Here is a 57671-nt window from a genome sequence, read left to right on the forward strand (position 1 = left end):
TGCTAATCTTCGTCGTTTTACTCCTTGACTAGCAAACTTACCGCCTCAACATGGTACGTCCCTGGGAACATATCTACAGGTTGCACTGAACCTAGTTTATAACCTAGACCTCTCATAATTTCCATATCTCTAGCTAATGTAGCTGGATTACAACTAACATAAACTATCTTTTCTATTCCCATTGAAGCTAAATCACGTAGGAAACTTTCCTCACATCCTTTACGTGGTGGATCAACGATAACTGCATCTAATTTCACATTTTGTGAGATTAATTTTTTAATTACATCTTCACTCTTACCTAGTAAAAACTCTACATTAGTTATATTATTATTTTTCGCATTTTCACGAGCATCTAAAACAGCTGCTTCTACTATTTCAATACCATACACTTTCTTAACTTTCTTCGCTGCGAATAGACTGATTGTTCCAATACCACAGTAAGCATCGATTATCGTATCAGTTTCTTTTAATTCTGCAAGTTCCAACGCTTTACTATATAATACTTCTGTTTGAACTGGATTTACTTGATAAAATGAACGAAGTGAAATCTTAAATTCTATTCCGTCTAATGTGTCGGTTATATAATCCTTACCAAAAAGATTTTCAGTTTTATCACCAAAGATTACATTTGTCTTCTTATCGTTAATATTTAGCATAATGCTAACAATTCTATCATCTAATTTAGATATTTTTTCAACGAATTCATCTAGTTTATTAAACTTCTCCTTCGCTACAATACCTACCATGATTTCACTTTTCAGGGTATTTGTTCTGAACATAATATGTCTAATAGCACCTGAGTGATTGTTTTCATCATAAACAGATAAGTTAAGCTCTGAGATTAGACTACGTAATTTGTTCATTAATACATTGTGTTCATCATATTGAATAAAACATTTCTCTATATTAACAACATCATGGCTTCGTGGTTTATAATACCCCATCTTAACTTCGCCATTAACTTTTTGTACTGGAATCACAGACTTATTACGGTAATGATATCCGTCTTCCATTCCTAGCGTATCTAATACTTCGATATAATCTTTTCCAAGAGCTTTATCCATAACATTTTGAACTTTTTTCTTCTTAAACTTTAATTGCTCTTCGTAGTTCATATGAACTAAATTCGCCCCTGAAGTTTTTGGAATACCGTCAACTCTATTTTTTGAACTTTCAATAATATTAAGAACCTTTCCGTAACCAAGATTTTTCTTTAATTTAATTATCTTAAACTCGATTACTTCACCTTCTATAACATCTTCAATAAAAATTGGAAAATTATCAATTTTAACTACACCAAGACCGTCGTGGGTATAATCTATAACTTTCCCTTCGAATATATCATTTTTTTGCATAATTCACCTTTCTAAAATAAAAAGGAGAATAGCTATAGGAAACTGACTTCCCTACTCTGTTCTCCTACATTTAATATTTATTAAACTATCTTTACATGCTTAAACCAATTACTTTAATTGAATTAACAAATTCAAGATCTTTAATTCGTTTATTTAATTTTTCAATATTTATATCACCTGAACTTAGCTCTAAAGAAATAATTATCGTAGCTTTTGCATTTATCGGTACTGTTTGGTGAATAGTAAGTACACTGCACTTAGCTTCATTAACAACCGATAAAATTTTACCTAATATTCCTGGAATATCATCAACATCGATAGATAATGATAGAATTGATTGTCTTTTCACATCTTGAATCGGAAATATTGTATCTTTATATTTATAAAATGCACTTCTACTTAAATCAAACCTTTTAGAAGCTTCTAAAATTGATAATTTAGAATCTTCTTCTAAAGCTTTTTTCATCGCTAATGTCTTCTTTACAGCTTCTGGCAATACATCTTCTCTAATTATATAATAAACTTTTTCTTTATCCACAGTGGTTATCTCCTACTCTACGAATTCAAACTCACCTTTAAGAATTTTAACCGTATCACCGTTTTTACATCCTCTATCACGTAAAGCATCATCTACGCCCATAGAACGCATTTGTTGAGCAAAACGTCTAACAGAAGCATCACGGTTGAAATCAGTCATTAAGAATGCACGTTCGATACCAGGTCCACTTACTACATAAGCTCCTGTATCATCACGAGTAATCTTGAATGTTTCATCCTTAGGTTTATGTTTATAAAGAACTCTATTTTCCATACTTTCTTCTTCAGTATCAAGTTCATATAACATATTTGGATCTGTATTATCTAGTATATCACTTATTTTATAAAGTAAGTTATCGACATTACTACGTGTGAATGCAGAAATTTCAACGATATCTACTTCTTCACCATCGTTTTCTAAGTGTTTTTTAAACTCCTTAAGATTGTCACTAGCTACTGGAATATCCATCTTATTAGCTACTACTACTTGAGGTCTTTCTAAAAGTCTCATATTGTACTCTGCTAGCTCTTGATTAATAATTTTATAATCTTCATATGGATCACGACCATCAGTTGCTGACATATCTACTACGTGTACAATAACTTTTGTTCTTTCAATGTGACGTAAGAACTGGTGTCCAAGACCTACACCTTGGCTAGCCCCTTCGATTAATCCTGGAAGGTCAGCCATAACAAAACTTCTGTGGTCTTTTGTTTCTACTACTCCAAGATTTGGCGCTAATGTTGTAAAGTGATAATCAGCAATTTTTGGTTTTGCTTTTGATGTTATTGATAATAATGTTGATTTACCAACAGATGGGAATCCAACAAGACCTACATCAGCCATAAGTTTTAATTCTAATGTAAGATTTCTTTCTTCTCCTGGTTCACCATTTTCAGCGATTTCTGGTGCTGGGTTTGAAGGTGTTGCGAAACGACAGTTCCCACGTCCTCCACGTCCTCCACGAGCTACTACTACTTCTTGCTCATGTTCTACTAAATCTGCTAATACTTCTCCAGTATCAGTATCACGAATTACTGTTCCTGGTGGTACTTTTAAGTATAAATCTTTAGATTTTCTACCATGCATACCTTTACTCATTCCATTCTCACCATTAGGTGCAACGAATTTCTTCTGATAACGGTAATCCATGAAAGTTCTTAATCCTTCATCAACTATAAATACTACATTAGCTCCACGTCCACCGTCTCCTCCGGCTGGTCCACCTTTTGGAACATACTTCTCTCTTCTAAATGCTACTAATCCATTCCCACCATCACCTGATCGGACGAATATTTTTACCTCATCTAAAAACATAAAATTCTCCTATAAAATTCTCTTTATTTTCTTAAACTTCAACTTTTAAACTATATAAAATTCAACTCGATAAAAGTTCATATACCATGAACTATTATAACATAATTTTTCCTACGATAATAATATTTAGCGAGATTTTAAACAAAAAAATATACGGCTGCATACACAGCCGTACTTTACTCCACAGGCAGGACTCGAACCTGCGACCCTCTGATTAACAGTCAGATGCTACTACCAACTGAGCTACTGTGGAAAAATCTCTAAATAAAAAAATGGAGCGGGTGATGAGAATCGAACTCACAACATCAGTTTGGAAGACTGAGGTTTTACCACTAAACTACACCCGCATGAATACTTATTATTAACTTATGTATTAATTATATAATAGATATTGTTGTTTGTCAACAACTTTTTTAATTTTTTTTTTATTTTTTTTGAAATTTGTAATTTTGTTAACTTTACTAAAGAATTCTTTTGAAAATCAAGAATATCTGTAGAAAAATTAACATTATTTTCATTGGATAATAATAGTATAATAGTTTTCCTATAAAAAGTAAAGGACTTTTTTTTCCATAATTATTTTCTACTTTCGATTTTTCTTATACTTAGGGAATGAGATTTCATATTCTTTGCACAGATAAATTCACCAATTTCATGATTTTGTGAAAAAAGAAAGTCAAAAGAAAGTCAAAAGGCAAAACAAAAAGCCTTAAACGTTGATACTTTAAGGCTTTCATAACTTCATTATTTAGTTTCTCTGTGTAAAGTCACTTTTTTTAATCTTGGACAGTATTTTTTAAGTTCAATACGGTCTGGATTATTTCTTTTGTTCTTTTTAGTAATGTAGTTTCTGTCACCACATTCTGTACAAGCTAATGTTACATTTACGCGCATTAATATAACCTCCTATAAAATTTAATCTTAACAACTTTTTCATACAACAAAATATATTATAACATTACTTTATAAATATTTCTAGTATAAAATACAAAATTTTTAAATTTTTTTTGAAGAAAAATATTTTTAACGTAAAAGTTTTCTACAGATTATTCACCAAATACTTTATAATAATCTTGTTTGAATTTTTCAATACCGATATCAGTTAAAGGATGTTTAACCATTTGTTTAATTACATTATATGGAACAGTAGCAATATCACATCCTAGTTTAGCACATTCTGTAACATGAATTGAATTTCTAACACTTGCTGCAATAATCTGTGTATCAATATCATTATTCGCAAAAATTTCTACTATTTCTTCAATTAATAATAGTCCATTGTGAGCAATATCGTCTAATCTACCTAAAAATGGAGATACATATGTTGCTCCTGCTCTTGCAGCTAGTAAAGCTTGCGTTGGGCTAAAGATTAACGTAACATTAGTTTTAATCCCCTCTTTTTTCAGTACATTTACTGCTTTAAGACCATCTTCTGTCATAGGAATCTTAACCACCATATTAGGATGAATTTTAGCAATTTCTCTAGCTTCTTCTACCATATCTTTCCAATCAGTAGTTGTTGCTTTTACTTCTCCACTAATTGGTCCATCTACGATAGATGCAATCTCTTTAATTACTTCTTTGAAGTCGCGTCCTTCTTTAGCGATTAAAGATGGATTAGTAGTAACTCCACAAACTACCCCTAATTCATTAGCATTTTTAATGTCTTCTACATTGGCTGTATCAATAAAAAATTTCATTATTATTGTTCCCCTCTCATTTAATATTAAGTTAATAATAACACATTTGCAAAACGGTTACAATATTTATGAATTCTGTGCTTATATTTGATTATTGTTTTTTAACAAAATATATGATAGAATAACACTATAATTAGGAGGCAGATTGATGAAAAAATTTTTAGAAAAAGTACCATATTTAATTTTTTCTTTCTTTTTATTTATAATACTCCCTCTGTGTTCTTACTTTATATCGAATAAATCAGGTATGATAATACTGCTTTTAATTATCCTATATCCTGTTATAAGTTTTCTAATATCGTTTCTATATGCATATAATAAAGAAGACTTCAGCTATATTTTCTCATTTATTATAGGAATTTTTTACATTATATCTTGTTTAATTATTTTAAACTTCGATATTCTTATATATGGTTTAGGATATATATTCTTCAGCCTTTGTGGGCAAGGAACTGGATTTTTAATTGGAAAGCTTCATAGAAATAAAAAAAGAGCTAAACAGAGTTAGTTAAATTCAATAAAAAAAGGAGAAGTGTTTTACACAGAGTAATCCCTTTTCCTTTTTTATTATTTTATTTAAATATATATTCTATATTTCATATCCTAAAAGCATTCCGCCTTCTTCTCCATAGAAACTACAAATTCCAGAAGTAGGTACAGCTATAAAGTCTACATCAGAAAATTTTTCTTTTAATTTTTCTTCTATTTTTTTACATATATTTTCGTTATTTCTATGAGTAATTACAGCTCTTCCACCTTTATACCCAGCTTTAATCATCTCATCAACTACTGTTGAAATAGCTTTTTTTTCTCCACGAACTTTATGTAGTAAGTGTAGAGTCCCTTCATTACTCGCTTCTCCTACCATGCGCATATGTAACAAACCTACAACGGCTGCTGCCAATTTTGATAAACGTCCATTTTTCACTAAATTATCTACTTTCTCTAGAGAAAAAATAAGTTTTGTATTTTTTTGATACTCATTCATTTTTGAGACTACTTCATCGAAAGATAATCCTTCTTTAATTAGTTCATTTATCTTAAGAAGAAATAAGTCATTTTGCCCTCCTGCTGAAAGAGTATTTACAATATGAATATTGACATTCTCATTTTCTTCTTTTAACATTTTTTCGCCAATTACTGCACTATTATAACTTCCTGACATCCCACCAGTTAAAGTTAAAACTATTACATTTTCTGCACCTCTATATGCTGATAGATATGCCTCTGGACTTGGGCAAGCTGATCTTGCTGCTTCTAAACTAGCATACATCTCTCTCATCATTTCATCAATATCTAGATCTAAAGTATCTACATATACCTTATCCTCTATCTGCAATGAAAATGGCACTCTCTCATAAGTAACATTCTCAGCTTTATTAGGAATTTCTCTAAAATCGCATGCAGTATCAACTACAATCTTCCACTCCATCATTTACCTCCAAGTATATTTATTTTAATTTTTCTACTAAATCATGTGTTTTTTTATATAATCTTACAGTGTCACAAGCTGCAACTATTACATCAGCTAACCCGTCTCTCTTTTCTCCATTCATACACATAACAAAGTTATCATACATTTCTTCAGAACTACCGTCTGAAGTTAGGCTATTTATTGTCTTACTAATTTCTTGAATTGAAAATACATTTTTTAAGCATGTGATAACTATTAATCTTGCTAATTGTTTTCGATTATATTTTTTCTTAATCGGTTTATCCAGATGACCATTTTTAACATAATTATTTATCATTGCGGATGTTAAACCTTTGTCATTATCGACAATCGAGGAGCTATCTAATTGATTTACGTATAATAACACTTGATCTAAATACAAGTCTAGATTTGGCAATTCAGACCATTTTGGATATACTTTATTCAAATTTTTACCTCCTTTTTATCTAGTTTTGATAATCACATTATATAGTTTTTCAAAATTTTAGTCAAGTGATTATACAAGTGAAAATAAAAAAGATTTTGTAGTATTTACATTTACTACAAAATCTTTTTATTATTTAGCTAATTTAATTTTTTTGCTAATTCCTCTTCTCATGTATAGATAATAGAATAATACACCTAAGGCATAAACAGCTAGTCCAATTATCCATCCTATCCATAAACCTTCTATACCAATCCCTTGCTTAAATACAAAATAGTATGCTGTAGGGATTCCTACCAAATAATACCCGATAAACATTACAACACATATTGGTACTACTTTTTTATATCCGCGTAGTACTCCTGCTAATGCTGATGCGAATGAATCACAAATAGCAAAACCAATTGCAAATAATAATAACTCTGCTGTTAATGTGATTACTCCACTATCATTAGTATATAGATATGGAATTTTCGTATCAAATAACAAGACGATTAATCCTGCTATACTCGAAAATATCATCCCCATTATTACCGTTAGTTTTGTATACTCTGTTACCTGTTTATAATCTTTAGCTCCTACATGGAATGCTATTATAATTGTTGCAGTGTTTGCAACACTGACTGGTAAAGTATATAAAAATCCAGAGAAATTTAACGCAGCCTGATGAGAAGCAATGATTGTCGTATCAAAACGTGAAACCATTAAAGATAACGTTGAAAAGACAACCGTCTCAAGTGCTGTAGCTAGAGCTATAGGAATACCTAGTTTAAAGATTTCTCCCCACTTTTCGAATTTTACTTTTTCTTTTTCAAATATTTTATACTTATTAATTTTAGGATTTGTTAATACTATAAATAACGCTATAAAAAATAGTACTGTATACGTCACTGAAACAGCTACTGCATTTCCTGCACCACCAAGCTCAGGCATACCAAATTTTCCAAAAATGAAACTATAGGCAAAGAATACATTTACTGGTACAGATACTATCATCATTATCATCGATAATCTCGTTAATCCTAAACTATCTATAAATGAACGTAAAACTACATATAAGAAGATAGATAGTACTCCAAAACTTTCATAAAACAAATAGTTCTTAGTTATTTCCGCAATATTACTATCCATACCTAATTGATCTACTATTGGTGTTGCTAAAGTATTTAGTCCAATAATTAAGACAACACTGATAATAACAGCTATGTACAGAAATTGTCTAACAACTGTAGGAATCTCTTCTTCTTTATTTTTTCCGATTAATTGCGACACAATCGGAACCAACGCTAACACAATTGCATTTAGTGTATACATAATTGGATTCCAAATGTTAACACCCATACTTACACCTGCTAAATCTGTAGGACTATAATGTCCCGCCATAAACGTTCCAATCATACCAGATGAATATGAAATTACTTGATAAACTAAAACTGGCAATAGCAATTTAATAAAAATACTTGCACGTTCAGAAAAGTTTTTCCCTTGATACATAACCCCTCCTATGATTTACATAATTTTATTTTTTCAAAACACAAAAAAAATCCAAAAGCGAATTTACTTTTAGATATCATCGATTTATACTATATGCAACCGAGACTTGAATAGATTAAAAAACCGTTAGTCTAATCGACAACTCAACCTCGACAAAAACTCACACCCACAATAGACTTACTTAATGCTGCTTCCTTCCGGACCTGACATGGTTCATAAGTATTGCGTCGTAAGGTGCCTTAGTCTCAACATTACGTGTTAAACTCGACATTCCCTATTCTACCCGCATCTCGGTATTCGGTCTTGCTAAAGCGGATTGCAAGTACAGGGCACCGCTAACTCCCCACCTAGCATTCCTTAATTATATCAAATTTGAAAATAAAAAGCAAGGAATTAATAAAATTAAAAACAATGTTAATTTCTGTAGTTAATTCCCAAAGTAAGGGATTGACTTAAAAATTCTAATTTTAAAAAAAATTTATAGACACCGTGATTTGTTGATATCTAAATTCGCTTTATAGGAGCTTTTAGATATCTAATAAATTTTATGAAACGGTCTCAACAAAATCAATTTCACCGGAAATCATGATTTTTGAATCATTCTCTTAACCTAAAACTATTTTTTTAACTTATCTAATTCATTTGGTTCTAGGATACATTCATTTTCATTAATAACTAAACAAGGAATACCAATTTTCATATTACCTCTTATTCCTTCGAACTGTGAATATATATCTCTAACATATAGAAATTCTTTAAAATTTCTTAATGAAGTCATTACCTCTACTTCTTTATATTTAATCCCTAATTCTGATAATTTTTCTTTAAATGGTGCTGTGTCCGGACAGCTTTCTGCAAAATATAAAATATATTCCATTATATACTCGACTCCTTTGTAAACTCACTACCACTATTATATCACTTTTATCGTTTTCTTTGTATCTTTACCCTCTGAATTGACGATGAAAACACAGACGCTAATAATATTCCCATTGCTATCGCCCCTGCTTGAAGAATAGTCTCAATCCCAACTTGAGAAGCTACTCCATAATTCTTCGTTACAATATTTTGCATAGTATTATACATACCATAACCTGGAACTAGAGGTACCATCCCTGTATAAATAAATATAGTTGCTGGCAATTTTAATATTCTAGATGCGTTAGTAGAAAGAACACCTACACAAACTGCTCCAAGAAAACTACTTACTACAACATCTGCTAATAGCAAATTAGTCACTACGTGAACTAACCAACCGATGGCACCAATTAACCCACAAGTAAATATGGATTTCTTAGGTGCATTAAAGAAAATACCAAAAGATGCACTAACCACAAAGCCAGCTATAAATTGTATAAAAATATTATTCTCCATAGTTTCTCCTTACACCAATTTTAATCCCATAACAACACCAAGCGCAATAGCTGTAGATACAAAGATTGCTGCTTGTATTCCTATCATTCCAGACAGATAGTCCCCAGCCATAAAATCACGAACAGCATTTGTGACCTGAACTCCAGGAACAAGAGGCATCAAACTCATAATAATAATACTAAATGGATTATGTATTAAGAAAATCTTATTTAATAACATTACTAATACTGTTGCAATAAATGCTCCCAAGAAATTACTTACAAATAATGTCAGTTTATATTTTGAAGTAAGAGTAATAAACGCAGCCTGTATAGCCATTATTAAAAATGCAATCAAACTATCCTTAAAGGTCCCTCCAAACATTATCGCAAAAAATGGAGCTGATAAAGTTAGAGCAACTATAACCGAAGTAGTAGAATATCTTTTTTTCGCCTTTACCTCTTTCATTTTTTTAAATGCATAATCTAGCGTACAACCTCCCATTACCATTTTTCTAGATATATCATTTAGAAGTGCAATCTTCTCTAAATCACGATCTCCCAAAACAACCCTTCTCATCGTCGTATAAGTATTGTCATTATATGTAAAAGATACAATAACAAAATTATAAGTAACTAAAATATTCGCCGCTTTAATATTATCAAATGACTTATAGATTCTATTAACTGTATCTTCAACCCTATATACTTCTGCTCCATATGACAACATACTTTTAGCGATTTTCACGCTAAAGTTCAATAACTTTTTAGCTTCTCTTTCATCCTGTAAAGATTGTAACATCCCTTCCCCTCCTTCTAAATCAAAATATTAAGAAATAATTTCTAATATTTTTTTATATTTATTTTTAAATTCAGCTACTTTATTTTCTTGAATTTCACTTGCTTTTTCTAATTGATTTAAAATATATTCAATTTTTGAAAGTTCTTGTTTTTGTTTTTTTACAAATAATTCATTTTTCTCTATTAATAAATACTTACCAAAATTAATTTCATCTTCTGTTAATTCCATAACACCTGGTTTTGCAACGATAATCTCATAAATATGACCATCTTCTTCAATAATGTTTTCTGCTGTTATCTCATACCCTAATTCTTGTAGTTTTTCTCTAACAAAATTTTCTCCGACATTTGGCTGAAGTATTAAATTTGGTTTATTCGCTAATTTTTCTTTACCTTTTTCTAAAATATCTGCGATTAACTTTCCACCCATACCACAAATTGTTATTACTTCAATATTATCACTTACTTCAATTGCATCTAAACCTGCAGCCTTACGACAATCGATAGTTCCAACTAAGCCTTCTTCTCTTACATTTTTTATCGAAACTTTATGTGGTCCTTCAACAATTTCTCCTGCTACAGCATAATCAATTTTATTATTCTTAGCTAAATAAATTGGCAAATAGGCATGATCACTTCCAATATCAGCTAATCTTCTATTTTCTACATATTCAGCTACTAATTGTAATCTCTTGTTTATTGCTAACATTCTATCTCCTTTATTAATCTAAAAAATCTTTACTAAAACTTGTCGTTATAATCGACTTATCTTTTTTATCAAAATTTTCAAAATCGGTTATTATTGTATCACCGAACTCTGCTTTTAATTTCTTAGAAAGTTTTCTAAGTCTCTCTTCTTCTTTATAATCTTTTTTATCAAAAATATCAAGCTGAATTTTTAATTCTTTTGCTTTTTTAATATCATTTAACGATACACCTAGTAATCTTACTCCTTGTGTGAAATCATAATGTTCAACCAACAACTCCCATGCATAATTAAAAATATCATTCGCGTTAGAAATATATTCAGGTATCTTCTTAGATCTAGTAATTGTCTTAAAATCACTAAATCTCACCATTATCGAAACATTGTTTCCTACATAATTGCGAGATTTAACCCTAGAACTAACCTTCTCACTTAATTTTTTAATTTCTTTCAAAATATCATCTTCATCTATTAAATCGTTAATAAATGTTTTGGAATTACCTATAGACTTTCTATCAACTGTATATTTTAATTCCGCGTTACCTTCTCCATTAGCCTTATTTTTTAATCTCAGACCTTGAACACCTAGAAGACTATGTAGAATAACCTCATTCGCACTAGCAACATCACCAATTGTATTTATACCAATTTTTTTCAATTTTTTTGTAGAAGCCTTCCCGCAACCATGCATCTCTCCTATATCCAGATTCCATAGTATATCTTTATAGTTTTTCTTATTAATAATTGAAAAACCAAGAGGCTTTTTCAAATTTGATCCCATTTTAGCAAAAAACTTGTTAAAAGAAACGCCTACTGATGACGGCATTCCGAGTTGCTTATAGATTCTACGTTGAATTGTAGCTATCACCTTTATTGGTTCAGAAAAATCACTTAAATCTATATATGCTTCATCAACAGAAACTATCTCAATCTTGTCTGTATATTCACGAACTAGATCAAAAATCAACTTAGACTCTTGTTGATACTTAGCCATATCCGGACGAAGTATTTTTATATTAGGACATATTTTCCTTGCATCTCCAACCCGCATAGTGGTTTTAATTCCTAACTCTCTCGCCTCATAATTAGAGGTTACTATTATACCATGTCTAGTTTTCACTTCTCCTGCAATTGCTAAAGGTTTTCCTTTTAACTCAGGATTATACTTTTCTTCTACACTTGCATAAAAGCAATTCATGTCGATATGAGCAATAACTTTTGACATTTTTTCACCTCATTTACATAGACTAAAAACGGGAACAATAAGGAGCAATTCAAAACGGGAGTGACTCAAAATCGCGATTTCGAAGAAATCGATTTTGTCGAGTCACCCCCGCACAGTTTATTAGATATCTAAAAAACTTTTATAAAGCGAATTTAGATTTCAATAAACCACTGCGTCTATGAGTTATCATATACACTTTGTTAAAATTCAGGACTTTTGAGTCAGCCCCTCTTTGTTGTTCCCTATTCCGATTTCCCGTTATATTTCATTACTAAACTAATGAAAAGTTAATTATTATTATTGGTTTTCTCTTAGTATTATCATATAGTAAACTTGAAAGCATACTTCTAATCTCAGCTTTTACAGCTGCACATTCTCTAATACTCTTAATTGGATTATTTTCTAAGTACTCAATCACTTTTTCTTCTGCTTCCTTGATTAACTCCATACTCTTCTTAACATAGACAAACCCTTTAGTTTGAATAACCGGTCTTCCTACTAGAGTTTTCTCTTTTTTACTAATAGCATATGAAGCGACGAAGATTCCATCATTTGATAATAGTTTTCTATCTTTTAATACGCTATCTTCTACATCTCCGATTCCTCGACCATCAACAAGAATATTCCCCACAGAAACATTGTTTAATAATGTTTTAGATTTGTTTCCGCTTAATTCTAAAGTCGTACCTTTAGCTAAAATATGAATATTTTCTGCTGCAACTCCAGTTTCAGCTGCGATTTCTGCATGTTTACGTAGATTTCTAAATTCTCCTTGAACAGGGATGAAGTGTTTTGGCATAAGCATATTTAACATCATTTTCAGCTCTTCTTTAGTTGCATGGCTAGCAGCGTGAAGACGCTTAGAAGCTGTCACAACATTTGCTCCAAGTTTAACTAATAGGTTTAAAGTTTGGAATAACATAACTTCCATATTTGGTGAAGGCGTAGCTGCGATCATGATTGTATCACCAGATTCAATTTGAATTCCATCAATTTTTTTCTCAGCAATATTCTTCATAGCCTCTATTGGTTCCCCTTGGTCACCTGAAGAAAGGATACATACTTCATTTTGTGGATAGTCTTTTAATTCTTCAACTTTAATTAAGTTACTATCTTCAATTTGTAAATAATTCATATTTCTTGCAGTATTGATAGATGCTTCAATAGCTTGACCTAGAAGTAAAATCTTTCTATTTTGCGCTAATGCTGCTCTTACAATATGAGAAATTGTTAGGAAGTTAGATGCATAACACGTTACAATAATACGTTTATTGGCTTGGTAAAATGCATTATCAATTTGCTCAGCAGCTTCATTCTCAGGAACATTATATCCCTTTACATTAGCATTACTTGAATCACTTAATAAAGCTAGAACACCTTTTTGACCTAATGTACTAATCTTCACGATATCAGATTTATATTCTTTACTTACTGATTGATCAAATTTAAACTCACCAGTATAAACAATATTTCCTTGACTAGTTTCTATACAAATACCTAAAGAATCTGGCATTGAATATGTAGTTTTGAAAAATGTTATACTTGCATTATTAAAGTCATACTTATTATTATCTTTTACATAATAAAACTTAATTCTTCTTTTAATACCTAATTGTTTAAGATGATTTTTTAATAAATCTATTGTTAATTTAGAACCATAAACTGGACATTTTAATTTATCGATAATATATGGTACAGCTCCCATAGAACTTACGTGACCATTCGATAAGAAAATCCCTTTAATTTTTTGTTTATTACGTACTAAATAACTTATATCTGGTATAACTGCATCGATACCAATCATCTCTGTTTCTGGGAACATTAATCCTGCATCAAGAACATAAATCTCATCCCCAATCTCCACCATATACATATTTTTAGCTACTTCTTCTACTCCTCCTAATGGAGTTATGCTAATTTTAGGCAATTTCTTAGATTTATTTTTCTGAGATTTAACTTTATTCGTGATTTTCTTAACTACTTGCTTAGTATTGTTGTTGTTTTGCTCTTTTGCAGCTAGTATATTATTGCTTGTACGATTATTAATATTATTTTTCTTATTGTTGTTATTTTTCTGTAAATTTTTCGAAATACTTATTCCACTATTGTTACTCATGTTTTCCTCCTTGTATCATTGATTTTATAGGTTCAAAGTCTCTTCTGTGAATTGGTGTTATTCCATATTCTTTTAAACCTTCTAAATGTTTTTTTGTACCATATCCCGCATTATTCTCAAAATCATAATGTGGATATTTCTTCGCATATTCTTTCATTAAATTATCACGATAAACTTTTGCAATTACAGAAGCAGCTGCAATGGATACACTCTTCTCATCACCTTTAACCATACTAAAGTTAGGAATCGGATAATTTTCAAATGGCATAGCATCTATAAGTAAGAAATCCGGCTTAACTTTCAATTTCTCTATTGCTCTTTGCATTGCTATACGAGCCGCATTATAAATATTATATTTTTCAATCTCAATGTTATCCACTTCACAAATGGCATACGCAACAGCCTCTTTTTTTATCTGTTCATATAATTCTTCACGTTTTTTCTCTGATAATTTTTTTGAGTCATTTAATCCTTCGAAATAGCTATCTTGTTTTAAAATTACCGCTGCAGCAACTACTGGTCCAGCAAGCGGGCCTCTTCCTACTTCATCTATTCCACAAATATACTTACATCCATTATTATAACATTTATTTTCGTAAAATGATTTTTTTTCATACTCTTTTTTATAAAAAAGTTTTTTTTCTTGCTTTTTAGCATAACTTATAAGTAATTTCTGAACTCCGCTTCTCTCATCTTTTTTTAATTCATCTAATATTTCTTCGGAAATATTTTCTTGATTTAAGAGTTCTTTTACCTCACTAATTTTCATTTTGTTCCTCATTTTCTAATAAATCACTATAATTATCTAATGTAATAAGCCCAAATCTTTGTGTTCTAAAATCTTGAATTAACAACTTAATTGTCGAATCGTAATCATAGTCTCCGCCGATTTTTTTAAATCTCTTTTCAGCTACTTTTTCCATAATAAACACATTTTCATCTTCACTTGTAACATTTATTTTATAAAGATTATTTAAATTCTCTAAATAATTATGTTTTAACAATTCTATTAAATATAAACTTACATCATCAAGTGGTGTAATATCATCCTTTATAGAACCAATCAAACTTAATTTTTTACCAATTTCTTGATTATCAAACTTAGGCATAAGTATCCCTGGTGTATCTAATAATTCTATGTCTTTATTTAATTTCAACCATTGTTGTTTCTTAGTAACACCTGGTTTATTAGCTGTATTAGCGACATTTTTCTTAATAAGTTTATTAATAAATGTTGACTTCCCAACATTTGGCACACCTATTACCATCGACCTAATTGCTCTTGGTTTAATTCCTTTAGCTACTTGACGTGCAATTTTTTCTGCAAGTTCTTCTTTCGCCTTATCTATTACTTTATTCAAATTATTACTATTTTTTGCATCAGTATAAACTACTGTATATCCTTTATTTTCAAAATAACTTTTCCACTTTGCTGTCTCAGCTCTATCACATAGATCAATTTTATTAAATATAATTATTTTCTTCTTATCTTTAACAACTTCATCTAGGTACATATTATGTGAAGAAAGTGGGCAACGTGCATCTACTAATTCGAAAACTATATCTACCAGTTTTAGCTTTTCTTTTACTTCTCTTGTCGCCTTGGCCATATGACCTGGAAACCATTGAATAACCATAAATTTAACTCCTTATCTTTTTATTTTATAAATTTCTTGATTTAAACAGTCTTTATTATTTTACCACATTTTCAAGTTTTTTTAACCTATTTTGGTGTCAATTATTCGTAAAACATTAATATTTTATAATTTCCAGACATAATAATTTATAAAATCGTCCATTATTTGTTTATGATCATGTTTTTTTATTTATAAACAAAAAAGGGAGTGACTCAAAAATCGTGATTTCGGAGAAATCGATTTTTTAGAGTCACCCCCGCACAGTTTATTAGATATCTAAAAAGCTTTTATAAAGCGAATTTAGATGTCAATAAACCACTGCGTCTATGAATTATCATATACACTTTGTTAAAATTTAGGACTTTTGGGTCAGCCCCTTCTTCATATTTATCTTTTATCAACTTTCTTAACTATTGTATCACCAAGAATTTGCACAGCGAATACGATAATTAAGATTAATACTGTTGAAACAAATGTTAAAGTGCTATTATTACGTTGGAATCCGTCTAAGTATGCTAAGTTACCTAATCCTCCAGCTCCGATAACACCCGCCATAGCTGTTGATCCAACTAAGGCAATTGCTGTAACAGTTAATCCTGAAATTATCGCTGGTAAACTCTCTGGGATTAAAACTTTTAAGATAATAGTCGAATTTTTAGCTCCCATTGCACGAGCTGCTTCAATTACACCTTTATCTACTTCACGTAATCCAATTTCTACTAAACGAGCGTAGAATGGTGCTGCTGAAATAATAAGTGCTGGAATTGCTGCTTGAACACCAATAATTGTACCAATTAAAAACTTAGTAAACGGAATTAATAATACAATTAAGATAATAAATGGAATCGCACGGAAAATATTAACTATTGCAGTAACAACAGCGTAAAATCCACGTCCAAACGCACTCTCACTATTAGATGTTAAGTATAATAATAATCCTAAAAACAAACCAATTAAAAACACTGCAATAAGTGACTCAAAAGTCATAATAAGTGTTTCTATTGTTTTATCTTGTACTTTATCCCAATTAACTCTTGAAAAATCAAACATTATAACACCTCCGTTAAAATACCTAGTTCATTTAATCTAGATATTGCTTTATCTGTATTTTCTTTAGTTCCAATTAACTGAACAAATAGTGTACCAATGTTAGCATCTGCAGTTTTATCGATATGTCCATTAATTATTGTAAAGTCAAAATCTATTTCTCGTACTAAAGTGCTAAGAATCGGTTTTTTCGATGTATTATTATCAAATGTAAATTTAATAATAACTCCTTCTGTGAATATTTTTTTCCACTCCTCAATATTCTCTCTCTCTTCAAACTCTGAAGCAAATGAAGTTTGAGCTAAGAATTTCTTAGTAACTTCTTGAGTTGGATGATAGAATACTTCTGAAACTAATCCATCTTCTGCAATTGTTCCACCATCTATAACAGCAACTTTTGTACAAATCGTCTTAATAACATTCATTTCATGAGTGATAAGAACAACTGTGATATTAGTTTTTCTGTGAATTTCTTTAATTAAATTTAAAACTTCTGCAGTTGTCTCTGGATCAAGAGCACTCGTAGCCTCATCACAAAGTAAGATTGAAGGGTTACCAGCTAATGCACGAGCAATACCTACCCTTTGTTTTTGACCACCAGAAAGTTGAGATGGATAAGCATTTAATCTGTCTTCTAAACCTACTAATTTAGCTAATTCTTCTACTCTTTCTTTTATTTCAGTTTTAGATTTCCCTAAAATTTCTAATGGGAATGCAATATTTTCTGCAACAGTTCTACTCCATAATAGGTTAAAATGTTGGAAAATCATCCCTATTCTTTGTCGTTTTAAACGACGTTGTTCTTCAGTTATTTTGTTGAAGTCATCACCATCGATAATAACCTCACCATCTGTCGCTACTTCAAGTCCGTTTAACAGCCTTACTAACGTACTTTTACCAGCTCCAGAATAACCGATTATTCCATAAATGTCACCTTTTTCAACCTTTAAATTAATATCTTTTAGAGCATGAACTTTATTATTATATATCTTATTAACTTTTTTTAATTCAATCATGTCTATCTCCTTTCTCTTTTTAAAAATAAAAAAACACCCTTACTCTGAATTTCAGAATAAGGGCGTTATACGCGGTACCACCTTACATTTTACTTATTACAACTACTAACATAGTCTATCCTATAACGTGGATCACCGAACAAAGTTTACAATTTATGTTTACCTTATTAACCACTCGAACCATCTTCATAAACTTCCTAATATACCTTCTCAGCCACGGTACTCTCTTTAAATATTCCGCCTATTACTTATACGAGTATTGGTTTTTATTAATTTCTAATAAGTATATCACTATAGCGTTAGACTTGTCAAGGAAAATTATTAACAATATTTTAGAAAAAATTCTGAAAATATAATATTAATTTTCTATTTTGATATTATTTTCTCTAAGATATTCTGCCACTACTCGAGCCATATCATCTAATAAATCATCTAATTCTTCCCAGTTTTTCACCGTCGCTCCGCTCGCTAAAGGATGACCCCCACCTGCATATTTTTCCGCAAGAGTATTGATTACAGGGCCTTTAGAACGTATACGCACACGAACCTTGTTACCTTCATCAATAGCAAAACACCATGCATATAAATCTTTTAGACTTCTAAGTAAGTTGACACCTGTTGAAACTTCACCAGGATCCACTCCATATTTATCCATATCTTCTTTAGTAATTTTAAGATATGCAACACCATCTTGATAGACATCATAGTTTTCAAAAATAAACGCTCTAAAACGCATAATGTTTTCACTAATAATCTCCATCTTGTCTAACAGTTTACTCATATTAAAATCATATTTAATTAATTCTGAAGCAACTCTTAGTGTGTCGTTAGAAGTATTCGGGAATAAAAATCTTCCCGTATCTCCTACTATACCTAGGTATAATAATTTAGCAGCTTCATCATTTAATTTAATATCATATTTCCCATTTAAATACTCATAAAAATTATATATTAATTCGCTACAAGACGAAACATCTGTATTTACTAAATTAATTCCTCCATAATTATCTAAAGGTGGGTGATGATCTATTTTTATAAGAAAGTTGTTTTTAGTAAATAGTTTTCCATCTATTCTAGGGAAGTTTGCTGTATCAGTTACTATAACAAGGGCATCTTTATAGTCTTCTTCTGTTACTTCTGAATTTTTAAATAAAAAATCTAAGGATGGTGAGTCTTTACCTACTGTTATTACTGTTTTTTCCGGGAAATTTTCTGTGATAAGTTGATACATAGCGCCTTGAGAACCGTAAGCATCTGGATCTGGTCTTTCATGTCTATGAATTATAATTTTATCATTTTCTTTTATTTTTTGAAAAATTTCCTCATATAAATTTTCGTATATATCCATTTAACTTCTTCTTTCTCTAATTTCTCTGGAATACTTGACATGTTACCATAGCTTTTGCCACTAATTCCGTCTTATCATAAACTTCTACATCAAATTTAGCAGTTTTTCGACCAATATCCAAGATATTTACTTTTGTAGTTATTGTTCTATCCAAAGGAACTGATTTTAAGAAATAAAGAGATACATTTTGCATTAGAACCTCACTTCTATTGTAGTTATAACTTGTAATATGAATAGATTCATCAATAATACTCAATAGTGCCGAACTAGAAAAAGTACCAAATTGATCTAACATTTGAGGTATAACTTTAACCTGCAGTCCATCTGCTCTAGGTACTATTCCTTTACGCATAATTTCATCAAATGTGTCATTATTATTTCCATCTTGGAATCTATTATTAGTTAATAATGAATTTATAACAATTTTTCTTGTTACTATTCCTAATAATGTATTTTTAGAATCAATTACAGGCATAAGCTCATAACCTTCTGATAGCATAGTATTCGCTACAGAAGATATTGGAGTATCTAAAGTAGTAGTCGCAACTTTTCTTTCCATGACTTCTTTAATTAACGCATCTTTATCTTGTAAAAATACATCACATGCTGCAATTATACCAACTAATTTTCCATATTCATTAACAACAGGATATCTAGTGTGTCCTACTTCCAATTGAAGGTCATACCAATCTTTTACCGTATTATTTAAATTAATAGTATATAATTTTTCAGTTTTTATATAAATACTTTCAACAGTAATTATATCTCTTTTAATTATTTGGTCGTTTGTTACCCTATTTATTAAATGAGTAACCGAGAAAGTGTCATGTGGTGTAATAATTAAAGGTAAGTTCTTACTATCCGCCAATGCTCTAATTGAATCATTTGGAACATAACCACCCGTTACTAAGATCGCACATCCTTTTTCCAATGACATTTCTATGATTTTTGGACGATTTCCTATTATTAATAATGTACCTTTTCTAATATGTTGCCCAACTTGTTCAGAATCCATAGCTCCAATCGCAAAATCTTGAACTATCTCGTGAACTCCTCCACGTCCTGCAATCAGCTGCCCACTAACTATATTTACAATCTCAGAATATGATAATTTTTCCACATTATCTCGTTCTTTCTTCTGAATTCTCACCGTACCTACACGTTCAATAGAAGAAACAAAACCACGATTTTCCGATTCTTTTATAGCTCGATAGGCTGTCCCTTCGCTAACTTTTAGTTCTTTAGCCACTTGACGAACTGATATTTTACTTCCAATTGGTAGACTTTTAATATATTCTAATATTTTTTGATGTTTTGATTTCATGATTTTTCCTCCTTACATTTTTATTATAATACAAACACTATATTTGTAACACATCCTTTTCATATGTAATTATATACTTTTTAGAAAACTATTTCAAGATAAAAAAACATGAAAGATAAGTTATTTAAACCATCTTTCATGCTTCCTTCAGTGTTATTTATGTATTTTCTCGACGTCGTATAAAATTAAAATTTTTTCGATATTCGACTAGTACAGTTGAATTTCGTTATTTTTACTATAACAATAATCTCTAAATTTAACTATAATATTTTACGATTTTCTACCTGCAGGCATTTTTTTAGCATAACCCATTTTATTTTCTTGTTTTACTCTAGCAATTACTAATGTATCATCAGGGGCATTTTCTGTAACAGTAGTTCCAGCTGCAACTACCGCTCCGTCTCCAATTTCTAAAGGAGCTATTAAATTAGAATTACACCCTATAAATGCATCACTTCCAATTTTCGTTTTGTATTTATTTTTACCATCATAGTTAACTGTTATTGTCCCACATCCGATATTTGTATTATTTCCTATCTCTGCATCTCCAAGATAACTTAAGTGTGCTGTCTTAGAACCATCTCCATAGGTTGTATTTTTTAATTCTACAAAATTTCCAACTCTAACATGTTCACCTAACTCACAGTTATTTCTAATATGTGCATATGGACCTACGCTAGTAAAATCTCCTATTTTTGAATCACTAATAGTTGAAGACAATACTTTAACACCGTTTCCTATTTTCGCATTTTCTAAATATGAGTTTGGTTTAATTTGACAATCTTCACCAATTACCGTGTTAGATTTAATTGTAACATTTGGATAAATTGTTGTATCACGTCCAATAACTGCATTCGGCGCAATGTACGTATTCTCAGGATCTACCAATGTAACTCCTGCAAGCATATGTTTAGTGTTAATTCTATTTCTCATAACATTTTCTGCATAAGCTAGCGCTACTCTGTCATTCACCCCAAAAGTTTCATCAAAATCTTCGCATAAATATGTCTCGATTATTTCTTTTTGTTCACGAATCAATCCAAGTACATCCGGTAAATAATACTCACCTTGTTTGTTGTCATTTTTAACTTTTTCTAGCATTTCAAATAAAAGTTTATTATCAAAACAGTAGATTCCAGAGTTAATTTCTTTGATTTTTTTCTCCTGTTCTGTTGCATCTTTTTCTTCAACAATTTTCACTAATTTTCCGTTGACATCGCGAATTATACGACCATATGCGAATGGATCGTCGGCAATCGCTGTTAGTACCGTTGCTTTAGCATTTGTATTTTCATGATGATCTAACATACTGTTGATAGTTTCAGGACGAATTAACGGTGTATCTCCATACATTACTATAGTCGTACCTTCTTTATCTTTAAGCTCGTCTTTGGCAACTTTAACAGCATGAGCTGTTCCTAGCTGTTCTTCTTGTAGAACAAACTTAGTTCTATCTCCTAAGACCTCTTTAACTCTTTCTGCTCCATGACCAACTACAGTGATTACTTCTTGCATTTCTAAATCATTAAGGCTATCTAATACTAGTTCAACCATCGTTCTATCGCAAACCTTGTGCAATACTTTATATAATTTCGACTGCATTCTAGTTCCTTTTCCAGCCGCTAATATTACTGCATATCTATTATTACTCATTCTCAATATCCTCTTTTTCTACTTGACGTAATTTTTCTAAAACATTCCCTAGTTTAACTTCAAATGTTCCATTAAATTCATCGATATTTTCAATTTTAGATAAATATAAATAATCATCTTCATGTTCTCTTGGTGAATCAAAACATTGTGTGATTATAACTTTCCCAATAACATCAACATTAAACTCACTCATTAGACTTTCCATACCTGTCAGAACTCCTCCTCCACGCATGAAATCATCCACTAATAGTACTTTTGATCCTGTATTTAAACTTCGTTTAGAAAGAATCATCGTTTCTATTTTCTTAGTCGAACCTGAAACATAATTTATAGCAACAGTAGTTCCTTCAGTTACCTTATTATCTCTTCTAATTATTATTACTGGTTTATTCAGTATTGAAGCTATAGCGTAAGCAACAGGAATACCTTTTGTAGCAACCGTAACTACGGCATCTATCTCTTTATTTTTATAAACTGTAGCAACCACGCGTCCTATCTTATTCATCAAACTAGGATCCCCTATTATATCAGACATAAAGATATATCCACCCGCTAATAGGCGATTTCCGCCATTTATTTTAGTCATAAAGTCATTAAGAATAACTTTAGCATCTTCTTCCACTAAAGTAGGTATAAAGATTACACCACCACTTACTCCCGCTAGCGTTTTAACCTCTCCAATATTTTCTTCTTTAAAACCATTTTTTATTATGTGTATATCTTCACTTATAGAAGACTTAGCTTGATTGAATTTTGAAACGAAATACGTCAACGGAATTAATTTATTAGGATTATTTAATAAATACTCCGTCATTACAACTATTCTTTCACTTCTCTTTAACTTCATTTTATACTCCTTACATGCATATAGCTTTCTCTTCACTATATACACTCAACATATTTTATTCGTATATTATATGTATATAATACCACTATTGTTCGGAATAGTAAAGATAAACTAGCAATTTTTAAGTTTATTTTAGCTACAACAGTAATTTATCGCATCATACATAAAAAGAAGAAATAGCGTTTCACCGCCATTTCTTCAAATTTCTCTTATTTTTCTTTCCAAACTTCTAAAGTTCGTATTTGATTTTCTTCTACTTTTCTAACCACAAATGTTAGTTTGTCTATAGAATAAACTGCCCCTACTTTTGCTTCGTATTTTTCTAAATACACATATGCACCAATCGTATCTACTTCTTCGTGAGGTAGTTGTACATGAAATAATGCATTCACATCTTGAATTGGCACCCATCCATCTATAAGATAATGTCCATTTTTTAATTTTTTAACTAGACTCTGTTCATCTTCATCAAATTCATCTCGAATTTCTCCAGTAATCTCTTCAACTATATCCTCAAGCGTAACTACACCACTAGTTCCTCCATATTCATCTGTTATAACTATCATATGTTCTCTATTTTGCTTAATAGTTGCTAAAACTTGAGAAATGGGTGTATGTTCGAAGATTTTTATAGCTGGTGTAATATATTCTTCTAAATCTTTAGTTGTTTCTATAGGTTTATCCGTAAATAATAATTTCTTAACATTCAAAATTCCTAGAATTTTATCTTTATCTCCATCTTCAATTACTGGATATCTTGTGTATTCTTCTTGTTTTAATTGCCTCATGATAATTCCTAAAGAATCGCTCATATCTATGGCTTCCACCTCTGTCCTAGGCGTCATAATTTCTTTTGCGATTTTATTATCGAACTCAAACACTCTTTCTACATAACGATATTCAACATCATTAATTTGTCCATGAGCTCGAGAAGATTTCATAATCGTTCTTAATTCTTGTTCACTATGAATATCATCATGTTCTGATGCAGGTTCGTAACCAAACATTCTCGCTATAACATTCGCTAATGAGTTAAGTGTCCATACTAACGGTCTCATAATTTTATCGAACATGTACATGGGCCATGCTACACGCAAGCACGTTTTTTCAGCAGATTGAATCGCTATAGTCTTAGGAACTAATTCTCCTAAAACAACATGTAAAAGTGTCATAAACCCAAATGCTACTATCAACGAAATAGTATGTGTTATAGTTTCATTTAATTTTAATAATTCAAATATCGGATTAAATAAAGAATGGAATGTTGATTCCCCAATCCATCCTAATCCAAGAGAAACAATTGTTATACCTAGTTGTGTTGCTGATAAGTAATGATCCAACTGTTCTACCATTGTAGCTAATAGTTTTGCTGTTTTATTTCCTGATTCTACTAATTCATTTACCCTTGTTGGTCTTAGCTTAACAAGTGCAAATTCAAACATTACAAATATTGCCGAAGCAATAAGTAATAATACAATTATTAATATTTTAATTAAGATACTGAGATCCATATGGTTTCAATTTAACCTCTTTCCTTATTTTTTAGTCAATAATAAATAATTTTACTACATATAAACTTTTTTTTCAATTATTATAGCATCCTTCGATTTTCAGATTAGAAAAACTAATAAATATTACAATTCAAAATATTGGAATTTTTCCAATACGAATGATACTATATAAAATGAATGAAAACGTTAAATCGAGGTACACCATGGAAAATTTTCAAAAATTTTGGACAGAAAAACTTAAATTAGTTGAAACTATTCAGCCCCAATATACTCTAAAGAAAACTCCATTTTCTAAATTTGAGAATATAGAATTTTATAATCTATCCTTCTTTAGCTATGATAATTCTAATATTTATGCAAAATACATAAAAAATATGCAGTATAGAAAATTATATCCAAATAAAGATATACCCGTACTTTTTTATTTTCATGGATATCCTGCATCTAGTAGAAACTGGCTTGAAAAATCATCATTCGCTTCATTAGGATATGATGTCGTTGCTATAGATTTTAGAAATCAAGGTGGTAAAAGTAAAGATTCAGGCAGTTCTGCACCCTCAGTTTTTGGACATCTTACAGTAGGTCTAGACGAAAATATAGAAAATATGATATTTTATAAAAACATTCTGGATACACTCATTCTTTCTAAAATAGTGTCATCCTTTGAAGACATTGATGAAAAAAAGCTTGTTAGTTTTGGAGCATCTCAAGGCGGAGCATATTCTATAATATTTTCAGCATTAAATAAAAATGTAACGAAATGTATAAGTCTATATCCCTTCCTAGCAAATTTCAAAAATATCTATGAAAAAGACAATAGAAAAAATGCTTATGGTGAATTAACACTCCACGGACGTTGGTTTAATACAACCGGAGAAAATACTGAAAAATTCTTGAATAACCTTTTCTTTCTTGACACCATAAATTTCGCAAAAAATTTAAAATGTTCTGTTTTATTCGGTATCACTAACCTTGACGAAGATTGTCCAAAAGAAACTCAAGAAAAAATATATAATGAAATTAATAGTAACAAAAAATCTTGCATCTACAAAAAGTATTACCACGAAAATATTCCGAACTTTAATGATGAAATAGTTAACTTTTTATTAGAAGTTGAATAGGAGGCCAATATGAATTTAGAAAAAAATAGAAAACTAGTATATAAAGAAAATATAATTGATATTCCTCATCCATTCGTTCAATATAAGAAAATAATTTTCCAGGGAACAGATAATTCGCAAATAGAAGTAGATTTAACTATACCTAAATCAACCATCAAAGGTGTTATCGTCGACTTCCCTGAGTTCAAAGTTAAAAATAAAGACTTCCTAAGTTTAACAAAATATAGTATGTTAGACTATGCTTTAACCTCACTACATATTCGAGGGCAAGCTGGTAATAGCGAGAATAAGACACCTTGTTCTCATTTCCCATTTTTGGATAGTTCTTCATCCACACCATATTTTAATCTGGTTTATCAAGACGCACTAGATACTATAAGTATTATTGAAAAACTCTTTCCAAATAAAGAAATTCTAGTAACTGGACTAGGGCAAGGTGCTGCTATTAGTATAGTTTGTGCTAGTTATTACGATTCTATTAAAGAACTATTCATCTCAGACTGTTCACTTTATGATATTAAAAACACATATATCAAAAATAGAAAATATCCTTTTTTTAAAAACATCTATAAGTTTGAAAATGATTTTTCTGACAAAATAGATTATCTATATAACACACTAAGTTTAATAGATATACTAAATTTCAGTAATTCTATAACTCAAAAAATACATTATGGACTTTCATACCTAGATCCTAAAACTCCAATTGAAACTCAACTCAAACTTTTAGATACTCTACAAAATGTAGAAGTCCAACATTATTTATTTTTAGACTATAAAAAAATATTTCAACATCAATTTGATGATTATATACTTGAAGTTCTTTCAAATAAATAGCAAAGGTGAATCGGGAGTGACTCAAAAATCGTGATTTCATAGAAATCGATTTTGTCGAGTCACCCCCGCAAAGTTTATTAGATATCTAAAAAGCTTTTATGAAGCGAATTTAGATATCAATAAACCACTGCGTCTATGAGTTTTCATATGAACCTTATTAAATTTTAAGACCTTTTTGTCATCCACTTCACCTTTTAAATTATAATTAGCTTAATTTACCTTTTAACTTCATATTTTTAACAATTTTTTCTATAGAGTTTACATAAGCTGCTTTTCTCATAGGAATAGCAAATCTTTCTTTCACTTCCCAAATATCATTGAATGCTTTCGTCATAACTCTCGCTTGTTTTTCTACAACTTCTTCTTCTGTCCAGTAGTAACCTTGTAAGTTTTGTACCCATTCAAAGTAAGATACAGTAACACCACCACTGTTCGCAAGAATATCAGGAATTACTACCACGCCTTTTTCACGTAATACTTTATCTCCAGCTAAAGTTGCTGGTCCATTAGCCCCTTCAGAAACAACAGCAGCTTTTATTAAACCAGCCTCTTTTTCATCGATGGCATTCTCTAATGCGCAAGGACACACTACATCCACATCTAAAGCCCAAAATTCATCTAAAGTTAAACGTTTTGTATTTGGTAATGTATGGAATCTAACTCTCTTATCTTTACATTCTTGCAGCTCTGCATACGATAATCCTTCTTCACGATAAACAGCATATTGAATACCATCATCATCACGCTCAGTTACAGCAACTACAGTAGCACCAAATTTCACAGCTGTATCTACTGTATAACTACCTACATTACCGAAACCTTGAACAGCAAATTTTGCACCTTCTGTAGATTTACCTAATTTCTCTAGCGCTAATTTTGCAGCAAGTGCAACTCCATATCCAGTCGCTTGTGTTCTACCAAGTGAACCACCTAATTCTAATGGTTTACCAGTTAACGTTCCAATACCTTGTTCCCCTGTAAGAACATTATATTCATCAATCATCCAAGACATGATTTGTCCATTAGTATTAACGTCTGGTGCAGGAACATCTTGTTTTTCACCTAAATATTTATACAATCCGCGAATATATCCACGAGATAATCTTTCTAATTCACCTTTTGATAAATCTTTTGGATCTACGATAATACCACCTTTACCACCACCATATGGTAGGTTAGCAACTGCACATTTAAATGTCATCCAAATCGATAGTGCTTTAACTTCATCAGCTGTTACAAGTGGATGAAATCTTAATCCACCTTTTGTAGGACCGATTGCATCATTATGCTGAGAACGGAATCCTTTGAAGTATTTCACCTCACCATTATCCATTCTAACAGGTATAGAAATCTCAATAAATCTTTGTGGATCTTTTAAAGATTCATACACTTCTTCTTTATAACCTAAAACTTCACAAGCACCTTTAATTTGCTCTCTTGCGTTAACTAATGGATTGTTATTCATAATCACATCTCCTTAAAATGTTATTTTACATTTGACATGTAATATTTTTTATTAATTATATCAAATACAATATATTTTTGTAAACGTTTTTGTTTTTGCTTCATATTTTGTTTATTTCTTAATATATTGACTCCCGAAAACAAAATCTTTATAGAAAAAGTTAGTATATCAACATATGTACATGTTGAATACTAACTTTTATCAAAAACTATAATATTTATCTACTTAGCATCATACCATGACGCTCCACTACTAGCCTCCGCTTTCAGTTGAACATCTAAATTAGCCGCTTCTTCCATAATTTTAATCATTTCTTTTGTAAACTCTTCTTCTATATCTTTATTTACATCAAATATTAATTCATCATGTACTTGTAATAATAATTTTGCATCTACATTTGTTTTTTCTAAATATTCAAATACATTAATCATAGCTATTTTTATAATATCCGCAGCAGTTCCTTGAATTGGTGAATTCATCGCAATACGCGCATTTAGATTAGCTACAATTTTATTCTTCGCATTAATATCCGGTAATGCTCTTCTTCTATTGAATAAAGTTTCTACATAACCGTGTTCCTTTGCAAAATCTACGATATCAGTCATATACTTATCAACACCTTTGAATGTTTCTAAATATTTGTCAATAAATTCTTTCGCACGTTTTCTAGTAATTCCAAGGTTGTTAGATAGACCAAAATCAGAAATTCCATAAACAATACCGAAGTTGACAGCTTTAGCTTCTCGACGCATTGAAGAAGTCACCTCATCAAGACTAACTCCGTTAACATCACTAGCTGTTTTAGTATGAATATCTACATCGTGTTTAAACGCATCTATCATTCCTGCGTCCTGTGCGATATGAGCTAATACTCGAAGCTCTATTTGAGAATAGTCAATAGATAAGATTACTCTATCATCAGAAGCTGGAACGAATGCTTTTCTGATTTTTTTCCCTTCTTCAATTCTCGTTGGAATATTTTGAAGATTTGGATTTACTGACGATAAACGTCCTGTTTGGGCTAATGTTTGCTCATAACGTGTATGAATTTTTCCTTCACGAGTAATATCTTTTACTAACCCTTTTGCATAAGTTGAATTTAATTTTGTGATAGTTCTATACTCCATAATTAATGGGATGATTTCATGACTATGTTGTAGTTGTTCTAGTACCTCTACAGCTGTAGAATAACCAGTTTTTGTTTTCTTAATCGGTGGCAGTCCTAGATCCTCAAATAATACTACTCCTAGCTGCTTAGGTGAAGCTATATTGAATTCAGAACCAGCTAAAGTATATATGCTAGCTTCTAAAGTTTTAATTCTTTCATCAAATTCTGCACTCATTTCTTCAAGAGCTTTTTTACTAACATGTATTCCTTCAAATTCCATATTAGCCAGTACTTTAGCCACTTTAATCTCTATATCTTTATACAAGTCCGTCATATTCTCTTCAGCAAGTTTTTCTTCCATCAATGGTTTCATAAGTGAAATACTCTCTGCAATTTCAGCTATATACGGATTAATGACTTCTTGAGCCGGTAAAGTGCGTTTTGCCCCCTTACCATATATTTCTTCGTCACTACTTATTATTTTCCCAAGGTAGTTAAAGACGATTTTATCAATTTCAGTTTTTGCATTAACATCTATTAAATAAGACACTATCTTAACATCAAAAACCTCACCATTAATATCTACGCCGTTTCTCTTCGCTATAAATAAAATCTTTTTAAAATCATAAACAGTTTTAGAAATTTCACTTTGAAGATAATCTACTACAAACTCATTAGTGAAAAATTGTTCTTCACTAAAAATATAAGCAGTTCCTTCTTTATAGACTACTATTCCAACTACATCTGAATTATGGTAGTCTTCTGTGTAACACTCAACATGTAAAGTACTGTTGGTAAAATCTATTTTCGTATTTTTATCTGCTAAAACAATACTAATTTCCTTTTTAGGAGCAACTGTCTTTTCAGCAGTTTCACCCACCTCTTCAGTAGAAGTTTCTTGAGATAATTTTTTTAAAAATGAAACAAACTCAAGTTTTTCAAACAACTCTCTTTTTAATTCTATATTCTCACTGTAAGTTAAATCTTCTAACTTATTATCAACTGGAACTTCAGTATAAATAGTAGCTAACTTCTTACTTAACAGAGCATCTTCTCGCCCTTCAATTAGACGCTCTTTTAGTTTTTTACCACTAATATTATCAATATTTTCTAGTACATTTTCCACTGTTTTATATTCTGTTAGTAATTTTATGGCAGTCTTTTCACCAACTCCAGCAATTCCTGGGATATTATCGCTCTTGTCCCCCATAAGACCTTTCATATCAACGATTTGTTCTGGAGTTAATCCATATTTTTCAGCAATAAACTCAGGTGTATAATAATCTATATCTGTAACACCACGCTTAGTGTAGTAAATTGTTATATTTTCACTAGCTAGTTGAGTTAAATCTTTATCTCCAGTCACTATTATTACTTCTAGACCTTCTTTTTCGGCAATTTTTGCATAACTTCCAATGATATCATCCGCTTCATAGTCAAAATGTTCTTCATACTTTATTCCATATGAATCAAGAAGTTCTCTAACATACCCAAATTGCTCTACTAACTCACTAGGAGTTTTATCCCTAGTACCTTTGTATGCTTCATAACTTTGGTGTCTAAACGTTTGTTTTCCTTTATCAAAGGCAACTAACGCATACTTTGGATTAGTATCTGCCAATATTTTTTCTAGCATCAATGTAAAACCATATACACTATTTGTATAAAGTCCTTTTTTATTTTTTAAAGCTGGCATAGCGTAAAAAGCACGATAACTCAAACTATTACCATCTATTAATATTATCTTATCCATTTTCTTCTCCTAATAATTCTTAGAAAAACTGTAAATGGGAGCAACTCAAAAATCTTATTTTTACAAAGCGATTTTTTCTAGTCACTCCCGTACAATTTATTTAATATTAAAGCTCAACCGTAAAGCTAATCGATATTCCATTAAAACTTTACATCTACATATTTTAAATTGATGAATTTATAATCTTTTGTTTAATCCATCGTTAGCAAATAATCACTAAATATTATTTTACAATAATTTGTAAATAATTTCTATTTTTCTCTTCCAAGAATGGTGTTCAATTTCTTCTAGTAACTTAACAGGAATCTCACGTTGCTCTCTTGTTCTTTCTATCATAAGTTCTAAAGCACCTACTATTCTATTTACAAATGCTGGTTTTTCTTCTTCAACAGCCTTATCAGTGTCATAAATAGTTGGCATTGCTATATATTCTATTATCTCAGAATTATTTATTTTGTCTCCAAGAAATTCTATAAGCCCTTCTATCTCAGTAGCAACTACTCTTAATCCACTTCCTAAAGCTTCAATCGCTATAAGACCTAACCCCTCAAAATAAGATGGTAGTATAAAAATATCTTTATGCCTCATTATTTCCCCTAAATGCGCTTGATCTACGGCATTATAAATTTTTATTTTCTTAGAATCACCAACTAAAGCTTCGACCCTAGGTCTATCCTCTTCTTTCAAGTTCCCTATTAATTCTAATTCTACATTATTGTCTTTTTTCTCTAATAATCTAAAGGCCTTTATCAACTCATAAAAACCTTTCGATTCATCAAATTTCCCTGCATATAAAATTTTTACATTATCCTGTTTTTCATATTTTTCAACAGGATAAAAAATCTTTTCATTATATCCAGCACCAATATTTACAATCTTATCCTCAGGGTAGCTATAGATATTAGAAATACCTTCTATTACACCACTGCTTAACGCTAATATCTTATCTAATTTACCAAGATTTTTAACATACTTATCTTTCATCGCTGGGTTCTTTTCAGCTTGTCTTATATCCGTATTATGACAAACTCCAATTACTTTTTCACCTTCAAATACATCACAAACTATAGAACTTAAAATCCATAAGTGATGTGTGATTACAACATCTGGCTTAAATTCTTTTTTAGCTTTTTCTAATTTTTTACGAAATGCTTCTTGCCAAGTTTCCAACATCTCAGCTGTCATATTTTTGTACAGAGTATTTTCATAAGGCATAATATCACTCATACCTACGATAGGAAAACTAATATCCTTGCCTTGAAACTCAACTTCAAATTTCTCATCTAAAAAATTAAAATCATATTCCGGCGTTGTTGCATAAACCGCAGCTTGCTCAACATCAAACTTCTTTAATCCCTCAATTACATTAGTAAAATATACACCACTTCCTGTCTTAATAGGTAATTGTGCTAATATGTGTAAAATTTTCATAATTATCATCCTCTATTTCATATTTTCCGTCACTTATATTATAACCTAATTTAACATTTTTTTATAGTAAACATATTAATTCTTTATGTTAGTTATACAAAAAAGAAATTCACCTAGAACTATTCTCTGCTCCAAGTAAATTTCTTATAATTAAATTACTATCTCTGTATTCTTTAATTTCACAAGGGAGTGACTAAAAAATCGTGATTTCGTAGAAATCGATTGTATCGAGTCACTCCCACACAGGTTATTAGATATCAAAAAAAGCTTTCATAAAGCGAATTTAGATATCAATAAACCACTGCATCTGTGAGTTATCATATACACTTTTTTAAAATTTAGGACTTTTGGGTCAGTCACTAAAACTTTATTAAAACGATAACCTATCGTTTATTTTAACTCTACGCTCAACCACAAGGAGAAGCTTCTAAATCAACTTGAGTTTCTATATAATCATTTTTATTATAGAATGCATTTCGATATTTAGATGTATTAAATGGTTCAATTAAATTAATAACAGTGTAGCCATCTAACCCAAGTTTTTTACATACTTCTTTACTTTCTTCCGGTTTATCACTATAGACAAAAATTTCTGAATCTTTATTTAACTTATCTAGAATGCTATCTACTTCATTAGGCGCAATTTTGATTTCTTCATCACTTAATATTTCAGTACCTAAATTTAAAAACTGCTTATTCTTACTTACTGAGATACGGTATTTGAATTCAGATAATAACGCATTGCTGTATATTGCTTTACCATAGTCATATTGTTTAACCCCATCTCCAATATGAAGTTTCGTGAATCCACGCTCTCTTAATAATTTTTCAGTATTACGTGATGTTACATCGACTACACAATATAGAATAATATCCTTATCCTTATACTCATCAAGTACATCACTATTATTTTTAAAAAGTTTAATAGGTAAGTTTACCGCATTAATTGCATGCCCTCTTGCATACTCTTTTCTCCAACGCACATCTACAACAAGTGCTTCATCGAAAGTTTTTTTCTCTACTTCAGCCCCTGCAATCCTTCCTGGCTTACCTTTTAACAATTTAAGCCAAAATGCATAAAGACCTAGTAAGATAATTAACAGTATTATACCAATAACTACTAATATGTTCATCCTGTTTACTCCTTTCTTAACATAATTATATTATATCACACATTTTGTATTTTTAATAATGAATAATATCTTAAATTTGTTTTGATTTTTTTTCTATTTAAGAGTAAAATTATGTTATAGATATTCTTTAAGAAAGGAGATTAAAATGAAAATTTCCAAAATCAATAAAATAGAAAATAAGAATTTTAAAATTGAAACCTCATTACTTTTTGATGGAATTTTAGTTGGATTATTTGCCGGAATAGTCGGAGCTAGCTATAGACTCCTTATAGGTTATAGTGAGCACCTAGTTCACTATACTGCAGAATTTATAAAAAATGGTTTCATATACAAGATATTACTCTTAGTGGTGCTAATACTACTAGCTTTATTTTCAGGTTTCTTACTCAAACGAGAACCTATGGCTAGTGGAAGTGGAATTCCCCAAGTATCAGCTGAAATTACCGGTCGATTAAATCCTAATCCATTAAGAGTTCTTATTTATAAAATTACAGGTGGATTAACAGCAAGTTTAGGCGGTTTATCTCTAGGACGTGAAGGTCCTTCTATTCAACTTGGTGCTATGAGTGGAAAACTTGTATCGAGAATTTTAAAAAAGGACAACATTAAAGAAAAATATTTTATTACTTGTGGCGCTAGTGCTGGACTATCAATTGCCTTTGGAGCACCTCTAGCTGGTGTTCTATTCTCAATAGAAGAAGTTCACAAGCAAATCACAAAAAAAATCATTATTTGCTGTTTCAGTGCTGCTGTCGTAGCTAATATAGTTGGTCAATACATCTTTGGACTTACCGCTATCTTTAAATTCCCAGAGGTGCCATATGTGGAAGTTAGTATATATCCTTGGGTTGCCTTACTAGGAATCTTATTAGGGGTATTTGGAACATTTTATAATATCACTATAAAAATACTATTTAAAATTTATGAATTCTTTAAACTAAATATAGTATTTAGACCTCAGATAGCTTTTCTCATTTCATTTGTGCTTTTTATTTTTTATCCTATAGTACTTGGAAGTGGGCATAATTTAGTAGAATTTTTAATTGAGAATAAATTCAGTTTTATGTTTTTATTAACCTTATATTTTATAAAAACTTTATTCTCACTTATATCATTTACTTCAGGAGTTGCAGGCGGTATATTCCTACCTATTTTAATTCAAGGTGCAATACTTGGAACATTATTTAGCAACTTCTTTGATGCGAAATACACTGCCCTATTCGTAATATTATCAATGTCTGGATATCTAACAGCAATTGTCAGAAGTCCTATTACTTCAATAATATTATTATTTGAAATGACACAAAAACTTAACTATTTCCTTCCTATAGCACTATGTTGCCTATTCGCTTATATGACTGCGAATATACTAGGAACAAAACCTGTTTATGAATATTTATTAGATCGCATACTAACTAGTAATAAACTAGAAGATAATGAAGTTGAAATGGAAGTAGAAATTCTTACAACAATATCAAACGATAGTTTTTTAGTTGGAAAATCTATCAAAGAAATAGAGTGGACGAAAAACACACTTATCTCTCAGATTGAACGTTCTGGGCGTGAAATAGTACCGAAAGGAACAACAATTTTAGAAGCTAACGACAAACTTACTGTCATAATGCCAAAAGAAAGTGTTGAGACATTCTTAGAAAAATTCAGTAAATAGTTAAAGACTAGAAGATTTATTAAAATTCTTCTAGTCTTTATTTTTATATTACATTAAAATGTTTTAACGCATTTGTTATTCCATCATCATCTACGCTTGTTGTGATGTAATCTGCAATCTCCTTAACATTCTCTCCGGCATTCCCCATCGCTACACCGATACCAGCATGCTTAAGCATATCAATATCATTACCACCATCTCCAAATGCCATAGTTTCCTCTAATTTAATACCAAAATGAGCGATAACAGCATCAATTCCGGTATTTTTCCCACCATCTTTCGGAATGACATCTGTAAAATGCGTAGTCCATCTTGCTGCTTTTGAATTAGGCATATATGCTAAAAAGTCCGCTTCTTCCTCTTCTGATACAAAGACATTAAGCTGATAGATTTTTTCACTTATTGCTTTATCATATGCTAACGGATCCTCTTTAAAACGCTCTGGATCTCCTAGCTCATCTTCTAACCATTTTACCCTTGAATTTTTCAAATTCATAAATGCACCATCTAATAAAGCAAAGTCACACGCAATCTTATTCTCCTTAAAATAAGGAAGAACATTTTTTATATCTTCTTGAGATAATATCTTATCATTTAAAACTTTACCATTTTCTAAATAGCAATATTGACCATTTATCGTAATATAGCCATCAAATTTAAAATCTAATAAATTATTTAAAAATGTAGTATGAAATGGTGCTCTTCCTGTAGCTATAAATATCTTTATCCCCTGTTCTTTTAATTTTTTTAGAGTATTTGCTGTATTTTCAGGAATTGTTTTTGTTTTAAAGCTTCTTATCGTTCCATCAATATCAAAAAAAATTGCTTTTATTTTATTCATTTTTATTCTCCATCTTGTTTAAATCAACTACACTATCTCTCGTTTTTAATTCATAACCAATTAATAGTTTCATAGTTGTTTCTTCTTTTTTTATTATATTCAATAACATCTCTACAGTCTGCTTGGCAGCATCCTTCAAATCAAACTTTATCGTTGTTAACGGTGATTTTAATAGTGCTGATGATGTATAATCTCCAAAGGCAGCAACCGAATAATTTTCTCCAACACTTAAACCAAATTCTTCCAGAGCTTTTATCGCTCCATAAGCCAAATTATCAGTTGCACAAATTAAACAACTATTATTTTTTAGATTGTCAATGTTTTCCTTTATTGTTGAGTATCCCTCTTCTAAGCCAAAATTAGTGATCATTACATTTTCAGGAACAAGATTATATTTCTCTAAAGTCCTTATTACTCCTAATTTTCTATAATATCCTACTGCAACATCATCCTCACTAACCCCTAAGTAAGCTACTTTTTTATGACCACTTGCCAATACATAATTCGTTAAATCTCTAGCAGCATTGAAGTCATTGTACTCAACACTATATGTATACTCTCCCTCTTGCCCCAACATAACAACAGGAACATCCACAGATTTTATAGTACTCTCATAAGTTTTAGTCATAGTTGTTGGTAATAAGATTATTCCATCTACATTCATTCTTGCCAATTTTTTTATATACTCTAACTGCTTATTTTCATCAAAATTAGCATTCATTATCAACGTCTCATAATTATTTTCTTTTAATTCTTTATCAAGGTATTTTAAAGTATTTCCACTGATATAAGAGTGCAGACATGGAACTATCACCCCGATAATTTTACTATCAGTACTTTTTAACGCTTTTGCAAAAGTATTCGGCGTATAATTATACTTATCTACTATTTCTTTAATTTTTTTATAAGTTTCTTTTTTTAAATTTCCACCATTAAAATATCTAGAGACAGTAGTAGTACCTACTCCAGCCATTTTTGCTATATCTACTATTGTCAATTTCTTCATAGATTACCTCCTTAAGTCACATTCTTAATTATATACGATTGTAATAAATAAATAAAGAATTAAATCAGAACATTTTTAGAAAATAATATCAACAAATTTTAGATAAAAATTATAATATCTTCTTCTGTAATAAGAAAATTAAATTTTTCATTCAATGTTTATTCTAATACAATTAAATTTTAAAATTAGCAAATAAATAACTAAATAGCACCACAACAATAGTAATCTTCACTATATAATATAACTTCTAAATTTTCTTCTCTCTTATCCAGACAACTGTATCATCACACAACAACAAATCTCGAATAACAGCTTTAAAAATACTATCAAACATGCATAGAACAATATGAACATTTTTTTCAAAAATATAAACAAATCTCTTGAAATCCTTTTCTAAAAGTGGTATAGTTTTCTTGGAGGTATATTATGATAGTTCAATTAAAAAACGTATCAAAACAATATAAGGACGCTAACTTCAAATTAGAAAATATATCATTTGATATTAATAAGAAAGAAGTTATTGGAATTATCGGAAGAAATGGTACAGGAAAAAGTACTATTCTTAAAATGATTAACGGTATCGTTTCCTATGATAGTGGAGATATTCTTTATAAAAACTCTTCTATTAAAACTATGGATGCTAATACTCTTAGGCATACTAGAAAAAATTTAGCCTATATATTCCAACACTCTAATCTTATCGATAACAAAACTGTATATTATCATTTAAGTTTAGTGTACAAATTAAATAAGGTTCCTGTTGATAAAAAGAAAATAGATGATATTCTAGATTTCATGAATATTACAAGACTTAAAAATAGTCTTTGTGGTAGCTTAAGTGGTGGTGAACAACAAAAAGTTGCTATTGCTATGGCATTACTTCAAGAACCCGAAGTTCTACTTTGTGATGAAATTAGTTCCGCTTTGGATACTAATAGTGAAAAAGAAATTTTCGCATTATTAAACAAATTAAGAACAACGACTGATATTTCAATCGTTATGATTTCACATAGTCTTTCATTACTTAAGAACTTCTGTGATCGTGTAGTAGTAATCGATGATTCTACTGTAAAAGACATTGTCGTACCTAATAAAAATGCAAAAGACGATTACGACAGTAATTACTATAACTACGTAAAGGAGTTTTTACTAGATGATTGATTTATTTAAAGCAAATTACGATGGTATAATGAAAGCGTTCTGGGAAACGAATTACATGATGATTTACTCAATGTTAACTGTATTTTTCATTTCCATGCCACTAGGGATTATGCTTTTCTCTTTTAGTCGTGATTATTTATTAAAAAATAGAGCAGTTTATGAAGGATTAAGTATTTTTCTTAATGCCTTACGTAGTGTTCCTTTTCTAATTTTTGTGTTCATTTTAATCCCTGTAAATAGATTCTTATTTAAAACATCTTTTGGGAATATAGCGGCAATCTTGCCTCTTACACTTGTTGGTGTTAGTATCTATGCACGTTTTGTCGAACAAGCACTAATTAATGTTCCTAAGAAGATTGTAGATAGAGCTATAAGTATGGGAGCTACAAAAATTCAAATTATTAGATATTTCTTATTACCAGCTACTATGGATAACTTAATCTTATCATTCACCTACACTACTATTAGTTTATTAGCTTATACTACTGTAATGGGTGTTATTGGGGCTGGTGGTCTAGGAGAATTTGCATTCAGATATGGATATCAAGAATACAACTATGATCTAATGTATTTAATCGTTATAATATTTATTATATACGTATTTATTATTCAATCAATAGGTTATGGATTAGCTAAACGTTTTACAAATAAAAAGGAGAAATAAAACCAATGAAAAAAGTATTATCATTTGTTGCTAGTCTTTTAGCTCTTGTGCTTGTATTAACAGCATGTTCTAGTAAAACTAGCGATAAAAAAGAAGAAAAAAAAGAAAACAAAACAATTAAAGTTGCTGCACACGTTCCACCATTTACTGATATGTTAGAATTAGTTAAAGAAGATTTACAAAAAGAAGGATACACTCTTGAAATTGTAAAAGTATCTGATAACGTTCAAGCTAACGTTGCTTTAGCAAACAAAGAAATCGATGCTAACTTCTTCCAACATGAACCATTCATGAAACAATACAACGAAAAAAATAAAACTAACTTAGTAGCTGTGGCGAAAGTTTACAACTCAATTCCAGCATTCTACTCAAAAACTGTTAAAAACATTAAAGATCTTAAAGATGGTGCTGATGTAGCAATTCCATCTGATGCTTCAAACATGGCTCGTGCGTTAAGATTATTAGCTCACGGTGGATTAATCACATTAAACGATCCTAACAGTTACAATGTTACTGTAAAAGATATTAAAGATAATCCAAAACATCTTAAATTTACAGAAGTTGGTCTTTTAAACTTAAGTGATGCATATGCAGAAAAAGATTTAGTATTCAACTACCCTACATACATCGCTAAATTAAACCTTACACCAATGAAAGATGGTCTTTTAATGGAAGATAAAGCTGACTTTACATATGCTGGAGTTCTTGCAGCTCGTGAAGACAATAAAGACGACGCTAAAATTCAAGCAGTTAAAAAAGCTCTAACTAGCCAAAAAGTTAAAGACTTCTTACAAAAAAACTTTGATGGTAAAGCTACTGCCGCTTTCTAATTATAAATTATATTAATTCATAAACTATATATATCAACATACCTTACCTCTAAATATTAAATATACTTATAGGAGAATATATAATGAAGAAAATAATTTCATTTATAGCTAGCTTAACTGCTTTATTATTAGTTTTAACAGCATGTTCAAGCAAAACTGAAGCACCTAAAAAAGAAGAGAAGAAAGAACCAGTTACTGTAAAAGTAGCTTCTCACACTTCTCCAATGACAGACATGTTAGAAATGATCAAAGAAGATCTAAAAAAAGACGGTTATAACTTAGAAATCGTTAAAGTTTCTGATAACGTTCAAGCTAACGTTGCATTAAACAATAAAGAAGTTGATGCTAACTTCTTCCAACACAGACCATTCATGGAACAATTTAACCAAAAAAATAATGCTCATCTTGTAGCTATTCAACCAATTTACAACGCGACTGTATCATTCTACTCAAAAACTCTTAAAGATATTAAAGATATTAAAGATGGTGCTGATGTAGCTATCCCTTCAGATCCAACAAACTTAGCTCGTGCTTTACGTTTATTAGATCACGCTAAAGTTATTACTCTTAAAGATCCAAATAGCTTTACAGTAACAGAAGCAGATATCAAAGATAATCCAAAACACCTTAAATTTACTAAAGTAAGCTTACTAAACCTTAACGAAGCTTACAATGAAAAAGATTTAGTGTTTAACTACCCAACATACATTTCTAAATTAGGATTAACTCCTGATAAAAATGGTCTAGCTTTTGAAAAAGAAGGAGACTTAACATTCGCTATCTCACTTGTAGCACGTGAAGACAACAAAGATGATGCTAAAGTTCAAGCAGTTAAAAAAGCATTAGCTAGTGAAAAAGTCAAAGATTATATTAACAAAGAACTTAAATCAAAAGGACACGCAACTCCTGCGTTCTAATATAAATTAGAATACTTAGCAGACAATGTTTGCTAAGTATTTTTTTACTTTACTATATCTTTATAACTAACTCTAATCACTCTGTTTAATAATGTTCTATTAATTATATTTTTATGCTCTCAAACGCCTGTAAACCTTCTCTTAAATGCCAGAAATAACAATATTTAATTATGTACTAAGATCTGTATGTATATCCATTCATAACAAAAAAGAAACTGATTTTTACATCAGTTCCTTTTTATTAATTATCTTATTTGTGTAATTCTTTTTCGAACGCTTCTCTAACTTGTCCTACTGAGAATCCGATGATTACTTGAATTGCTTTACCGTTACGAGCAACTCCTAGAGCTCCAGAACGTTTTAAGAATTCATCATCTTTAACTAAGCTTTCGTCTTTAACGTTAACACGTAATCTTGTTACACAGTTAGTAACGTCTACGATGTTATCTTTACCACCTAAACCTTCAAGAATGATAAGAGCTTGATCATCATGAGTAGCTGCATCATCTTTAACTTCTGGTTTTGGTGCATCTTTACCTTTTTCACGGTACTCTTGTTTAGAGTAAAGTTTTGTTTCAGCATCATCTGCTTCGCGTCCAGGTGTGTTTAATTGGAATTTAAGGATTAAGAATCTAAATACTAAGAAGTAGATTACAGAGAATACTAATCCAATTCCGATTTGAACGAACATTTGTGAAGAGTGGTTTTTGAACATTGGTAACCAGTTAAGAGCTAAGAAGTCAATTAATCCACTTCCGAAGTTACCTACAACTCCAAATTGGTACATAGTTGCTGACATTAACGCACCTAATACTGCGTGAGTAGCGAATAACATTGGTGCTGCAAATAAGAATGTGAACTCGATTGGTTCAGTGATTCCTGTTAAGAAACCAGTAAGTGCTGCTGGGATTAATAACCCGGCTACAACTTTTTTCTTGCTATCTTTAGCTGTTACATACATAGCTAAAGCTGCTGCTGGTAAACCAAATACTTTTGAGTTACCATGTAATGAGAATCCACCTTGAGGGAATAACTCTTTTAATGGAGTTGAGCTTTGAGAGAACTCTTGAATGTGTTGTACCCAGTAAGCTGTGATTCCATTTTCTACTACTGCTGGTCCAAACATGAACGGTCCATAGATAAAGTGATGTAATCCTGTTGGAATTAAAATTCTTTCTAGGAATGTGTAAGTGAATACCCCTGCAACTCCAGAAACTTTCAAGAATCCTTGTAATGCAGCGATTCCTAATTGAACTTTTGGCCATAATAAAGCTGTTAAGAATGCAGCTGGAATCATGATGATAAATCCAACTAAGATAACAAATGTTGATCCTTGGAAAATTCCTAGTAATTCAGGTAATTTTTTATCAAAGTATTTGTTGTGAATCCATACTGAGATAGATGCAATAACGATAGAACCGATGATTGAAGTATCTAAAGTGATTGCCCCAGCGATTCTTGTAATACCTGTAGGTAATTTAAGAGCTGGTGTTACATCTACTCCAAAGAATTTGAATTGAGTTAAGAATCCATTGATGAAGTAGTTGAAAACCATGTAGATTAAGAACGCTTCTAATGCAGCACGACCATTTGCTTTTTTAGCAAGACCGATTGGAATACCAAGTGCGAACACTACTGGCATTTGATTGAAGATTGTCCATCCTCCTTGTTCAACTACGAACCAGAAGTTATACCAAAGTGTTCCTTCTGTAGCGATGCTCCCTACTAAGTTAGGGTTTTTAAAAATTGAAGTTAATCCAACTACTAATCCGAAGAATGCGAATATAATAGATGGCATTAACATAGCGCCTCCAAAACGCTGAATTTTTTGTAACATAACATTTTCCTCCTTTTTTTATTTCTCTGCTAATGTTACTTCTAAACCATTATGATCAGAAATTATTGGATAATTATCATCATTAAATATAACAAAACTTTCTTTTACGTTCAATTTTCTATTTATAAATACATAATCCAATTTTTTCTGACACATAGAATCTTCCCAACCACTTATATTTTTATATACGGTAACTCCCCCATCTTTTTTCTCGGCTAATTCATATGTATCATATAATCCTTTATCAAGTATGTTTTTGTAATCATCTACTTGATGGAAATAATCCGTATTGAAATCTCCCATGAAAACTTTAAGATTTTTGTTATCTGTATAATTAACTAGGTTGCTAAGATTTTGATCTATGTCTTCTCCTTTACAAGTTGGCAAGTTCATATGACAACTGTAAAATTCTATGATCTCATTATTTACTTTAAGATCTACTTTTAATATTTTTCTTGATTCGATAGAAGTCACGGTTTGTTGTGCCGTACAGTAAAAGTCCTCTACGGCAACAACTTCACCTTTAGCTAATATCGCTAATCCTTCTTCGAATTTATCAAATCCAATGTGAGAGTAAGTCCAGTAATAACTGTAACCTTCTTCTCCATATTCTCTAATTTTATCTAACAACAATTTCCCGAAGTTATCTGTTTTTATCCCTTGTTGAACATCTTCACTATTAATCAATTGATTTACTTCTTGCATGGCAACCACGTCATAATTTTTTTCTACAATTACCTTTGCTAAAATATTTAATTTTTCTAGTTGATTTTCTTCTAACCAACTATGAACATTAATCGTTAATAGTTTCATCGTATGTTCCCCTTTATTTTTATTTATTCCAAATATCTTCATTATATTGAGCAATTGTACGGTCAGATGAGAAGAATCCTGCTTTCGCAATGTTCGTGATAACTTTCTTCATCCATAATTCACGGTCTTCGTAATCTGCTAACATTTCTTCTTTCTTGGCGTAATATTCCTCAAAGTCAATAAGTGTCATGAACCAGTCTTTGTTAAGAAGTTCATTATATAATCTCTCTAATCTTTCTTTATTTCCTAGTTTAACTATATCTTCAGAAACAATGAAATCAACTACTTCTTTAACACCATCTTTTTCATAGTATTCTTTAGAAACATATCCAGCAGTTTCGTAAAGTTTAATGATTTCATCACTTTCTTTACCGAAGATGTAGATATTTTCACGTCCAACTAGTTCGTCAATTTCCACGTTAGCTCCATCTAAAGTTCCTAGAGTTAGAGCTCCGTTTAACATGAATTTCATATTACCAGTTCCACTTGCTTCTTTAGAAGCTAATGAGATTTGTTCTGAAATATCAGTTGCTGGAATTAATTTTTCTGCAACACTTACGTTATAGTTTTCAACTAAGAATACATTTAAGTATTCGTTTACTTCTGGATCATTGTTAATTAATTCTGATAGACATAGAATTAAGTGAATGATATCTTGAGCTATAATGTAAGCTGGTGCTGCTTTACCACCAAAGAATACAGTAATTTTTCTTTCTGGTAATTTACCATTTTTAATATCTAAGTATTTTTTGATTACATATAAAGCGTTCATTTGTTGACGTTTATATTCGTGGAATCTCTTGATTTGAGTATCAATAATACTGTTTTCATCTAGTTCAATACCTTGAGTTTCTTTTAGATATTCTTTAAGAACTAGTTTATTCTCGTATTTAATTTCTTCTAATTTAGCTGCTACTTCTTTACTATCTACAAATGCTAATAGTTTTTCTAATTTAGTTGCATCTGTTAAGTACTCATCACCGATTAGGTCTTTTAAGTAAGCCGCTAATGATCTGTTAGAGAACTCTAACCAACGTCTGAATGTAATACCGTTAGTTTTGTTGTTAAATTTCTCTGGATATAATTCATAGAAGTGTTTTAACTCAGAGTTTTTAAGAATTTCAGTGTGTAGGTAAGCAACCCCGTTTACACTGTTAGAGAAGTGAATATCCATGTTTGCCATGTGTACTCTATCATCTTTATCGATGATTTGAACATCTTCACCTTCATATTTTTCTCTAATAACAGCATCTAATTGTTTGATGATTGTTACTAAGTGTGGTACCACTTCTTCTAAGTACGCTAATGGCCATTTTTCCAATGCCTCAGCTAAGATAGTGTGGTTTGTGTAACCAGTCATTTTTTGAACGATTGTATATGCTTCTTCAAATTCAATTCCGTGTTTTTCAGTTAATAAACGAATTAATTCAGGAATTACCATACTTGGGTGAGTATCATTAATTTGAACATATGCATATTCGTATAAGTCATGAACATTACTTCCTTTAGCAATAGCTTCATCTAAAATTAGTTGAGCTGCATTTGATACCATGAAGTATTGTTGGTAAATACGTAGTAATTCACCATTTTTATCACTATCATCTGGATATAAGAATAATGTTAAGTTTTTCTCAATTTCAGTTTTATCGAAACTAATACCATTTTCAATGATACTGCTATCTACTGATTCAATATCGAATAAGTTTAGGTAGTTTTTAGTATCTTTTTTGTATCCTAATACGTCAATTCTTTTTAGAGTTGAAGTTAGATTGAAGTTTTTGAACGGTACTGTGTATTTAACATCAGTATCTCTTAGCCATGAAGAATCTTCAATCCAGAAATTTGGCTCTGCGTGTTGTTCATTTTTTACAAATACTTGTCTGAATAATCCACAGTGGTAGTTTAATCCAACTCCATCACCATTGATTCCTAGTGATGAGATAGAATCGATGAAACAAGATGCTAAACGCCCAAGACCACCGTTACCTAGTGATGGTTCTAATTCTGCTTCTTCAACATCGCTAAGACGTTTATTAGCTGCATTTAATTCTTTTTCGATTTCTTCATAAATCCCTAAGTTAATTAGGTTGTTTGATAAAAGTTTACCAATTAAAAATTCTGCTGAAATGTAGTAAACTTTCTTTTTATCAGAGTTTAAAGCTTTTTTATCAGCTTGTTCTTTTACATAATTTAATAGTTGTATATATATTTCTTTGTTCTCTAAAGTACTTAGTTCTTTATTTGTATTATCTAATACATATTTACTAAATGACATTTTATACCCTCTCTCTTGAATATCTTACTGTAATGTTTCTTAAAAATTCTTTTCTCTCTTCTGTTAAATCTTCTTCAAGCATTCTCCACTCCCAGTTTCCTCCAACTGTTGATGGAACGTTCATTCTGCTTGTTGCATCTTTGTCTAATAAATCTTGCATTGTTACGATTGCGTAATCACTTACTGAAGAGTAGATTCCTCTAATCATTGCTTCAGTGATTGTTTCATCATCACGACAATTCAGGTATTCAGAAACTAGTTTCCTTTCTGATTCACTTAGTTTTTCATACCATCCATTAACTACATCATTATCGTGTGTTCCAGTGTAAGCAACACTGTTTTGTGTATAATGATGTGGACGATCTAAATTATCTTCTCCAGGGAAAGCAAATTGAAGAATTTTCATTCCTGGATATCCAGAATCATCTAATAATTTTTCTGCTTTAGCATCAATAAATCCTAGATTTTCTGCAACGATTGGTAAATCACCTAACTGTTCTTTAATTTTTTGGAATAATTCAATTCCTGGACCAGCTTCCCAAGTACCATTCACTGCATTTTCAGCATCTTTATCTATTTGCCAGAAATCAGAGAATCCTTTAAAGTGATCTATACGAAGTACATCATAGATTTTGAAACTCTCTTGCACTCGGTAAATCCACCATGAAAATCCTTGTTCTTTGTGTTTTTCCCAATCATAGATTGGATTACCCCAAAGTTGTCCAGTAGGACTGAAGTCATCTGCAGGACATCCAGCTACATAAAGTGGCTCATTGTTTTCATCAACTTTAAATAGTTCTGGCATAGTCCACATTTCAACACTATCAGCACTTACATAAATTGGCATATCTCCAATAATTTTAATTCCTTTTTCATTAGCATATTCTTTTAATGCTAACCATTGTTTAAAGAAGAAATATTGTGTTACTGTATAGTATCTTATGCTATCTTGAAGTTCTGTACGATATTTTTCACGTGCTGTTTCTTCACCTTTTTTAATATCTTCATCCCAGTGAATAAAGCTCTTATATCCAAAACTTTCTTTTATAGCCATATACTCAGCATAATCAGCTAACCAACTTGAATTCTCTGCTTCAAATTTTTCAATTTCAGCTAATACTTCACTATTTTTACTAGTATTAGCGACTGCTTTTTCTAAAATTGGTCTTCTTGCTTCGAATAATAATGCATAATCAACTTTTTCAGGGTTTTCTCCAAAGTTAACATTTGCATAATCACTTTCTTCAAGCAATCCATCTTCTTTTAATAATGAAAAATCAATTAAATTTAAGTTCCCTGCTACTGCTGAAAAACTTTGGTATGGTGAATCACCATAGCTAGTAGTTGTAAGTGGTAAAATTTGCCAATAAGTTTGTTTTGTTTCTTCTAAGAAATCAACAAAAGCATAAGCACTTTTACCAAATGTTCCTATACCAAATTTACCAGGTAATGATGTGATATGCATTAAAACACCACTTGAACGTTTTGTCATTCTATTTTCCTCCATTTTATTTTTAGCTTGTCTGTACAAAATAAGTTCTTATTAATCAACAATAATTATTATAATAAAACACTTACATTTTGTCAACACATTTATGTAATTCTTTTTATTTCATTATGTAACCTATACGTAAATGTTGAAAACACTGTGAAACTTTTATATATTTCTTGATTTTTAACCTCAGTACATTTATAATAATATAGATAAACTTTGAGAGGTTAATAGTAAATGAGTAAATACAAACAAGTCTACAGAGACTTAAAAGAAAAAATTGACACTCGAGTATATAAACGTAATACTGAATTACCGAGTGAAAATGAGCTAGTTAAGGAATACGGCTATTCTAAAGATACAATAAGAAAAGCCCTGTCTCTATTAGAAATTAATGGTTACATTCAAAAAATCAAAGGTAAGAACTCTTTAATCCTAGGGCATGGTAGGATTAAAAATAACTATCTAGGAAATATTAAAACTTCTTCTGAATTAAATATTGATGGAAAATATGAAATTAAAACTACCCTTCAGTCTCTTTATATTATTCAAGGAGATAAAAAAATTATGAATATTTTTGGAGCTAATGAAAACAATGATTTTTATAGAGTTAGCCGTAGCCGAATTATAAATGGCGAACGCCTTGAATATGAAGTGTCATATTTTGATCGTAAGCTTGTACCATTTATCAATAAAGAAATAGCTGAATCTTCTATCTACAAATATTTAGAAAAAGAATTAGGATTAAATATTACCCACTCTAGACGAGAGATTTCATTTAGATATGCAACCGAAGAAGAAAAACAACATATGGACTTAGGTGAATATAATATGGTGGCTGTTGTTGAAAGTATCACATATTTATCAAATGGAAATATACTACAATACGGAATACTTAGTTATAGACCTGACAAATTTACATTTGTAACTATGGCAAAAAGATAAAAACGATTCATAAATTACGATTTTATACAGATCAAATTTATAGAGTCGTTCTTTTTTACTTCTCAATTTATTAATCTTACTATTCAAATATTTTAAGTACGGTGACGGACAGTTTCATCTAACTTTAATTGTCATTTAGACAATTAAAGTGGATATTACACCTTGAAATTAAGCTTCAAATCTTAATTTCATCGATAGAACTTTTTAAAGTTCCATTTTCATCATTACAAAATATTTGAACAAAATTACTGATAACTAAAGATATTTATTTCATGTATTGATTAGTTTTTTTATTTTTCTTACTGTTTTGTAGTAGCTGAAGTAAAACACGGTTGTGTTTTACTGCGAGAAAATGAGACTACAGGCTCATTTTCTAACCGGAATATCCTTTTGAGATAGCAAAATATATGGAGGTGTCGCAAGCTACACTTAAAACAGTAAAAAGAAAAATATAAAAATTTCTAAGATATGGCATCCCTTCATATATTAAAAAAGCTGATAAAGGAATTCATCCTTCTATCAGCTTTTTATATTATTATTTTAATCTTTCTTCTAATTCTGCTTTCAAGTCTTCAAATCCTGGTTTTCCAAGAAGAGCAAACATATTTTTCTTATATGCTTCTACTCCTGGTTGGTCGAATGGATTCAATCCTTGCATATATCCAGAAATACCTACAGCTTTTTCGAAGAAGTATACTAAGTATCCAAAAGTAAACTCGCTCATATCAGGAAGTTCTACTACAAAGTTAGGTACTCCTCCATCTGTGTGAGCAAGAAGAGTTCCTTCAAATGCTTTAGTATTTACAAAGTCCATAGTTTTTCCAGCTAAATAGTTCAGTCCATCTAAGTTATTTTCAGCTTCTTTAAGTTCAATATCTTTATTTGGAGATTTAACTTTTAAGATAGTTTCAATTAGGATACGACGTCCCTCTTGAACATATTGCCCCATTGAGTGAAGATCAGTTGAGAAGCAAACACTTGATGGATATAATGCTTTTCCATCTTTACCTTCAGACTCACCGTAAAGCTGTTTCCACCATTCGTTGAAGTAAACCATCGATGGTTCGTAAGATACAAGAATTTCAATTAATTTACCTTTTTGTTGTAGTACGTTACGCATTACAGCATATTGGTAAGCAATGTTAGTACTTAAATCTGGTGAAGAAAGTTCATCTTGAGCTAATTTAGCTCCAGCCATCATTTTATCAATATCAATTCCACTTACAGCAATTGGAAGTAACCCTACCGCAGTAAGAACTGTGAAACGTCCACCGATATCATCAGGTACTACAAATGTTTCATATCCTTCATCATCAGCTAATGATTTTAATGCTCCACGAGCTTTATCAGTAGTAGCGAAAATTCTTTCTCTTGCTCCTTCTTTTCCATATTTTTCTTCAAGTAATTCTTTGAAGATACGGAATGCAATCGCAGGCTCAGTAGTTGTACCAGATTTAGAAATTACGTTTACAGAGAAGTCTTTTCCTGTAGTTTTTAAGTAATTTACTAATTCTTGAGTATAACTTGAAGAAATAGTATGACCTACAAAGAAGATTTGAGGAGTTTTTCTATCTTTTTCGTAGAAGTTATAGAAACTATCATTTAGCATTTCAATCGCTGCACGAGCTCCTAAGTAAGAACCACCTATTCCGATAACAACAAGTACATCAGAATTATCTTGAATTTTTTTACTAGCTTCTTTAATTCTAGCAAATTCTTCTTTATCATAGTTCGTTGGTAAATCAACCCATCCTAAGAAATCACTACCAATTCCAGTTTTATTGTGTAATTGATCGTGAGCAACTTTTACATAACCTTCCATATTTTTCACTTCTTGTTCGTTAAAGAAGTTTAGTGCTTTCGAATAATCAAATTTTAAGTGCATTTTTGTTCTCCTTATTTGTTTTCTCACCTTTTATTATAAATCATTGTTGGCTTATCGTCTATAATATAATCGTAAATTAATTCAGAAACTTTATCCGCATTGTGCCTAATCGTATTATTATCAACGATTCCAACGTCATTATTTTTTATTAATTTTATCCCCAACTCTTCAATTTTATCATGATCGATTTTGACCGGTTCTTGTTTTTCTTTGTGATATTTCGATAAAATACTATCATCAAATTCACGTGAATTAGCTATTACTAAGTCAAATATGTTCTCTTCAACATGTTTATTAATCGCAACGATATGATCTGAAACAGAATAATTATCTGTTTCCCCATGTTGAGTCATGACATTACAAACATATATTTTTTTTGCATTACTTTCTCTTATTTTTTCAGAGACTTTAGAGATTACAAGATTAGGAATTATAGAAGTATATAGACTTCCTGGTCCCATAATAATATAATCTGCCTCCTCTATTGCTTTAAGTACATCTTCATTAGGTTTAACTCTAGATGGTGTAATATAAACACTATCAATTACTCCTCCAGCTTCTGTAATTGAAGATTCACCTCTTATAATTTCTCCTGTTGATAATACCGCATTTAAAGTCGCAATATCATTAGTTGTTGGTAAAACAGTTCCACGTACATTAAGAATTCTACTCATTACTTTTACAGCTGTAGAAAAATCACCATGGATATCCGTCATAGCCGCTATCATTAAATTACCTACTGGATGTCCTTTAATTTCTCCACTATCAAAACGATATTGAAACATTTTTTCCAAATATGGCTCCACATCAGATAATGCAGCAATGACATTTCTTATATCTCCAGGAGAAGGAATATTCATATCACTTCTGATTTTTCCTGAACTTCCCCCATCGTCTGCTACCGTTACTACAGCTGTTATCTCTAGAGGATATTTCTTCAATCCTCTCAAAAGAACTGACAATCCAGTTCCCCCACCTATAGTAACTACTTTTACTTTAGCTCTCATCTTTTTACCTACCCTTATTAATATCTCTATGTTCCAAGTATACTCTATATCCTAATTTTGAAATATCTTCGTGCAACCTTCTTGCAATACTAACAGAACGGTGTTTCCCACCTGTACATCCTACCGCTATAGCAACCTTATCGCGACCTTCATATTGATATTTATCTACCATATATGTCATAAGGTTTAAATACTTGTCATAAAATTCTTGAGTCACTTCATCTTCAAAAACAAAGTCATAAACCTCACTGTCTTGACCTGTTTTTTCTCTTAGTTCCTTAACATAAAATGGATTTTTTAAAAAACGAACATCAACAATATTATCTGCATCTATTGGCACTCCATATTTATATCCAAAACTAGAGATTGTAATATGATAACTCTCTTTTTTCTCAATTCCAAAATCTTCTAATATTTTCTGTTTCAAATCTTTTACAGTTGTATTAGTAGTATCGTAGATATAATTTGCAATGCCTTTAATATCATTCATATCTTTTCTTTCCTGAGATATACCTTCAAGTAAGCTAAACTCAGACGATAATGGATGATTCTTTCTAGTTTCTTTATATCTATTAACCAATACTTGATCATCACTATCCAAAAATATTATTCTAACATCAAAATACTCGCTGTGTTGTATTTTTTTTAATAATTCTTTTAAATCGACAAAAATGTGTTTACTTCTTATATCAATACTTATTGCTGTTTTATCAATTTCTTTTTCTTCTATTATTCTTAAAAAATCCTCTACAACTAATCCAGGTAAATTATCCGTACAAAAGTACCCTTGGTTTTCAAAAATTTCTAATGCTGTATTTTTCCCTGCTCCACTTATTCCTGTAATTACAACTAATTTCTTCTTCATAGTTTCACATCCATCTTTATAATAATATACGTTTTATGGAATAATATATCCAGTTTAACAAAGAATAAATAAACTGCTCCATTCCTATATTGTACACCATTTCTATATTTTTGTGTAGTATTTTTAAACTTCTAAAAAAGAAACTACTGCAAGAAGCTATTCCTGCAGTAGTTTAAATACTAATTATCGAGTATTTCTATTCGTATTATTAGTGTTATTTGCACTATTATTGTTTCTTACTCCCGAAGTAGTAACATTTGTATTATTACTTCGTGATTGGTTATTATTCGAAGAGTTATTTTGATTACTGTTTGTATTATTATCGTCATCAGAATTATTATTACGATTATTATCGTCGTTTTTATTTTCACGTTCTTTTTCTTCTTGATTACGCCTATTCTGCTCTTCTATTTGACGACGTTCACTTTCTGTAATAACTTTAACTCCACCATTTATAGATCCGACGTTCCCTGGAACCGAGAATCCCTTAGCAGGATGTATTCGGACAATATTTTGCATATTAATTCGATACAATGCTTGCGTTCTTTGAGTATCAGCTTGAGTCATATACTTCGTCGGACCATCTATTGCGTCAAATCCCTGCCATACTGCCATCGTGTAATTACTAGTATATCCTACCGTCCAAGAATCTTTAGAATAGTTATTAATATCAAAACCATATTTTTGCGCTTCACCTTCCCCAAAGGTAGTCGTACCAGTTTTAACTGCCATATCAGCTCCACTAATACGAGCAAATGACGCTGTTCCGTTCACTACATTTCTAAGCATAGATGTCATAATATATGCGGTAGATTCTTTAATAACACGTTTTCTATCATCAGTACTGAAGCTTTTCACTTCAGTCCCCTCACTATCGTATACTTTCTTAATAGCTTTTGGTGTTGCATAATATCCTCCATTACTAAATGGAACATATGCTCCTGCCATTTGTAGTGGTGAAAAGCCATCCCCGCTTCCTCCAATTGGAGTTGTAATAGAATCATCTGTTATATTCATACCAACATTAGCTGCATATTGTTTTACCCTATTAAATCCAACTTCCTGATAAGTTTTAATAGCAGGTATATTATATGACCACACTAATGCATTATTAATCGTAATATTTCCATGGAATTGTCTATCCCAGTTTTGAATTTGTGAACCTTGAATCTTAGTATCATTAACCATATGGTCAGATCCCCAATTTAGATATTCAATTGCCGGTCCGTAGGCAAGAATTGGTTTAATTGATGAACCAGGCTGTAATTTAGCTTGAGTAGCAATATTGAATCCGTGGAACGTTTGTTTTTTACCACCATATAATGCAGCAATACCACTATTTTCATTGTTTAGTACTACCATCGCAACATTACTTGCTTGTTTTATGCCAGCATAGTTTGCATTGACACTCTCAGTTAAAGTGTCTTGAATTTTAGAATCAAAGTTTGTATAAATTTTAAGCCCTAAGTTTAAGACGTCACCTTCATAGTCTTTATATTCTTTACTATTTTTTAGTTCATTTACAATTTGATTCATATAAGAAGTATATTTTGAATCAAATTCACTTGATAATAATACACGTTCACTTTCATCACGCTGTATTATCCCTGATAAAACGTCAGTTTTTTGGGCAGTTTGTGAATCAGCTTCTGAAATTTTCCCATGATATTGCATTAAGTAAAGCACCGTATCACGACGAGCTTTAGCCGCTTCTGGATTATCATAAGGGTTATACGTATTAGGGTGTTGAGGCATACCTGCTAAAAGAGCCATTTGTGGAAGAGTAAGTTGATTTAATTCTTTTCCGTAATAATATTTAGCAGCTGTTTTAAGCCCATAAACTCCATCAGAATAATAGATTCTGTTTACATACATTGTAAATATTGACTCTTTATCATAGTTTTGTTCAAGCTTATATGCTAAATACGCTTCTTGAACTTTACGCTTAACGCTCTTATTGTCATCAAGGAAGGTTCTCTTGATTAACTGTTGAGAAATAGTTGATGCCCCTTGCGAACCAAAACCACTAGTTAAGTTCGATACAACAGCTCCTACTAAACGTCTAAAGTCAACCGCACCATGTTCAAAGAATCTATTATCCTCAGTTGCTAAAATAGCATCTTGCATTTTCTGCGGTATATCTGCCGTCTCTAGATTTTCACCAATCTGATTTCCCAGTTTTGCTACCTCATTATTATTCGCATCATAAACAATTGTTCTTGAATTATTATCTAAAATCTTCGAATCAAAAGCTGGTGCTTGGTATATCCAAAACACACATAATAAGAATAGTGATATAATAGCAACACTCGCTACATACAATCCATATCTTAAAATCTTCAACCACAATTTTTTATTACCTTTTTTAAAATTTGGACTACTTATTCTTTTTAGTCCCATCGGTCTTCTCGGACCTCCTGTACCATTACCGTTAGCACCCTGTTGAGAATTCCTTTGTTGTAATTGTGGTAATCCTTGTCTTTTATTTGTACCTTGAGGTCTTTGTGGGGAAGTAGGACGATTTTGCCCTTGTCGTCCTCTTCTCATAATTTCTTCATTTGTTAACGGCCTTCTTGGTTGCCCATTATTTGTTGGATTAGTATTTCCTCTAGATATATATCCACCTGGCATAACACTCTTTCTTTCTTGAGAGTGTCTATCTTTTCTTGATAACCGATTGTTATTATTTTCTGCCATAGCATATCCTCTCTTTATATATTTTTAAACTTTCTCTTTATTCATATTTATTTTACGCAATAAAATGTTACAATATACTACATTAATTTTAATGTATATTGAAAAAAAAATCAATTTACTTTGTAAATATTAACTATTATTTAACAAGATTGTAATATAAACAAAGATTTTAAAATTATACACTTACTAGTTAATATTAAACTAAAACAATTTACTATTATTCTTCAAATTTTATTATAATATAAAAAAAGAGTGACTCAAAAATCATGTTTTCTTATGAAATAAGATTTTGTTGAGTCACCCCTTTATTATATATCTAAAAAGCTTTTATAAAGCAAATTTAGATATCAATAAACCACTGCATCTATGAGGAATCATATACACTTTATTAAAATTTAGGACTTTTGGATCAGCCTCCCGTTATCGAAAAATCTATTTATTTGTTGCTGCTTCAACATTTTTTATAGCTGCTTTTGCTGCCGCAATTCTGGCAATAATTACCCTATATGGTGAACATGATACATATCCTAATCCTATTTTAGAACATAATAATATCGATTTTTCATCTCCACCATGTTCTCCACAAATTCCAAACTTAATACCCGGTTTCGTAGTTTTTGCTTTTTCAACTGCAAGTTTCATAAGTTCTAGTACTCCGCTATCATCAAGATGAACAAATGGATCTGATTCTAATATATTTTTTTTCTTATAAATATCAATGAATTTTTCAGCATCATCTCTAGAGTAACCGAATGTTAATTGAGTTAAGTCATTAGTACCGAAACTGAAGAAATCTGCATGTTCTGCAATCTTATCAGCAATCAGACAAGCTCGCGGAATTTCAATCATCGTTCCTACTTTGTATTTGAAATCTGCGTTATACAATTGAATTTCCTTTTCCACAAGTTCAACGATTTGTTCATGTAACACTGCAAGCTCTTTTTCTAATCCTACTAAAGGAATCATAATTTCAACATTTACATCAATACCTTCTTTACGAGCTCTAATAGCTGCTGAACTAATAGCTTTCGCCTGCATTAAGTAAATTTCTGGATATGTAATACCTAGTCGACAACCGCGATGTCCCATCATAGGATTGAATTCTGCAATACTAGCTATTTTCGTTTCTAATTGATTAACACTTACACCTATTTCCTCGGCAATAAGTTTAACCGTATTTTCATCTTTTGGTAAGAATTCATGAAGCGGTGGATCTAATAATCTTATATTTACAGATTTACCTTGAGCTTCTTTAAAAATCTTGTAGAAATCTTCACTTTGAATAGGTTGTAATCTGTCTAAAAATCTAATTCTTTCATTAGTGTCGCTTGCTAAAATCATTTTTCTAACCAGACTAATTCTATCTTCTTCAAAGAACATATGCTCTGTTCTACATAATCCTATTCCTTCAGCTCCAAACTCAAAAGCAACTTTAGCGTCAGTTTCATTATCTGCATTTGCTAGTACTTTAAGTTCTCTAATTCCATCAGCCCATCCTAAAAGTTTATTGAATCTGACACTAAATCTAGCATCAACTTTATCTACTTCACCAAGATACACTTTACCACTACTTCCATCAACTGAGATTATATCACCTTCATACAATGTTACTCCAGCAATTTTTAGCGTTTTTTCAGCATAATTTATAATCATGTTTTGGCAGCCGCAGACACAACATTTACCCATTCCTCTTGCTACTACAGCAGCATGTGACGTCATACCTCCACGTAAAGTTACAATAGCCTCCGAGCTAATCATACCTTCAATATCTTCTGGAGAAGTTTCTTCCCTTACTAAAATGACAGATTTTGTTTTTGCCGCTTCTACAGCTTCCTGTGCTGTGAAATAAATACCCCCAACCGCTGCTCCAGGCGATGCTGCTAAGCCTTGAGTTAATTGTTTGGCTTCTTTTAATGATTTTTCCTCAAATGCAGCATGAAGAAGTTTATTAATTTCCTCTGTTCCTACTCTTAGAATCGCCTCTTCTTTAGAAATTACACCTTTTTCTGCTAGTGATACCGCAACTTCAACTACTGCATTCGGTGTTCTTTTGGCGTTTCTTGTTTGAAGAATATATAATTTTCCATCTTCAATAGTAAACTCGATATCTTGCATATCTTTATAGTGTTGTTCTAATTTTTTAGAAATTCCAACAAATTCTTTATATAAATGTGGCATATCATCTTTTAAGATACTAATATTTTTAGGTGTTCTTATACCTGCTACAACATCTTCCCCTTGTGCATTAATTAGATATTCACCGAAAAGTTCATCCTCTCCAGTTACAGGATTTCTACTAAATGAAACTCCAGTACCACAATTATCTCCCATATTACCAAACACCATAGCTTGAATATTTACAGCAGTACCAAGTTTATCACTAATATTGTGCAATCTTCTATAAACTTTAGCACGATTATTATTCCATGATTTAAAAACAGCTTCAATAGCCAGCATAAGCTGCTCTTTTACACTCATAGGAAACTCTCGACCTACTTCTTTTTTATAAATTTCCTTAAACTCTTCTACAATATTGAATAAATCTTTCTCATTTAATTCACTATCTTGCTCGTAGCCATTAGTATTTTTAACTCTAGTTAAAACTTCCTCAAACTTATACTTCTCAACATCCATAACGACATCTGAGAACATTTGAATAAATCTTCTATAACTATCATAAGCAAAACGATAATTATTATTCTTCTTAGCCAATGCGATAGTTGTTTCATCGTTTAATCCAAGATTTAAAATTGTATCCATCATACCTGGCATAGAAAATACTGCATCACTACGAACAGACACTAATAAAGGATTATCTATACTTCCTAATTTTTTTCCACTGTTTTTTTCTAAAATCTCAAGTTGTTCATTTATTTGTTTTAGTATTTCAGGTTTAATTCTCTCCCCATTTTCATAATAACTATTACAACTTTCTGTAGTAATAGTGAAACCAGGTGGAACACTTATTCCTAAACCTCTCATTTCCGCAAGGTTTGCTCCTTTTCCACCTAATAAAGATTTCATATCTTTATTTCCTTCACTGAAATTATAAACA

46 protein-coding genes, 2 tRNA genes and 1 other RNA gene (1 of these 49 running past the window's edge) are annotated in these 57671 nt (G+C 30.8%); 8 read left to right on the forward strand and 41 right to left on the reverse strand.

Annotation, left to right across the window (positions count from 1 at the left end; translation table 11 throughout):
* Positions 1–17 precede the first annotated feature (17 nt).
* The 26 genes from rlmD to RWQ74_RS00620 form a co-directional block, all read right to left on the reverse strand.
* A complete protein-coding gene (rlmD, locus tag RWQ74_RS00495) occupies positions 18–1355 on the reverse strand; it encodes a 23S rRNA (uracil(1939)-C(5))-methyltransferase RlmD (protein ID WP_314395793.1) in 1338 nt (445 codons plus the stop codon).
* A gap of 91 nt (positions 1356–1446) precedes the next feature.
* On the reverse strand, positions 1447–1893 hold the full coding sequence (locus tag RWQ74_RS00500) for an ACT domain-containing protein (RefSeq protein ID WP_314160314.1): 447 nt from the start codon (positions 1891–1893) through the stop codon (positions 1447–1449).
* Between the two features lie 12 nt (positions 1894–1905).
* Entirely contained in the window at positions 1906–3210 is a 1305-nt protein-coding gene (gene obgE / locus RWQ74_RS00505) for a GTPase ObgE (RefSeq protein WP_314395796.1), read from the reverse strand.
* A gap of 179 nt (positions 3211–3389) precedes the next feature.
* A tRNA-Asn gene (locus tag RWQ74_RS00510) sits at positions 3390–3463 on the reverse strand.
* Positions 3464–3483: 20 nt separating this feature from the next.
* Positions 3484–3557, reverse strand: a tRNA-Gly gene (locus tag RWQ74_RS00515).
* A 397-nt stretch (positions 3558–3954) separates the two neighbouring features.
* Positions 3955–4104, reverse strand: coding sequence for a 50S ribosomal protein L33 (rpmG, locus tag RWQ74_RS00520; RefSeq protein WP_003145675.1), 150 nt, complete (start codon positions 4102–4104; stop codon positions 3955–3957).
* A 152-nt stretch (positions 4105–4256) separates the two neighbouring features.
* Positions 4257–4910, reverse strand: a complete 654-nt coding sequence (fsa, locus tag RWQ74_RS00525; RefSeq protein WP_314395799.1) for a fructose-6-phosphate aldolase — start codon at positions 4908–4910, stop codon at positions 4257–4259.
* Positions 4911–5499: 589 nt separating this feature from the next.
* On the reverse strand, positions 5500–6342 hold the full coding sequence (locus RWQ74_RS00530) for a DegV family protein (RefSeq protein ID WP_314395800.1): 843 nt from the start codon (positions 6340–6342) through the stop codon (positions 5500–5502).
* A gap of 19 nt (positions 6343–6361) precedes the next feature.
* Positions 6362–6790 carry a DUF1836 domain-containing protein gene (locus tag RWQ74_RS00535; protein ID WP_314395802.1) on the reverse strand — a complete coding sequence of 143 codons (429 nt, stop codon included), beginning with the start codon at positions 6788–6790 and terminating at the stop codon, positions 6362–6364.
* 129 nt (positions 6791–6919) lie between these two features.
* Positions 6920–8281: an MATE family efflux transporter gene (locus RWQ74_RS00540; protein WP_314395804.1), complete on the reverse strand. Its 1362-nt coding sequence runs from the start codon at positions 8279–8281 to the stop codon at positions 6920–6922.
* A 91-nt stretch (positions 8282–8372) separates the two neighbouring features.
* Positions 8373–8637: signal recognition particle sRNA large type (ffs, locus tag RWQ74_RS00545), an RNA gene on the reverse strand.
* A gap of 260 nt (positions 8638–8897) precedes the next feature.
* Positions 8898–9158 (reverse strand): hypothetical protein, encoded by a 261-nt coding sequence (locus tag RWQ74_RS00550; protein ID WP_314395806.1) that lies wholly within the window; start codon positions 9156–9158, stop codon positions 8898–8900.
* 47 nt (positions 9159–9205) lie between these two features.
* Entirely contained in the window at positions 9206–9655 is a 450-nt protein-coding gene (locus RWQ74_RS00555) for a threonine/serine exporter family protein (protein WP_314160897.1), read from the reverse strand.
* A gap of 9 nt (positions 9656–9664) precedes the next feature.
* On the reverse strand, positions 9665–10435 hold the full coding sequence (locus RWQ74_RS00560) for a threonine/serine exporter family protein (RefSeq protein ID WP_314395808.1): 771 nt from the start codon (positions 10433–10435) through the stop codon (positions 9665–9667).
* A 27-nt stretch (positions 10436–10462) separates the two neighbouring features.
* Positions 10463–11143, reverse strand: coding sequence for a tRNA (adenine(22)-N(1))-methyltransferase TrmK (locus tag RWQ74_RS00565; RefSeq protein WP_314395809.1), 681 nt, complete (start codon positions 11141–11143; stop codon positions 10463–10465).
* 13 nt (positions 11144–11156) lie between these two features.
* Entirely contained in the window at positions 11157–12365 is a 1209-nt protein-coding gene (locus RWQ74_RS00570; protein ID WP_314160900.1) for a DNA polymerase IV, read from the reverse strand.
* A 271-nt stretch (positions 12366–12636) separates the two neighbouring features.
* Positions 12637–14481 (reverse strand): ribonuclease J, encoded by a 1845-nt coding sequence (locus RWQ74_RS00575; RefSeq protein ID WP_314395812.1) that lies wholly within the window; start codon positions 14479–14481, stop codon positions 12637–12639.
* Positions 14474–15250, reverse strand: coding sequence for a ribonuclease HII (locus RWQ74_RS00580; protein WP_314395814.1), 777 nt, complete (start codon positions 15248–15250; stop codon positions 14474–14476). Before RWQ74_RS00580 ends, RWQ74_RS00575 begins: the two co-directional genes overlap by 8 nt.
* A complete protein-coding gene (gene ylqF, locus RWQ74_RS00585) occupies positions 15240–16118 on the reverse strand; it encodes a ribosome biogenesis GTPase YlqF (RefSeq protein ID WP_314395816.1) in 879 nt (292 codons plus the stop codon). The genes RWQ74_RS00580 and ylqF overlap by 11 nt, the downstream gene beginning before the upstream one ends.
* 387 nt (positions 16119–16505) lie before the next feature.
* Positions 16506–17168 carry a methionine ABC transporter permease gene (locus RWQ74_RS00590; RefSeq protein ID WP_314395819.1) on the reverse strand — a complete coding sequence of 221 codons (663 nt, stop codon included), beginning with the start codon at positions 17166–17168 and terminating at the stop codon, positions 16506–16508.
* Positions 17168–18181 (reverse strand): ATP-binding cassette domain-containing protein, encoded by a 1014-nt coding sequence (locus tag RWQ74_RS00595; RefSeq protein ID WP_314395822.1) that lies wholly within the window; start codon positions 18179–18181, stop codon positions 17168–17170. The genes RWQ74_RS00590 and RWQ74_RS00595 overlap by 1 nt, the downstream gene beginning before the upstream one ends.
* Before the next feature lie 358 nt (positions 18182–18539).
* Entirely contained in the window at positions 18540–19529 is a 990-nt protein-coding gene (locus RWQ74_RS00600) for a bifunctional oligoribonuclease/PAP phosphatase NrnA (protein WP_314395824.1), read from the reverse strand.
* A 16-nt stretch (positions 19530–19545) separates the two neighbouring features.
* The gene (locus RWQ74_RS00605) at positions 19546–20853 is read right to left on the reverse strand and encodes a DRTGG domain-containing protein (RefSeq protein ID WP_314160650.1); all 1308 of its coding nucleotides are present in this window, start codon (positions 20851–20853) and stop codon (positions 19546–19548) included.
* Positions 20854–21123: 270 nt separating this feature from the next.
* Positions 21124–22506 carry a bifunctional UDP-N-acetylglucosamine diphosphorylase/glucosamine-1-phosphate N-acetyltransferase GlmU gene (gene glmU / locus RWQ74_RS00610; protein ID WP_314395826.1) on the reverse strand — a complete coding sequence of 461 codons (1383 nt, stop codon included), beginning with the start codon at positions 22504–22506 and terminating at the stop codon, positions 21124–21126.
* A complete protein-coding gene (purR, locus tag RWQ74_RS00615; RefSeq protein WP_314395828.1) occupies positions 22499–23353 on the reverse strand; it encodes a pur operon repressor in 855 nt (284 codons plus the stop codon). Before purR ends, glmU begins: the two co-directional genes overlap by 8 nt.
* A gap of 209 nt (positions 23354–23562) precedes the next feature.
* Positions 23563–24864 carry a hemolysin family protein gene (locus RWQ74_RS00620; RefSeq protein WP_314395830.1) on the reverse strand — a complete coding sequence of 434 codons (1302 nt, stop codon included), beginning with the start codon at positions 24862–24864 and terminating at the stop codon, positions 23563–23565.
* A gap of 203 nt (positions 24865–25067) precedes the next feature.
* Between RWQ74_RS00620 and RWQ74_RS00625 the strand changes: the two genes are divergently transcribed.
* Together RWQ74_RS00625 and RWQ74_RS00630 are read left to right on the forward strand one after the other, a co-directional pair.
* Positions 25068–25985: an alpha/beta fold hydrolase gene (locus tag RWQ74_RS00625; protein ID WP_314395831.1), complete on the forward strand. Its 918-nt coding sequence runs from the start codon at positions 25068–25070 to the stop codon at positions 25983–25985.
* Positions 25986–25994: 9 nt separating this feature from the next.
* Positions 25995–26822 (forward strand): acetylxylan esterase, encoded by an 828-nt coding sequence (locus RWQ74_RS00630; protein ID WP_314395833.1) that lies wholly within the window; start codon positions 25995–25997, stop codon positions 26820–26822.
* 205 nt (positions 26823–27027) lie between these two features.
* Here the strand turns inward: RWQ74_RS00630 and RWQ74_RS00635 are convergent, their stop codons facing one another.
* The 4 genes from RWQ74_RS00635 to RWQ74_RS00650 all read right to left on the reverse strand — a co-directional run bounded on the left by RWQ74_RS00635 (position 27028) and on the right by RWQ74_RS00650 (position 33712).
* Complete coding sequence (locus RWQ74_RS00635) at positions 27028–28287, reverse strand: Glu/Leu/Phe/Val dehydrogenase (protein ID WP_314395835.1); 1260 nt, start codon at positions 28285–28287, stop codon at positions 27028–27030.
* A gap of 221 nt (positions 28288–28508) precedes the next feature.
* Positions 28509–31148, reverse strand: a complete 2640-nt coding sequence (polA, locus tag RWQ74_RS00640) for a DNA polymerase I (RefSeq protein WP_314395837.1) — start codon at positions 31146–31148, stop codon at positions 28509–28511.
* A gap of 228 nt (positions 31149–31376) precedes the next feature.
* The gene (locus RWQ74_RS00645; protein ID WP_314395838.1) at positions 31377–32579 is read right to left on the reverse strand and encodes a glycosyltransferase family 4 protein; all 1203 of its coding nucleotides are present in this window, start codon (positions 32577–32579) and stop codon (positions 31377–31379) included.
* A gap of 407 nt (positions 32580–32986) precedes the next feature.
* Positions 32987–33712: a rhodanese-like domain-containing protein gene (locus tag RWQ74_RS00650; RefSeq protein WP_314395840.1), complete on the reverse strand. Its 726-nt coding sequence runs from the start codon at positions 33710–33712 to the stop codon at positions 32987–32989.
* A 145-nt stretch (positions 33713–33857) separates the two neighbouring features.
* On the opposite strand from RWQ74_RS00650, the gene RWQ74_RS00655 reads away from it, so the two are divergent.
* Complete coding sequence (locus tag RWQ74_RS00655; RefSeq protein ID WP_314395842.1) at positions 33858–35381, forward strand: ClC family H(+)/Cl(-) exchange transporter; 1524 nt, start codon at positions 33858–33860, stop codon at positions 35379–35381.
* A 43-nt stretch (positions 35382–35424) separates the two neighbouring features.
* Here the strand turns inward: RWQ74_RS00655 and RWQ74_RS00660 are convergent, their stop codons facing one another.
* A complete protein-coding gene (locus RWQ74_RS00660) occupies positions 35425–36222 on the reverse strand; it encodes a Cof-type HAD-IIB family hydrolase (protein WP_314395844.1) in 798 nt (265 codons plus the stop codon).
* Complete coding sequence (locus RWQ74_RS00665; protein WP_314395845.1) at positions 36215–37228, reverse strand: LacI family DNA-binding transcriptional regulator; 1014 nt, start codon at positions 37226–37228, stop codon at positions 36215–36217. Before RWQ74_RS00665 ends, RWQ74_RS00660 begins: the two co-directional genes overlap by 8 nt.
* A gap of 426 nt (positions 37229–37654) precedes the next feature.
* On the opposite strand from RWQ74_RS00665, the gene RWQ74_RS00670 reads away from it, so the two are divergent.
* From RWQ74_RS00670 to RWQ74_RS00685, 4 genes are all read left to right on the forward strand, one after another.
* A complete protein-coding gene (locus RWQ74_RS00670; protein ID WP_314395847.1) occupies positions 37655–38389 on the forward strand; it encodes an ATP-binding cassette domain-containing protein in 735 nt (244 codons plus the stop codon).
* Entirely contained in the window at positions 38382–39053 is a 672-nt protein-coding gene (locus tag RWQ74_RS00675) for a methionine ABC transporter permease (protein ID WP_314395849.1), read from the forward strand. Before RWQ74_RS00670 ends, RWQ74_RS00675 begins: the two co-directional genes overlap by 8 nt.
* Before the next feature lie 5 nt (positions 39054–39058).
* Positions 39059–39883, forward strand: a complete 825-nt coding sequence (locus RWQ74_RS00680; RefSeq protein ID WP_314395851.1) for a MetQ/NlpA family ABC transporter substrate-binding protein — start codon at positions 39059–39061, stop codon at positions 39881–39883.
* Positions 39884–39966: 83 nt separating this feature from the next.
* Positions 39967–40800 (forward strand): MetQ/NlpA family ABC transporter substrate-binding protein, encoded by an 834-nt coding sequence (locus RWQ74_RS00685; RefSeq protein ID WP_314395853.1) that lies wholly within the window; start codon positions 39967–39969, stop codon positions 40798–40800.
* A gap of 250 nt (positions 40801–41050) precedes the next feature.
* Here the strand turns inward: RWQ74_RS00685 and RWQ74_RS00690 are convergent, their stop codons facing one another.
* From RWQ74_RS00690 to malQ, 4 genes are read right to left on the reverse strand one after another with little or no spacing between them, the layout of a single operon-like run.
* On the reverse strand, positions 41051–42637 hold the full coding sequence (locus RWQ74_RS00690) for an alpha-glucoside-specific PTS transporter subunit IIBC (protein WP_314395855.1): 1587 nt from the start codon (positions 42635–42637) through the stop codon (positions 41051–41053).
* An 18-nt stretch (positions 42638–42655) separates the two neighbouring features.
* Positions 42656–43492 (reverse strand): endonuclease/exonuclease/phosphatase family protein, encoded by an 837-nt coding sequence (locus RWQ74_RS00695; RefSeq protein ID WP_314395857.1) that lies wholly within the window; start codon positions 43490–43492, stop codon positions 42656–42658.
* Complete coding sequence (gene glgP / locus RWQ74_RS00700; protein ID WP_314395859.1) at positions 43470–45725, reverse strand: glycogen/starch/alpha-glucan family phosphorylase; 2256 nt, start codon at positions 45723–45725, stop codon at positions 43470–43472. The genes RWQ74_RS00695 and glgP overlap by 23 nt, the downstream gene beginning before the upstream one ends.
* A 1-nt stretch (position 45726) precedes the next feature.
* A complete protein-coding gene (malQ, locus tag RWQ74_RS00705) occupies positions 45727–47217 on the reverse strand; it encodes a 4-alpha-glucanotransferase (RefSeq protein WP_314395861.1) in 1491 nt (496 codons plus the stop codon).
* 237 nt (positions 47218–47454) lie between these two features.
* Here malQ and RWQ74_RS00710 point away from each other — a divergent pair, with 237 nt between their 5' ends.
* On the forward strand, positions 47455–48162 hold the full coding sequence (locus RWQ74_RS00710; RefSeq protein ID WP_314395863.1) for a UTRA domain-containing protein: 708 nt from the start codon (positions 47455–47457) through the stop codon (positions 48160–48162).
* A gap of 535 nt (positions 48163–48697) precedes the next feature.
* On the opposite strand, the gene RWQ74_RS00715 is transcribed toward RWQ74_RS00710, so the two are convergent.
* The 5 genes from RWQ74_RS00715 to ppdK all read right to left on the reverse strand — a co-directional run.
* On the reverse strand, positions 48698–50047 hold the full coding sequence (locus RWQ74_RS00715; RefSeq protein ID WP_314395865.1) for a glucose-6-phosphate isomerase: 1350 nt from the start codon (positions 50045–50047) through the stop codon (positions 48698–48700).
* A gap of 23 nt (positions 50048–50070) precedes the next feature.
* A complete protein-coding gene (locus RWQ74_RS00720; protein WP_314395867.1) occupies positions 50071–51054 on the reverse strand; it encodes a YvcK family protein in 984 nt (327 codons plus the stop codon).
* 4 nt (positions 51055–51058) lie between these two features.
* The gene (gene rapZ, locus RWQ74_RS00725) at positions 51059–51919 is read right to left on the reverse strand and encodes an RNase adapter RapZ (RefSeq protein ID WP_314395869.1); all 861 of its coding nucleotides are present in this window, start codon (positions 51917–51919) and stop codon (positions 51059–51061) included.
* Between the two features lie 183 nt (positions 51920–52102).
* Positions 52103–54616 (reverse strand): transglycosylase domain-containing protein, encoded by a 2514-nt coding sequence (locus tag RWQ74_RS00730; RefSeq protein ID WP_314395872.1) that lies wholly within the window; start codon positions 54614–54616, stop codon positions 52103–52105.
* Between the two features lie 432 nt (positions 54617–55048).
* Positions 55049–57671, reverse strand: the 3' portion of a protein-coding gene (gene ppdK, locus RWQ74_RS00735; protein WP_314395874.1) for a pyruvate, phosphate dikinase. 14 nt of this gene lie beyond the right edge of the window; 2623 of the gene's 2637 nt are visible here — the last part of the coding sequence; the start codon falls outside the window, past its right edge; its stop codon occupies positions 55049–55051.

This window comes from uncultured Gemella sp. (assembly GCF_963525165.1).
Classification (GTDB): Bacteria; Bacillota; Bacilli; order Staphylococcales; family Gemellaceae; genus Gemella.

What these genes read in the sequence shown, in the direction of transcription:
- rlmD (WP_314395793.1), bottom strand. Translation starts at nt 1,355, where the DNA reads ATGCAAAAAAATGATATATTCGAAGGGAAAGTTATAGATTATACCCAC.
- obgE (WP_314395796.1), bottom strand. Translation starts at nt 3,210, where the DNA reads ATGTTTTTAGATGAGGTAAAAATATTCGTCCGATCAGGTGATGGTGGG.
- rpmG (WP_003145675.1), bottom strand. Translation starts at nt 4,104, where the DNA reads ATGCGCGTAAATGTAACATTAGCTTGTACAGAATGTGGTGACAGAAAC.
- fsa (WP_314395799.1), bottom strand. Translation starts at nt 4,910, where the DNA reads ATGAAATTTTTTATTGATACAGCCAATGTAGAAGACATTAAAAATGCT.
- RWQ74_RS00530 (WP_314395800.1), bottom strand. Translation starts at nt 6,342, where the DNA reads ATGGAGTGGAAGATTGTAGTTGATACTGCATGCGATTTTAGAGAAATT.
- RWQ74_RS00540 (WP_314395804.1), bottom strand. Translation starts at nt 8,281, where the DNA reads ATGTATCAAGGGAAAAACTTTTCTGAACGTGCAAGTATTTTTATTAAA.
- RWQ74_RS00550 (WP_314395806.1), bottom strand. Translation starts at nt 9,158, where the DNA reads ATGGAATATATTTTATATTTTGCAGAAAGCTGTCCGGACACAGCACCA.
- RWQ74_RS00555 (WP_314160897.1), bottom strand. Translation starts at nt 9,655, where the DNA reads ATGGAGAATAATATTTTTATACAATTTATAGCTGGCTTTGTGGTTAGT.
- RWQ74_RS00560 (WP_314395808.1), bottom strand. Translation starts at nt 10,435, where the DNA reads ATGTTACAATCTTTACAGGATGAAAGAGAAGCTAAAAAGTTATTGAAC.
- RWQ74_RS00565 (WP_314395809.1), bottom strand. Translation starts at nt 11,143, where the DNA reads ATGTTAGCAATAAACAAGAGATTACAATTAGTAGCTGAATATGTAGAA.
- RWQ74_RS00570 (WP_314160900.1), bottom strand. Translation starts at nt 12,365, where the DNA reads ATGTCAAAAGTTATTGCTCATATCGACATGAATTGCTTTTATGCAAGT.
- RWQ74_RS00575 (WP_314395812.1), bottom strand. Translation starts at nt 14,481, where the DNA reads ATGAGTAACAATAGTGGAATAAGTATTTCGAAAAATTTACAGAAAAAT.
- RWQ74_RS00580 (WP_314395814.1), bottom strand. Translation starts at nt 15,250, where the DNA reads ATGAAAATTAGTGAGGTAAAAGAACTCTTAAATCAAGAAAATATTTCC.
- ylqF (WP_314395816.1), bottom strand. Translation starts at nt 16,118, where the DNA reads ATGGTTATTCAATGGTTTCCAGGTCATATGGCCAAGGCGACAAGAGAA.
- RWQ74_RS00590 (WP_314395819.1), bottom strand. Translation starts at nt 17,168, where the DNA reads ATGTTTGATTTTTCAAGAGTTAATTGGGATAAAGTACAAGATAAAACA.
- RWQ74_RS00595 (WP_314395822.1), bottom strand. Translation starts at nt 18,181, where the DNA reads ATGATTGAATTAAAAAAAGTTAATAAGATATATAATAATAAAGTTCAT.
- RWQ74_RS00600 (WP_314395824.1), bottom strand. Translation starts at nt 19,529, where the DNA reads ATGGATATATACGAAAATTTATATGAGGAAATTTTTCAAAAAATAAAA.
- RWQ74_RS00605 (WP_314160650.1), bottom strand. Translation starts at nt 20,853, where the DNA reads ATGAAATCAAAACATCAAAAAATATTAGAATATATTAAAAGTCTACCA.
- glmU (WP_314395826.1), bottom strand. Translation starts at nt 22,506, where the DNA reads ATGAGTAATAATAGATATGCAGTAATATTAGCGGCTGGAAAAGGAACT.
- purR (WP_314395828.1), bottom strand. Translation starts at nt 23,353, where the DNA reads ATGAAGTTAAAGAGAAGTGAAAGAATAGTTGTAATGACGGAGTATTTA.
- RWQ74_RS00620 (WP_314395830.1), bottom strand. Translation starts at nt 24,864, where the DNA reads ATGGATCTCAGTATCTTAATTAAAATATTAATAATTGTATTATTACTT.
- RWQ74_RS00625 (WP_314395831.1), top strand. Translation starts at nt 25,068, where the DNA reads ATGGAAAATTTTCAAAAATTTTGGACAGAAAAACTTAAATTAGTTGAA.
- RWQ74_RS00630 (WP_314395833.1), top strand. Translation starts at nt 25,995, where the DNA reads ATGAATTTAGAAAAAAATAGAAAACTAGTATATAAAGAAAATATAATT.
- RWQ74_RS00635 (WP_314395835.1), bottom strand. Translation starts at nt 28,287, where the DNA reads ATGAATAACAATCCATTAGTTAACGCAAGAGAGCAAATTAAAGGTGCT.
- polA (WP_314395837.1), bottom strand. Translation starts at nt 31,148, where the DNA reads ATGGATAAGATAATATTAATAGATGGTAATAGTTTGAGTTATCGTGCT.
- RWQ74_RS00645 (WP_314395838.1), bottom strand. Translation starts at nt 32,579, where the DNA reads ATGAAAATTTTACACATATTAGCACAATTACCTATTAAGACAGGAAGT.
- RWQ74_RS00650 (WP_314395840.1), bottom strand. Translation starts at nt 33,712, where the DNA reads ATGAACATATTAGTAGTTATTGGTATAATACTGTTAATTATCTTACTA.
- RWQ74_RS00655 (WP_314395842.1), top strand. Translation starts at nt 33,858, where the DNA reads ATGAAAATTTCCAAAATCAATAAAATAGAAAATAAGAATTTTAAAATT.
- RWQ74_RS00660 (WP_314395844.1), bottom strand. Translation starts at nt 36,222, where the DNA reads ATGAATAAAATAAAAGCAATTTTTTTTGATATTGATGGAACGATAAGA.
- RWQ74_RS00665 (WP_314395845.1), bottom strand. Translation starts at nt 37,228, where the DNA reads ATGAAGAAATTGACAATAGTAGATATAGCAAAAATGGCTGGAGTAGGT.
- RWQ74_RS00670 (WP_314395847.1), top strand. Translation starts at nt 37,655, where the DNA reads ATGATAGTTCAATTAAAAAACGTATCAAAACAATATAAGGACGCTAAC.
- RWQ74_RS00675 (WP_314395849.1), top strand. Translation starts at nt 38,382, where the DNA reads ATGATTGATTTATTTAAAGCAAATTACGATGGTATAATGAAAGCGTTC.
- RWQ74_RS00680 (WP_314395851.1), top strand. Translation starts at nt 39,059, where the DNA reads ATGAAAAAAGTATTATCATTTGTTGCTAGTCTTTTAGCTCTTGTGCTT.
- RWQ74_RS00685 (WP_314395853.1), top strand. Translation starts at nt 39,967, where the DNA reads ATGAAGAAAATAATTTCATTTATAGCTAGCTTAACTGCTTTATTATTA.
- RWQ74_RS00690 (WP_314395855.1), bottom strand. Translation starts at nt 42,637, where the DNA reads ATGTTACAAAAAATTCAGCGTTTTGGAGGCGCTATGTTAATGCCATCT.
- RWQ74_RS00695 (WP_314395857.1), bottom strand. Translation starts at nt 43,492, where the DNA reads ATGAAGATATTTGGAATAAATAAAAATAAAGGGGAACATACGATGAAA.
- glgP (WP_314395859.1), bottom strand. Translation starts at nt 45,725, where the DNA reads ATGTCATTTAGTAAATATGTATTAGATAATACAAATAAAGAACTAAGT.
- malQ (WP_314395861.1), bottom strand. Translation starts at nt 47,217, where the DNA reads ATGACAAAACGTTCAAGTGGTGTTTTAATGCATATCACATCATTACCT.
- RWQ74_RS00710 (WP_314395863.1), top strand. Translation starts at nt 47,455, where the DNA reads ATGAGTAAATACAAACAAGTCTACAGAGACTTAAAAGAAAAAATTGAC.
- RWQ74_RS00715 (WP_314395865.1), bottom strand. Translation starts at nt 50,047, where the DNA reads ATGCACTTAAAATTTGATTATTCGAAAGCACTAAACTTCTTTAACGAA.
- RWQ74_RS00720 (WP_314395867.1), bottom strand. Translation starts at nt 51,054, where the DNA reads ATGAGAGCTAAAGTAAAAGTAGTTACTATAGGTGGGGGAACTGGATTG.
- rapZ (WP_314395869.1), bottom strand. Translation starts at nt 51,919, where the DNA reads ATGAAGAAGAAATTAGTTGTAATTACAGGAATAAGTGGAGCAGGGAAA.
- RWQ74_RS00730 (WP_314395872.1), bottom strand. Translation starts at nt 54,616, where the DNA reads ATGGCAGAAAATAATAACAATCGGTTATCAAGAAAAGATAGACACTCT.